Here is a 56121-nt window from a genome sequence, read left to right as displayed (position 1 = left end):
CGGCCGGGGTGACGGTCAGCTCCCGTCCCGACCAGACGGCCTTGAGGACGTCGTGCCAGCCCAGCCGGGCGTCCCGCCCCGGCAGCCAGAGCCCCAGGTTGGTGGCGACCAGCACGCCGGCACCCGGACCGCCGGCCTCGCCTGCGGCGGCCCAGGCCAGCACCCGCTCGGCGTCGGCCAGCGGCGGGCGGGCCGCCGCCGGCAGCTTCGGCTTTCGACTGAACAGCCCCATCACAGCCCTCCCGCGGCCTGCTCGCGCAGCGCCCGTGCGTGCTGCTCCAGCGACAGCAGCTCCCCGAAGAGCGCGAAGTACTCGTCCTTGTTGCTGACCGGGTTGATCCGCTGGATCTTCGACTTGAGGTCCCGGATCCGGCCGGTCACCGAGCCCCACTGCAGCCGGGCGATGGTCACCGAGACGTACCGGGGGTCGGGCTCCCCGTCGATGCGCAGCGGCTCCACGGCCAGCTCGCCCACCAGGGCCTGGGCGGCGAGGTCGGCGCAGGCGTCGCGGACCGCCTCGACCCAGACCGCGCCCTGCGTGGCGGCGGCGGCCCCGCCGGCCGCCGCGATCGCCTCCCGCACAGCCACGTGCACCGGGTGCTGGTATTCCGCCGCCTCGACCGCGTCGAACATCGGCCCGGCCAGCACCGGCTCCTGGAGGGCGAGCTTCAGCGCCTCCCGCTCGACCAGCGACATCGGGCTGTCCGCGCCGGGCGCGGGCCGGGCGGCGCGCGCCGGTGCCGCCGCCACGCCCCCGGCGGGCTGGCCGGAGGCGGCGGCGAGCACGGCCCGCTGCACCGGCTCGATCTCCATGCCGAGGTCACCGGCGAGCTTGCGGACGTACTCGGGGCGTTTCTCCCGGTCCTTGATCTTCGCGACGATCGGCGCGGCCCGGCGCATCGCCTCCACCCGGCCGTCGACGGTGTCCAGGTCGTACCGGTTGATGACGTGGCGCAGCGCGAAGTCGACAAGCGGCTCGCGGCGGGCGACCAGGTCGCGCACCGCCAGGTCGCCCTTTGCCAGGCGCAGGTCGCACGGGTCCATGTTGTCGGGGCTGACCGCGATGAAGGTGCGACCGACGAAGCGCTGGTCGTCGTCGAACGCGCGCAGCGCCGCCTTCTGCCCGGCGGCGTCGCCGTCGAAGGTGAAGATGATCTCGCCGGCCACGTCGTCGGTGTCCAGCAGCAGCCGGCGCAGCACCGAGATGTGGTCCGCGCCGAACGCGGTGCCGCAGGTCGCCACCGCCGTCGGGACGTCGGCCAGGTGGCAGGCCATCACGTCGGTGTAGCCCTCGACGACGACCACCTTGCCCTGCTTGGCGATCTCCCGCTTGGCCTGGTCGATGCCGTAGAGGACGTGCGACTTCTTGTAGATCGGCGTCTCGGGGGTGTTCAGGTATTTCGGGCCGTCGTCGTCGTCGAACAGCTTGCGGGCGCCGAAGCCGATCGGGTCGCCCGTGATGTCCCGGATCGGCCACATCAGCCGGCGGCGGAACCGGTCGATCAGGGTGCCGGAGCGCGACGGGCGGGACAGCCCGGCCGTGACCAGCTCGTCGTGGGTGAAGCCCTGCTGACGCAGGTGCTTGGTGAGCAGGTCCCAGGCGTCCGGGGCGAAGCCGCAGGCGTAGCGCTGGGCGGCGGCCCGGTCGAAGCCCCGCTGGGCGAGGAACTCCCGGGCCGGGCGGGCGCCGGCCGTGCCGAGCTGCGCCTGGTAGAACTCGACGGCGGCGGCGTGCGCGGCCACCAGGCGCTGCCGCTGCCCCTGCTGGGGGCGGGCGGCGCGCGGGGCGGCCTGGTCGTTCTCGACGTACCGCAGCTGGATGCCGGCGCGGGCGGCGAGCCGCTCGACGGACTCGACGAAACTGAGGTGGTCGGCGTCCATCAGGAACTTGATCGCGTCGCCGCCGGCCCCGCAGCCGAAGCAGTACCAGACGTTGCGGGCGGGCGAGACGTTGAACGAGGGGCTCTTCTCGTCGTGGAACGGGCACAGCCCCTTGAGGTTGCCGCCGCCGGCCGACCGGAGCGTCACCGTGTCCGAGATGACCTCGGCGATCGAGGTGCGCTCCCGGACCAGCGCGATGTCCTCGTCGCGGATCCGCCCAGCCATTCGCCACCCCCTCGGCCCTACATCCTGCCCTGCCGGGGTGACCCACGCGGCGTCGGGGGGACGGCGGGCGGAGGCGTCCCCCCGACGTCCCGATCACCGCGTCAGGCGGGCGTGGTGGCCTCGTCCGCCTCGACCTGCCGGTTCCAGTCGGGCTTCGTCGAGCGCCATCCCTCGTCGTCCATGCCCCGCCGCCAGTAGCCGGAGATCGACAGCCACTCCCGGGGCACGCCGCGCTCGACGCGCAGCAGCCGGCGCAGCTCGCGGACGAAGGTCGCCTCGCCGTGCACGAACGCGTGCACCGTGCCGGGCGGGAAGTCCAGCGCCCGCACCGCCGCCACCAGCGCCTCGCCGACCGGCCGGTCGCCCCGGTGCAGCCAGGTCAGCTCGACGTCGCCCTTGCTGGGCAGCGGCTGCTCCTCGGCGGCGTCGGCCACCTCCAGGTAGACCCGCGCCGGGGCGCCCGCCGGGAGCCGTTCCAGGGCGGCGGCGATCGCCGGCAGCGCGCTCTCGTCGCCCACCAGCAGGTGCCAGTCGGCGTCCGGGCTCGGCGCGTACGCCCCGCCGGGGCCGACGAACCGCACCGGGTCGCCGGGGCGCAGCCGGGCCGCCCAGGGGCCGGCCACCCCCTCGTCGCCGTGGTGCACCACGTCGATGGTCAGCTCGCCGGCCGCCGCGTCGAAGGATCGCACCGTGTACGCGCGCAGCCGCGGCCACTGCTCGGCGGGCAGGCGGCGGATCGCCGCGAGGTCGACCGGCTCCGGATAGGTCACCCCGTCCGGCGGGAAGACCAGCTTCACGTAGTGGTCGGTGTGCTCGCCCACCGGGAGGCCGGTCAGCTCCTCCCCGCCGAGCACCAGCCGGATCACGTGCGGGGTGGGCCGCCAGGTCCGCAGGACCCGGGCGGTGGTGACCTTCTTCGGGCGCTCCGTCATGCGCTTAGGCTAGCCTAAGTCCGCTCGGGTGCCCACCGGCCGTCCGCCGCCGCCCGCCGGCCCGTTCGCGCCCTGGCCTCGGCGTTCAGTCGGCCCGCAGCCGCTCGTGCCAGGCGACGGCGGCCGGGTCGGTGAGCGAGGCGACCTGGTCGATCACCACGCGCAGCCGGGCGGCGTCGTCCGGGGCGTCCCGCCACAGCGGGGCGAAGACCGGGTCCAGCACCTCGGGGGCCCGTCGGGTCAGGGCGGAGACCAGCTCGGCGAGGATCTGCCGCTGCCGCTCGTACCGGCACCGCGCGCCGGGGCGGCGCATCACGTAGCGCAGCGCCAGCCCCTTGAGCAGCGCGCACTCGGCGCGGACCCGGCGCGGCACCACCAGGTCGGCCGCGTACCGACGCAGCGGGCCGGGCCCGCAGCGCTCCCGGGTGGCGGCCACCGCGGTCGAGACGAACCGGCCGGTGAGCACGCTGGTGGTCGCCTTCAGCGCGGCCTGGGCCCGGTGGCTGCCGTCGTAGCCGGCGAGCGGGGCGAGCACCGGGTCGGCGAGCAGCTCGACCAGCACGACGCCCAGGTCCGCCGGGGACTCCCCGGAGTAGGTGGCGGCCACGTCGGCGCAGAGCGCGGCCCGCTCGTCGGGGTCGGCCAGCAGCGGGCCGAGGCCCACGTACCCGCCGTGGACGCCGTCCTCGACGTCGTGCACCGAGTACGCCACGTCGTCGGCCCAGTCCATCACCTGAGCCTCCAGGCAGCGCCGCCCCTCGGCCGGGGCACCGGCGCGCAGCCAGTCGAAGACCGGCCGGTCGTCGGCGTACACCCCGAACTTGCCGCCCGCCGGCCGGCGCGGCCACGGGTACTTCGCGGTGGCGTCGAGCGACGCCCGGGTCAGGTTGAGCCCGGCGGACCCGCCGCCCGGGGCGAGCACCTTGGCCTCCAGCCGGGTGAGCACCCGCAGCGTCTGCGCGTTGCCCTCGAAGCCGCCGCACGACGCGGCGAGCTGGTTCAGGGCGGCCTCGCCGTTGTGCCCGAACGGCGGGTGACCGAGGTCGTGGGCCAGCCCGGCGGTGTCCACCACGTCGGGGTCGCAGCCCAGCCGGGCCCCCATCTCCCGGGCGATCTGCGCCACCTCCAGCGAGTGGGTCAGCCGGGTACGCAGGAAGTCGTCGGTGCCGGCGGTGTGCACCTGGGTCTTCGCGGCGAGCCGGCGGAACGCGGCCGAGTGCAGCACCCGCGCCCGGTCCCGCTCGTACGGCGAGCGGCCCGCGCCGGTGTCCTTGGCCGGCTCGTCGACCCAGCGCGCGCCGGCGGAGTGCTGGTCGCTCACCCGCGCACCGGCTATCCCCGCTGCCGCAGCACGCAGAACTCGTTGCCCTCGGGGTCGGCGAGCACCGTCCGGTCGGCGTCGCCCTGGCCGACGTCGACGTGCCGGGCGCCCATGTCGACCAGCCGCTCGACCTCGGCCTCCTGGTCGGCCGGGCGTAGGTCGAGGTGGAGGCGGTTGCGGCCCTGCTTGTCGCCGGAGACCGGCAGGAAGACGATGCCGGGGAGCCGGTCGGCGGACTGCCGGATCTCCACCTCGCCGGGCCGCTCGGCCACCACCCGGTAGCCCAGCGCCTCGGCCCACCAGCGGGCGAGCCGGGCCGGATCCCGCGCGACCACGGTGAGACTCTCCCAGACGCTGGTCATGCGGTTCCACCCTCCACCGGCGATACGACATCCTTCGCGAGAGCCCCCAGGCTACGCCTGACGGCTGCCGACGGCGCGGCGACGACTCCCCGCGCGACGAGTCCCCGCCCGGCGGCGCGCAACAGCCGATCAGTCGAGAGTTGTCGGCTAATCGCCGACCGTGACGGGTCGCGGTCCACCATGGCGACCGGTAGCGTTCCCAGAGCAGAACGTTACCGATGATCCGCACACCTGAATCAGATCCGAACCAGATGAATCGGACGACGGGAAGTGACGCTCGTGGACGCTGACACGGTGCTGGAAACGGAACTACGGGGGCTGCGCCAGCGCCGGCCGGAGGTCGCCGGGGGCGTGCTCGCCGGCACCGACGGCCTGCTCATCTCCAGCGACCTGCCGACCACCGACGCCACCCACCTGGCGGCGCTGGCCGCGGCCAGCTTCGGCCTCGGCCACCGGGTCGCCGACACGGTCCGGCACGGCGAGTTCCAGGAGTCGGTCGTTTTCACCGCCCGGGGCTGCGTGGTGACCTACCCGGCCGGCCGGCACGCGCTGCTGACCCTGGTCACCGGGGCCCGCACCGACCTGGAGACCCTGCACCGGGAGGCCCGGGAGGTGGCCGCCCGCACGGGCTCGGCCTTCGACCAGGAGCGCAGCGCGCCCGTCAGCATGCCCGCGCCCGACCCGCGCGCGCCGCTGGCCATGCGGACCCCGATGGCGACCCTGCCGGGGCGCACCCCGAACGCGTCCCGCGCCACCGGCTGGCGGCGTCCGCCGATCTGAGCCCGCCGGCCCCGGTGGGTGATGCGTGCGGCTTCCCCACCGGGGCCGGCGCCGGACGCGGCGTCCGCCGGCCCGCCGTGCGGCCGGGCCCCGCCGTGCCGGCGGTGCGATGGCTCCGTCGCTCAGCGGCTGTCGGAGCCGACCGTCTCGACCGCCGCGCGGCCGGCCTCCAGCCGGGCCACCGGCACCCGGAACGGCGAGCAGGAGACATAGTCCAGGCCGACGGAGTGGAAGAAGTGGACGGACTCCGGGTCGCCACCGTGCTCGCCGCAGACGCCGAGCTTCAGCTCCGGCCGCGCCGCCCGGCCCTCCTCGGCGGCGATCCGCACCAGCCGGCCCACGCCGTCGCGGTCGATCGACTCGAACGGCGAGATGCCGAAGATGCCCAGCTCCAGGTAGCGCCAGAAGAAGGCCCCCTCCACGTCGTCGCGGGAGAAGCCCCAGCCCATCTGGGTCAGGTCGTTGGTGCCGAAGGAGAAGAACTGCGCCGCCTCGGCGATCTGGCCGGCGGTCAGCGCCGCCCGGGGCACCTCGATCATCGTGCCGATCAGCACCTCGACGCCGCTGTCCCCGACCACCTCGGCGATGATCTTCTCGGCCTCGGCGCGCACCGTCTCCAGCTCCTGGACCGCCCCGACCAGCGGGACCATGATCTCCGGGCAGGCCGACCCGCCCTCGCGCTTGACCCGCACGGCGGCCTCGGCGATCGCCCGCACCTGCATGGCGAACAGGCCGGGGATGACCAGGCCGAGCCGCACGCCGCGCAGGCCCAGCATCGGGTTCTCCTCGTGCATCCGCCGGACGGCGGCGAGCAGCGCCTCCTCCTTGGCCACGTCCTCGCCGCGTTCCTGGGCGACGGCGACGTCGACCGCGAGCTGCTCCAGCGGGGGCAGGAACTCGTGCAGCGGCGGGTCGATCAGCCGCACCGTGACCGGCAGGCCGTCCATCTCGCGGAAGATCTCCACGAAGTCGTCGCGCTGCAACGGCAGCAGCGCGGCGAGGGCGTCGGAGCGCTCGGTGTCGGTGCGGGTCAGGATCAGCCGTTCGACCAGCTCACGCCGGTCGCCGAGGAACATGTGCTCGGTGCGGCACAGGCCGATGCCCTGCGCGCCGAAGCGCCGGGCCCGGGCGGCGTCCTCGCCCGTGTCGGCGTTCGCGCGTACCGCCAGCCGCCGGGCCGCGTCGGCGTGGGTCATGATCCGGTGTACGGCCCTGACCAGCGCGTCGTCGGCCTCGTCGGGGTCGAGCGTGCCCTCGAAGTAGCGCACCACCTCCGACGGCATGACCGGCACCTCGCCGAGGTAGACCTTGCCGGTGGTGCCGTCGATCGAGACGACGTCGCCCTCGTTCACGGTCTGTCCGGCGACGCTGAACCGCTTCGCCGGCACGTTGACGTCGATCTCGTCGGCGCCGGACACGCAGGTCTTGCCCATGCCCCGGGCGACCACGGCGGCGTGGCTGGTCTTGCCGCCGCGCGAGGTGAGGATGCCCTTCGCGGCGATCATGCCGTTGAGGTCGTCGGGGTTGGTCTCCCGGCGGACGAGGATGACCGCCTCGCCCTCGGCGGCCAGCTCGACGGCGCGGGCCGAGGTGAAGACCACCTTGCCGGACGCCGCGCCCGGCGACGCCCCGACGCCCTTGGCGACCGGCTCGAAGTCGTGGTCGAGCTGGAACCGGGGGAACATCAGCTGGGCGAGCTGCGCGCCGTTGACCCGGTGCAGCGCCTCGTCGAGGTCGATCAGGCCCTCGTCGACGAGCTGGCCGGCGATGACGAACGCCGCCGCGGCGGTGCGCTTGCCGACCCGGGTCTGGAGCATCCAGAGCTTGCCGCGTTCGATGGTGAACTCGATGTCGCACAGGTCCCGGTAGTGCCCCTCCAGCCGGGCCATGATGGCGAGCAGCTCGTCGTAGGACCGCTTGTCGAGGCGCTCCAGGTCCTGCAGCGGCACGGTGTTGCGGATGCCGGCGACGACGTCCTCGCCCTGGGCGTTGGCCAGGTAGTCGCCGTAGATGCCCTGTGCGCCGCTGGCGGGGTCGCGGGTGAAGGCGACGCCGGTGCCGGAGTCGGGGCCGAGGTTGCCGAAGACCATGGCCACCACGTTGACGGCGGTGCCGAGGTCGGCGGGGATGCGCTCCTGCCGGCGGTAGAGCACCGCGCGCTCGGCGTTCCACGACTCGAAGACCGCGCGGATGGCCAGGTCGAGCTGCTCGCGGGGCTCCTGCGGGAAGTCGCGCCCGGTGTGCTTGAGGAAGATCTTCTTGTACGCGTCGACCAGCCCCCGCAGGTCGTCGGCGTCCAGGTCGAGGTCGCTGGTGGTGCCCCGGGCGCGCTTGGCCTCGTCGAGCGCGTGTTCGAACTCCTCGCCCGGCACCTCGCAGACGGTCTTGCCGAACATCTGGATCAGCCGGCGGTAGGAGTCCCAGGCGAACCGCTCGTTGCCGCCCGCCTGGGCGGCGAGCCCGACGACGCTGCGGTCGTTGAGGCCGACGTTGAGGACGGTCTCCATCATGCCCGGCATGGAGAACTTCGCCCCGGAGCGTACGGAGACCAGCAGCGGGTCGTGCGCGTCGCCGAGGCGGCGGCCCATCCCCCGCTCCAGCGACTCCAGGTGCGCCTCGATCTGGCCGGCGAGCCCGTCCGGCTCCCGTCCGGTGGCGAGGTACGCCTTGCAGGCCTCGGTGGTGATGGTGAAGCCGGGCGGCACCGGCAGGCCGAGATTCGTCATCTCGGCGAGGTTCGCCCCCTTGCCGCCGAGCAGGTCCTTGAGCTCCTTGTTGCCCTCGGCGAAGTCGTAGACGTACTTGTGATCGACCGTCTCTTGCGCTGCCACCAGAGCCTCCCACGCGCGCCGGACTGACACTTAACGAAGGTTCAGTTTGCTGATACCCCAGGGCTGACCACCGCTAATCCGGTGCCGTCGCCGATCGGTGGGCGAAGGCTAAGCGAACATCGCATGACCTGGGACTACTTGGTGACAATCGGCACAGCCATCACGACTATCCGCGTCCGTACCGGTTTTTGGGAACGTTTCCACGAGCACGATCACGCATTTCTCGGCTCCCCTCGTACTCTTGACCGCACCGGTTCTGCCGAACTTCACCTTTGCCATATCCCTCGCAAATACACCCCCCCGGAGTCCGCACCGTGCCGCCCACCGCGCCCCGCCCCGCCGAGCCCGGCCGCAGACCGCTCGACCCGACCGGACCGGCCGTCGACCCGACCGCGCCCGAGCCGGCCGCCGCCGACCTGGCCCACGCCGCCGCCCGCGCCGCCGTCGACCGGCTCGCGCCACCGGCCCCCGTCCGGCTGGGCGACGTGGTCCCCGCCCCGGAACGGGTCGAGCCCGACCCGGCCGCCGACTTCACGCTCCCCGCCGACGCGGCCGTCCGGGTCAGCCCCGACCCGGCCGCCCGGGACGTCGCCGAGCAGCTCGCGGCCCTGCTGCGGCCGGCCACCGGCTACCCGCTCCCGGTGACCGACGCCACGCCGCCCGCCGAGGGCCTGACCCTCCAGCTCTCCGGCACGCCCGGCGACGCGCCCGGCCCGGTCGCCGCCGGCGCCGGCCCCGACCCGGTCGCCGCGCTCGGCGCGGAGGGCTACCGGCTCGACGTGACCCCCGACGCGGTACGCATCACCGCCGCCACCCCCGCCGGCCTCCTGCACGGCGTGCAGACCCTGCGCCAGCTCCTGCCGCCCGCCGTCGAGAGCCCCACCCCGGTGGCCGCCCGCTGGGCGGTGCCCGGCGGGGTCATCGTCGACCGGCCCCGGTTCGCCTACCGGGGCGCGATGCTCGACGTGGCGCGGCACTTCTTCGGCGTCGCCGACGTGCTGCGGGTGATCGACCACCTGGCCCGCTACAAGCTCAACCACCTGCACCTGCACCTCACCGACGACCAGGGCTGGCGGATCGCGGTCGACGGCTGGCCGAGGCTGACCGCCGTCGGCGGGGCGACCCAGGTGGGCGGCGGCCCCGGCGGGGCGTACACCCGGGCCGACTACCGGCGCATCGTCTCCTACGCCGCCCGCCGGCACGTCACCGTCGTCCCGGAGATCGACCTGCCCGGCCACACCAACGCGGCGCTGACCGCGTACCCGCAGCTCGCGCCGGACGGGGTCGCGCCGCCGCCGTACACGGGCACCGAGGTCGGCTTCAGCTACCTCGACCCGGGCGACGAGCGCACGTACGCCTTCGTCGCCGACGTGCTCGGCGAGGTCGCCGCGCTCACCCCCGGGCCGTGGCTGCACATCGGCGGGGACGAGGCGTTCAAGGTCCCGGCCGACGCGTACGCCCGCTTCGTCGCGCGGACGCAGGGCATCGTCGCCGCCACCGGCAAGACCGTGGTCGGCTGGCACCAGATCGCCCCGGCCGGGCACGCCGACGGTCGGGTGCTGCAGTGGTGGGGCACCGGGGGCGACGACCCCGGGACGGCCGAGGCGGTGCGGCGCGGCGCGCGGGTGATCCTCTCCCCCGGCAACCACGCATACCTGGACATGAAGTACGCCCCGGACACCCCGATCGGGCACGACTGGGCGGGCCTCATCGACGTGGAACGGGCGTACGACTGGGATCCGGGCACGCACCTGGGCGGCGTGCCCGCCGAGGCGGTGCTGGGCGTGGAGGCCCCGCTCTGGACCGAGTCGGTGACCTCGCTGGCCGAGATCGAGTTCATGCTGCTGCCCCGGCTGCCCGCCCTCGCCGAGCTGGGCTGGTCGCCCCGCCGGACGCACGACTGGGCGTCCTTCCGCCGTCGCCTCGCCGGGCACGGCCCCCGCTGGCACACCGCCGGCATCACGTTCCACCCCGCCCCGGAGATCCCCTGGCCGAGCACGGTCCCCACCGGGCTCCCCACCCCTCGCCCGGCACCGCAGCCGACCGCACCCACGGCCGACCTGCCCTGACTCCGGCCGACCGCCCCGACCCGGGCGGGCCTCGGCGGTTCGTGGCCGGCTGGGGTGGAACCGCCTCGGCGCGTCGTGTCGCCGAGGCGGCCACCCACCCGGGCGGGCCGCGACCCGAGGGATGCCCGGTTTGCGCCGTGGCGTCCCGTGGCCCGGGTCACCCCGACGGCGGAATCGGCGTGGGGGTGGGGGCGTTGTATCTGGCATGCGACCGGGGCTCTGCCGCCCGGTCGGCCCCCGAACCGCCCCACCCCCGCCCCGCACGCCGGGACGCCGGGGCCGGGAACCCCGGAATGCCGATGGGGCCGGGGTCGTTACACCCTCCGGACGCCCGAGCAGGCCCCCGCCGCCGGGTCGTCCTTCCCCCGGACTTTTCTTCGCGGTGCCGCCGCGCGTATCCCCCTTTCGCGGTGCCGTCTCCCCCGAGCAGAGGAGCACGCTGACATGCGTACCGATCTGATTCGTCGTACCGCTCTGACCGTTGCTGGTATCGCCGCCACCGCTGGTGGGATCGCCGGCCCCGCGCTGGCCGCGCAGGCCACCCCCGCCGAGCGGGCCGCCACCGTGCAGGCCGAGCGCCGCCCGGCCGGCGAGCGCCAGCTCGACGTGCGCTACGAGGCGCAGCCCAACTTCTACTACTGCGGCCCGGCCGCGGCGCGCAACGCGCTGAGCGTGCAGGGCAAGAACATCGACGTGGACACCATGGCCAAGGAGATGGGCACCACCGAGGCCGGCACCAACTCCATCAACGACATCACCCCCGTGCTGAACAAGGAGACCGGCCGCAAGGCGTACCACAGCACGGAGATGCCGGCCGACAAGGTCGACGGTAAGCGCATCGACAAGCTGCGCGCCGACGTCGTCCGCGCGGTCGACGACGGCCGGGCCGTGGTGGCCAACATCGCCGGCACCGCCACCGACACCGACGGCGTCAGCCACTCCTTCGAGGGCGGCCACTACATCAGCGTCGTCGGCTACGACGACGGCGGGAAGACCGTGACGATCGCCGACTCGGCCAACCCGGACCAGGCCAGCTACCGCATCGACGTCGACGCCCTGGCGCACTGGATCGCCAGCCGCGGCTACGCCTCCTGACGCCACACGAAGGGCCCGACCCCGGCAGGGGTCGGGCCCTTCGGCGTGAGTAAGGAAGGGCCCCTTGTTAACGCTTTCTGTTGTACAAGGGGCCCCTGCAAACCGTCAGCCGCCGGAGTCGGCCAGCTCGGCGCCCTCCGGCACGGTGTCGTCGTCCCGGCTGGCCAGCCAGCCGTCGGGCAGGAAGACCTTGCCGGGCGAGTTCGTCCGGCCACGCGGCTGACCCAGCGTCGCCACCGGGAACGGCTCGGCCGGGTCGAGCTTGCCGAGCAGGTCGTCGAGCTGGGCCAGGCTCTCGATCATCGCCAGGGAGCGGCGCAGCTCGCTGCCGACCGGGAAGCCCTTGAGATACCAGGCCACGTGCTTGCGGAAGTCCGTGCAGCCGTCCCGCTCGCCCCGGGCCGGGTTGCGCGCGCCCGCCGTGAACTGGTCGACCAGCAGCTCGGCGTGCCGGCGCATGGTCGCCGCCACCTCGCCGAGGGTGGGCAGCCGCCGCTCGGGCCGGCCCTCGAACGCGGCCTCCAGGTCGGCGAAGAGCCACGGCCGACCCAGGCAGCCGCGCCCGATCACCACGCCGTCGACGCCGGTGTGGGCGACCATCCGCAGCGCGTCGTCGGCCTCCCAGATGTCGCCGTTGCCGAGGACCGGCACGTCGAGCGCCTGCTTGAGGGTGGCGATGGCGTCCCAGTCGGCGGTGCCCGAGTAGCGCTGCGCGGCCGTACGCCCGTGCAGGGCCACCGCCGCAACGCCCGCGTCCTGGGCGGCGAGCCCTGCCTCGACGTACGTCAGGTGGTCGTCGTCGATGCCCTTGCGCATCTTCACGGTGACCGGCACCCCGGCGGGCGACGCGGCGTCCACGGCGGCCCGCACGAGCCGGGCGAACAGTCGCCGCCGCCAGGGCAGGGCCGACCCGCCGCCCTTGCGGGTGACCTTCGGGACGGGGCAGCCGAAGTTGAGGTCGATGTGGTCGGCGAGATCCTTCTCCACCACGATCCGCACGGCGGCGGCGGTGATCTCCGGGTCGGTGCCGTAGAGCTGGAGGCTGCGCGGCCGCTCGTCGTCGCCGAAGGCGATCATCCGCAGCGTCTTCGGGTTCCGCTCGACCAGCGCGACCGTGGTGATCATCTCGCAGACGTAGATGCCGCCGCCCTGCTCCCGGCACAGCCGGCGGAACCCGACGTTGGTGATCCCGGCCATCGGGGCGAGCACCACCGGCGGCCACACCTCGTGCCGTCCGATGCGCAGCCCGCCGCCCGGCCCGCTCCCCTGCCTTCCGCTCCCACTCACCCGCCAAGTGTAAGGAAGGGCCCCCTGTTAACGCCTTTTGCATAGCAGGGGACCCCTGTTAACAACCGCCCGTAGCACACCCGCCGGGCCGACGGGGCTTGTCCACAGGGCCGGTCGTTGTCCACAGGCGGGGCCGTCGGGCGGGACAGTGCGGGGACGGCGCGACCATGCTGCCGGGCATGGCCGACTACTCACCCGAGCTGGACCGGGCCGCGCAGGGCCAGCAGCAGATCGTCACGCGGGCGCAGCTGCTCGCCGCCGGCTTCGACGACATGTACCTCTACCGGCAGGCCCGCCGGGGCCGCTGGCAGCGCGTCCTTCCGGCCACGTACGCCCTGTTCACCGGCGCGCTGACCGACGAGCAGCGGCGCATCTCCGCCGCCCTCTACGCGGGCGGGCAGGCGCAGCTCACCGGGCTGGCAGCCCTGACCTGGTACGGCTTCCGCTACAGCCCGCGCAGCGAAGACGTACACCTGGTCGTGCCGCACCACGCGCGACGCCGGTCGGCCGGGCACGCGGTGATCTCCCGGGCGCTGGCGCTCGATGAGCGGGCCCGGCACACGGCGCTCTACCCGGTGTGCTCGCCCGCCCGGGCCGTGGTCGACGCGGCCCGGGACCTGCGCGAGCTGCGGCCGGTCCGTGCGATCGTCGCCGAGGCGGTGCAACGGGGGTACGCCGACCTCCCCGCGCTGGACGAGGAGATCCGCCGGGCGAGGCGCAGCCGGACGGCGCTGGTCCGGAAGGCGTTCGCGGAGGTCGTCGACGGCACCCGGTCGGCGCCGGAGGCCGAGCTGCGGGAGTGCCTCGCCGGTAGCCGGGTGGTGCCGGAGATCCGGTGGAACCCGCGCCTGGTCAGCGGCGACGGCGCTGTGCTGCCGACCCCGGACGGCTACCTGGCCGACGCCGCGGTGGCCCTGGAGGTGGACTCGCAGGAGTTCCACTTCAGCCCGGCCGACTGGGCGCGGACGCTGGACCGGCACAACGAGCTGAGCCGGCACGGGGTGCTGATCCTGCACTTCACGCCGGCGCAGATCCGCCGGGACCCGGAGCGCGTGCGCCGCATGGTGGAGGACGCGTACGAGTCGCGGCGCGGCCTCGGCGCGACGACCCGCGTACGCGTGGAGCCCCGCCCCGCCGACGCCCCGCCCACCGGGGAGGCCCCGTCCCCTGGGGAGGCCCCGTCCCCCGGGGAGGGGTGGTGAGAAGGGGCCCCTTCTATACCGGAAACGTTAAGAAGGGGCCCTTCCTTACACCGTCAGCAGCCGGGGAGGCGCTCGATCAGGTAGCGCTCCACCTGGTCCAGGCCGATGCGCTCCTGGGCCATGGTGTCCCGGTTGCGCACCGTCACCGCGTTGTCGTCGAGGGTGTCGAAGTCGACCGTCACGCAGAACGGGGTGCCGATCTCGTCCTGGCGGCGGTAGCGGCGGCCGATGGCCTGCGAGTCGTCGAACTCCACCACCCAGCGCTTGCGCAGGTCGGCGGCGAGCTGCTTGGCCTTCGGCGAGAGGGCCTCGTTGCGCGACAGCGGCAGCACGGCCACCTTCACCGGGGCCAGGCGCGGGTCGAAGCGCATGACGGTGCGCTTGTCCACCCCGCCCTTGGTGTTGGGGGCCTCGTCCTCGTCGTACGCCTCCAGCAGGAACGCGAGCACCGCGCGGGTGAGGCCGGCGGCCGGCTCGATCACGTACGGCATCCAGCGCTCGCCCTTGGCCTGGTCGAAGTACGACAGGTCGACGCCGGAGTGCTTGCTGTGCGTGGCCAGGTCGAAGTCGGTGCGGTTGGCGATGCCCTCCAGCTCGGCGAACTCGCTGCCGCCGAACTGGAACTTGTACTCGATGTCGACGGTGCGCTTCGAGTAGTGGGAGAGCTTCTCCTTGGGGTGCTCGTAGAAGCGCAGGTTCTCCTCCGACAGGCCGAGGTCGAGGTACCAGTTCCAGCGCTCCTGCAGCCAGTACTCGTGCCACTGCTCGTCGGTGCCCGGCTCGACGAAGAACTCCATCTCCATCTGCTCGAACTCGCGGGTGCGGAAGATGAAGTTGCCCGGGGTGATCTCGTTGCGGAACGACTTGCCGGTCTGCGCGATGCCGAACGGCGGCTTCTTGCGGGCGACCGTCTCGACGTTCTTGTAGTTGACGAAGATGCCCTGGGCGGTCTCGGGGCGCAGGTAGTGCAGGCCCTCGTCGCTCTCCACCGGGCCGAGGTAGGTCTTCATCAGGCCGTTGAACATCTTCGGCTCGGTGAAGGTGCCCTTGTTGCCGCAGTTGGGGCAGTTCAGCTCCGTCAGCGAGGTCAGCGGCTTGCCGTGCTTGGCCTCGTACGCCTCCTCCAGGTGGTCGGCGCGGAACCGCTTGTGGCAGGACTGGCACTCGGTGAGCGGGTCGACGAACTCGGCGATGTGGCCGCTGGCCTCCCAGACCTTGCGGGCCAGGATGACCGCCGAGTCCAGGCCGACGACGTCGTCGCGCTGCTGGACCATGGTCCGCCACCACTGCCGGCGGACGTTCTCCTTCAGCTCCACGCCGAGCGGGCCGTAGTCCCACGCCGACCGGGTGCCCCCGTAGATCTCGCTGGAGGGGAAGACAAAGCCTCGGCGCTTGGCGAGGCTGACGACGGCGTCGATACGGTCGGCTGGCATGTTGTTTCCTCCTACGCCGGCTGGCGGCCGGCGGGGGCGCGCAATGGATGGAACGGTCGGTTCGGGACCCACGGTACGACCGCGGGGACCCCGAGCCCAGCAGAATACCGGGGGCGGTGGTCAGCTCACCCCGCAGACCTCCATGGCGCCGGTCTGCTCGTCGGGGGCGAGGGTGACCTCCTGGTCGCCCCGGTCACCGCCGCTGAAGGTGACCGAGACGGGCACGGTGAGGTTGACCGTGTCGACGTCGCCCACCCGGTACGAGTCGATCTGCGGCTCGGCGGCGACCCGCCGCTCGAACTCCTGCCGGGACTCGCGCCGATGCGCGTCGTCACAGAGCGCGTCGTACGACTGGTCGTACTTGCGCTCGGCCAGCCCCCGGTAGTAGTCGTCGGTGACCGACCGGCCCTGCTCGCGTACGGCCTGCACGTTGCTGACCGCGAGGCCCACCACGGCCGTGCCGCCCCCGCCGCAGCAGATCAGCACCGCGAGCGCCCCCGCGCCGAGGCCGAGCCACAGCCGGGCGCCACGCCCCTCGGTGGGGGGCGCCGCGAACGGCGGGACCACCCCGGGGCCGGCCGGGGGCGCGGGGACCTGCGGCTCCGGGGGCGTCGGCGGCACGCCGGGGGCCGGCGGGCCGTCGGGCCCGGGCGCCACGGGGTACGGGGGTGGACCGGACGGTCCGGGTGCGGTCATAGGTGCAGGGTAGTGCCCGGCGGCTCAGCGCAGCGGATCAGCGGCCCGATCACTGGGGTTGACCTCCACGGCGCCGCCGGGGGCCGCGCCGGCCAGCGTCTCGTACGCGGACGGCTCGTCCAGCGACTCGGCCAGCAGCGGCGTGGCGTGCACCTTCACGTCGAACCCGCCGAGCGCCCGCCGGTACGTCCCGACGGACTCCCACTCGGTGACCAGGCACCAGTGGCGGGGGTCGTCCAGGGCCCGCAGCAGCTCCCCGCGCAGGTAGCCGGGGCGGGCGGCGAGCGCGGCGAGGGCGGCGTGCGCGCGTTCGGTGAACGCGGGGGCGACGTCCTCGTCGATCACGAACCGGTTGGTGACCAGCACCCGGGATCCTCCTCGTAGAGTCTGTGGGATGCAGCGTACGCAGCGCTCCCTGCCGCTCCGGCTGGCCCGGGCGAACCCGACGACGGTCTTCCTCGCGGCCCTGGTGCTGGTGCTGGTGGGGCTGTTCGCCCCGGGGGTGCTCGGCGGGGCGCTGCTGCTGGTGCTCGCCGCCGCGCTGGTGGCGCTGCTGGTCACCACCTGGCCGGTGCAGTCCCCGGCGACCCGGGTGATCCGGCTGGTGATGCTGACCCTGCTGGTGGCCGTGGCGTTGGCGAAGCTGCTCTGAGCCGCCCTGCCGCCGACAGCGGAGTCGGCACTAGCAGAAGAGCCACTCGCATGCAAGCATGCGTTTTTGACAATCAATTTCGTTATCGCGGAGAGTTGGGGGCATGATGCTCCGCCGCCCCACCGTACGTGTCCTGGCCGCCGCGACCGCCCTGGTCGCGCTCGGTGCCGCCACCGCCTGCTCCGACGACGGCACGACCGGCGCCGACCCGCAGCGGGTCGACGTGGCCGCCGCCTTCTACCCGCTGCAGTTCGTCGCCGAGCGGGTCGGCGGCGACGCGGTCCGGGTCACCAACCTGACCAAGCCCGGTGCCGAGCCGCACGACCTGGAGCTCACCCCGAGCCAGGTCGGCGAGGTCAACCAGGCCGAGCTGGTCGTCTACCTCAAGGGCTTCCAGCCGGCCGTGGACGAGGCGATCGCGCAGAGCGGCGGCGACCGGGCCTTCGACGTGGCCGGGGTGCAGCCACTGCTGGCCGCGAGCGCGGGCGGGCACGACCACGAGGGCGAGGGCGCGGGCCAGCAGGAGCACGCCGACGAGGAGGACACCGGCGGCAGGGACCCCCACCTGTGGCTCGACCCGACCCGGCTGGCCGGCGTCGCCGACCAGCTCGCCGAGCGGCTCGGCAAGGCCGACCCGGAGCACGCCGCCGACTACACCGCGCGGGCGAAGACCCTGCGCGCCGAGCTGGAGAAGCTGGACGCCGACTTCGCCGCCGGGCTGAAGACCTGCCAGCGGCGGGAGATCGTGGTGAGCCACACCGCCTTCGGCTACCTGGCCGAGCGCTACCAGCTCGAACAGGTCGGCATCACCGGGCTCACCCCGGAGACCGAGCCGTCCCCGCAGCGCCTCGCCGAGGTGGCGAAGGAGGCCAGGGAGCACGGCGCGACCACGATCTTCTTCGAGACCCTCGTCAGCCCGAAGGTCGCCGAGACCATCGCCCGCGAGGTCGGCGCGAAGACGGCGGTGCTCGACCCGCTGGAGGGGCTGTCGGCCGACGGCGGCGGGCAGGACTACCTTTCGGTGATGCGCACCAACCTGCAGACCCTGAGGACGGCGTTGAGCTGCTCGTGACCGAACCTGTCATCACCGTCGCGCACGGGGTGGTCGGCTACGACGGCCGCCCCGTGCTGCGGGACGTCTCCCTCGCCGTCGACACCGGCGAGGTCGTCGCCATTCTCGGCGCCAACGGCTCCGGCAAGTCCACCCTGATCCGCGCGGTGCTCGGGCTGGTCCCGCTGCACTCCGGGTCCGTCGCGCTGTTCGGCACCCCGCTGCGGCGGTTCCGGCAGTGGAAACGCATCGGGTACGTCCCGCAGCGGCTCGGCGCGGGCGGCGGGGTCCCCGCCACGGTCCGCGAGGTGGTCGCCTCCGGCCGGCTGGCCCGCCGGGGCGTGCTGCGCCCGCCGGGGCGGGCCGACCGGGTGGCGGTCGACGCCGCGCTGGCGTCGGTGGGCCTGGCCGACCGGGCCGGCGACCCGGTGGCCACCCTCTCCGGCGGGCAGCAGCAGCGCACCCTGATCGCCCGGGCGCTGGCCGGCGAGCCGGAGCTGCTGGTCCTCGACGAGCCGACCGCCGGGGTCGACGCGGCCAGCCAGGAGGCGTTCGCGGGGGCGCTGCGCGGCTTCCTCGACGGCGGCGGGACGGTGCTGCTGGTCGCCCACGAGCTTGGGCCGCTGCGCCCGCTGATCAGCCGCGCCGTGGTGGTGCACCAGGGCGGGATCGCGCACGACGGGGCGGTCCCCGAACCGGCCGGGCACCACGCCGACCCCGACCACGACCACGTGCACCCGCACGCACCCGACGAGCCCGCAGGGCTGTGGAGCAGTTGAGCATGGAGCTTTTCCAGTACCCGTACATGCAGCGGGCCCTGATCGGCGCGCTGGTCATCGGCCTGGCCGCTCCGGCGCTCGGCATCTACCTGGTGCAGCGCCGGCTGGCGCTGATCGGCGACGGGGTGGGGCACGTGGCGCTGACCGGGGTCGGCGCGGGGCTGCTGCTCAACCGCTCCCCCGTGCTGGTGGCGGTGGTCGTGGCGACGCTCGGCGCGGTCGCCATCGAGCTGGTCCGGGCCCGGGGCCGCACCTCCGGCGACCTCGCGCTGGCGCTGCTGTTCTACGGCGGCATCGCCGGCGGGGTGATGCTGGTGGGGCTCTCCGACGCCACCAGCGCCAACCTCAACGCGTACCTGTTCGGGTCGCTGACCACCATCTCGCCGCAGGATCTGACCACCATCGTGGTGCTCGGGGCGGCGATCCTGGTCACCATGCTGGCGCTGCGCCCGGCGCTGTTCGCGGTCTGCCACGACGAGGAGTACGCCCGGGTCGCCGGCCTGCCGGTGCGGGCGCTGAACCTGCTGCTGGCGGTCGGCACCGCGGTCACCGTGACGATCGCCATGCGGGCCGTGGGGGTGCTGTTGATCAGCGCGCTGATGGTGGTCCCGGTGGCCACCGCCCAGCAGGTCACCCGGGGGTTCCGCGCCACGATGACGGCGGCCATGGCGCTCGGGCTGTTCGCCGCCGGCTCCGGCGTGTGGGTGGCCGCCAACGCCGACACCGCGCCCGGGGCGTCCGTGGTGCTGCTGGCGATCGCCTCCTTCCTCGCGGTGGCGGTCGTCGCGGCGGCCTGGCGGGCACTGCGCCGCCGACGCGCGGAGGCCGGCACGCCGGCCCCGGAACCCCACGAGGTGGTACTTCGTTGATCCTGCGCCCCGGCGTGTCGGCGGGATTGGTTACCGTTATCCAGTGACCAGCGGATCAGGGTACGAGGCCTACGAGGGCGCCGGTGAGCTGCTGCGCGCGCTCTCGGCCCCCATCCGACTGGCGATCGTGAGCGAGCTGGCGCAGGGTGAACGGTGCGTGCACGAGCTGGTGGAGAAGCTCGGGGCCGCCCAGCCGCTGGTCTCCCAGCACCTGCGGGTGCTGCGCGGGGCCGGCGTGGTCCGGGGCTCCCGGCGTGGCCGCGAGATCGCGTACGCGTTGGTCGACGAGCACGTCGCGCACATCGTGGCCGACGCGGTCAGTCACGCCGGGGAGGCATCATGAGCGAAGGCACCGCCGTCCGGAACACCCGGCAACGCTCCGCGGTGAGCGCGCTGCTGGGTGAGGTGGAGGGCTTCCACAGCGCGCAGGACCTGCACGCCATGCTCCGCGAGCGCGGCGAGCGGGTGGGGCTGACCACCGTCTACCGCACGCTGCAGGGGCTGGCCGACGCGGGTGAGATCGACGTGATGCGCCCGCCGGGCGGCGAGCACCTCTACCGGCGGTGCAGCGAGGGCCACCACCACCACCTGGTCTGCCGGGTCTGCGGCCGCACGGTCGAGGTCGCGGGGCCGACCGTGGAGGCCTGGGCGGAGCGGGTGGCGGCGCAGCACGGGTACGCCGACGTCAGCCACACCCTGGAGATCTTCGGCACCTGCCCGGCCTGCACCGGCTGACAATTCCGACCCGTGCCCAGCCGGGGCGACCGTGGCACGCTGTGCGGCGTGAAAATCTACGCCGATCGCTTCCCGACCGCCGCCCGTCAGTTGCTCACCGACCTGCTCGTCCTCGCCTGGGTGTACGCCGCGATCCGCTTCGCCCTCTGGGTGCACGACCTGGTGGAGAAGCTCGCCGTACCGGGGCAGAAGCTGGAGGGGGCCGGCGGCGGCCTGGCCGACAACCTGGCCGAGGCCGGCGGCAAGGTCGGCCGGGTGCCGCTGGTCGGCGACGAGCTGACCGCCCCGTTCACGAAGGCCGCCGAGGCGGCGCGGGCCGTCGCCGAGGCGGGCCGCGACCAGCAGGAGCTGGTCGGTCAGCTCGCGCTGGCGCTCAGCATCGCCGTGCTGGTCTTCCCGCTCGGCCTGGTGCTGTTCGGCTGGCTGCCGCTGCGGCTGCGCTGGATGCGCCGGGCCGCCTCGGCGAAGGCGCTGGCCACCGGCCCCGCCGGCCGGGACCTGCTGGCCCTGCGGGCGCTGGCCGGACAGCCGCTGGGGAAGCTGGCCCGGATCGCCCCGGACGTGGCCGAGGCGTGGCGGCGCGGCGACGACGCCACCGTCGACGCGCTCGCGGCGCTGGAGCTGCGCCGACTAGGCCTGCGCACGGGCCGCTGACCGGCCCGGCCTGCCGGACCTGCCGGAGCGCACCGGCGAACGTGGGGCCTGCCGGGCCCGCCGGAGCGCACTGGCGGGCGTCGGACGGACCGGCGGGCCTGCCGGTCGCACCGGCGCGCGTAGGGTCTGCCCCGCCGCGCCGACGTCCGGCGGCACGTGACGCCACGTGACTCGCCGCCCCGACGCCGCCGCCCCCTCCACCCCCTTTGCTCTGCACCCACATGCGCAGCACTCACGCAGCGCGACCACACGCCGCTCCGTCGGCACGGTCCGCGATCTTGCCGAGTGGCTGCTCAAACCAGGTGCTGCGTGGATGGGTGCAGAGCAAAGGGGGCGACGAGACGTGTCGGGGGCGGCAAGGTCGTGACGCAGGGTCAGGCCGACCGGCGGCCTCGGAGAAGCCACGACCGTGACGCAGGGCAACCGGCACGCGGGCCAGCCCGCCAGCGCCGCCACGACCGTCTCGTCTGCCGCGCCCGCCGTGGTTGTGCGCACCAGAGGAAGAGGATTAGATAGGCGTCGATACGTGCGCCTTGGGGTGCCTGCCCTACGCCGGTTCCGGGGTGCCGGGAGGGAGCGACCCATGTCCGTGTCTCGCAGGCGGTCGATCGTCGCGGCCGGCGCCGTCGGCGTGGTGGCGATGCTCGCCGCCACGCTCCTCGGGCTGCCGCCGGCACGGGCGGCGACCGGTGACGGCTCGCCCACGGACCCGAACATCGCGTTCGTCGGCCGCTGGGACAAGAGCAACAGCACCGCGTACGTGCCGAACTGGGCCGGGGCCTACCTGAAGACCGGGTTCACCGGCACCACGGTCAAGCTGCGGCAACGCCGCACCATCGACCTCTACTACAGCATCGACGGGGCCGACTTCACGTACCTGACCAACGTCAGCGGGACCGTCAACCTGACCCCCGCCCCGCTGCGCGCCGGCAACCACACGCTGCTGGTGTCGTACCGGGTGGTCGGCGGCTCGTACACCGGGGACGCGGTGTTCCAGGGGCTGACCCTCGACGCGGGCGCGACCACCCTGCCGACCCCGGTGCGGCCCCGGCTGATCGAGTTCGTCGGCGACTCCATCACGCTGGGCACCACGTCGTCGCGGGTGGCGCTGACCGCGTACGGCTGGCTGACCGGCGAGCAGCTCGGCACCGAGCACACCCAGCTCGGCTACGGCGGGGGTTGCCTGGTGGCCACCGCCGACGGCTGCGTCAGCGTGGCCGCGCAGTTCCTCAAGACCGGGTACGCCGCCACCAGCCCGAACTGGGACTTCAACCGCTACCAGGCCGACGCCGTCGTGATCAACCTGGGCACCAACGACCGCGGCCACGGGGTGAGCGGCGCGGACTTCCAGAGCCAGTACGCCACGTTCATCCGTACCGTGCGGGGGAAGTACCCGCGCGCGGCGATCTTCGCGCTGCGTACCTTCAGCGGCCGGTACGCCGCGGAGACCGCCGCCGCCGTCGCGACGGTGACCGGCGGCGGCGACCGCAACGTGTTCTACGTGGACACCACCGGGTGGCTGCCGGCCGACGGGCTGAGCGACTCGGTGCACCCGAACGACGCCGGTCACCGGGCGATCGCGGCGCGGCTCGCCCCGATCGTCGCCGCGAAGCTGGGCACCACCCCGACGCCCGGCACGACCACCCCGCCCGCCACCACCCCGCCGGCCACGACCCCGCCGGCCACCACGCCGCCGGCGGGCACGACCGGCTGCTCCGTCGGGTACGCGGTCACCGGCCAGTGGCAGGGCGGCTTCCAGGGCGAGGTCACCGTCCGCAACACCGGGACCGCGCCGGTCGACGGCTGGACGGTGCAGTGGACGTTCGCCGACGGCCAGCGGATCAGCCAGGCGTGGAACGCGAGCTACGCGCAGAGCGGCGGCACCGTGCGGGCGACCAACGCCAGCTGGAACGGCACGATCGCGGCCGGCGCGACGGTGAGCTTCGGCTTCCTGGCCGACGCCCCCGGCGCGAACACCCGGCCGACCGCGTTCACCCTCAACGGCGCCGCCTGCGCGCTCTCCTGACCGCTCGCGTCAGCGCAGGTAGGCCGCCAGGCCGATCTGCTGGTCGCGCAGCGCGGTGGCGACCACGCCGGCGATCTGCCGGGCACCCGCCGCCTCGAAGTGCGTGTGGTCGTTGCAGAAGAACGCGCCCACCGCACCCGAGCCGTAGTCGCCGTTGTTCGGGCACAGCCCGAGCCGGTTGTAGAGCGTGTAGCTCAGCCGGTGCAGGTCGATGACCGGTACGTCGTTGGCCGCGCCCGCGTCGAACGTCTCGGTGAGGAAGCCCCGGTTGCCGACGGCGGTGCTGCCCGAGCAGGTGATCGCGGCGGCCGGGGTGAGGAAGACCGGGCGCGCGCCGCGCTGCTTGGCCGCGTTGGCCATCACGCCGAGCAGCTGCTTGTACCGCGCGGAGCCGACGTGCCGGTTGCAGTTGGGGTCGCCGTCGTTGATGCCGAACTGGATGAACAGGTAGTCGCCGGCCTTCATCCCGGTGCCGGAGTTCAGCATGGCCTGCCAGCGGGTCGAGTACGTCTCCGGGCTGACCACGCACTCGCCGGCCGAGTTCTTCGTGGTGGTGACGTTCGGGTCGTACAGCCAGGTCTGGATGCTGCGCCCGCCGACCGCGCTGTTCACCACGGTCGCGTTGGCGTTGAGGTACTGGCCGAACTGGTTGCCCCAGCCGACCGGGCAGGCACCGCTGGAGGACGGGTTGGCGACCGTGGAGTCGCCGGCCAGCCAGACGGTGACGGGGGCCTGCGTGGAGGGCGTCGGGGTCGGCGTACGGGACGGGGTGGCCGACGGCGACGACGGGGTGGACGGCGGCGCGCACGGCGTGGCGGTCGGCGCGCCGGTGCACGGCAGCCCGTTGAGCGAGAACGCCGTCGGCACCGGGTTGGCGGTGGTCCACGCGCCGTTGAAGCCGAAGCTGACGCTGGCGTTGGTGCCGATGGAGCCGTTGTAGCCGGCGTCCCTCGCGCTGACCGCCGACCCGCTCTGGGTGACGGTGGCGTTCCACGCCTGGGTGACCCGCTGCCCGGTGGCGAAGGACCAGGTGAGCGTCCAGCCGGAGACCGGGTCGCCGAGGTTCGTGATCGTGACGTCCGCGCCGAAGCCGCCCTGCCACTCGCTGGTGACCTTGTAGTCGACCCGGCAGCCGGTGGCCGCTGCGGTGGCGGCCCCGGCCGCGACGGCCACCCCGCCCGCCAGGACAGCCAGCGCGATCGCGACCACCCCGACGGCACGCCGATACGCCGCGCCCCACTTATTGATTGATGAGATTCGATTCATACGCGCATGCTACCCGGCCGTGCCCGCCGCCCGGCCCAGCTCGGCGGCCGACCGCCGGCCGGCCGCCGAGCCGCTCGTCTAGGGTGGGGCGGTGCTCTACTTCCTGATCGTCGTCGCCGTGCTGCTGCTGGCGTACGCCGCCGTGCTGGTGAGCTTCGTCAAGCGGGGCCGCAAGATCCCGCCGCAGGCGTACCTGGTGCTGGCGCTGCTCAACGGGCTCATCCTGGCGGCCGTGCTGGCCTGGGCGATCGCTTCCCGCTGACCGGCCCGCCTTTCACTCCGGCGGGATGCGGCGGCGGACGTCGTCGGCGGTGGACGGGCCCGGCGTCCAGCGGGCCACCCAGGGCAGGTCGGCCGGCGGCGTGATCACCCCGTCCTCCAGGGCGGCGTACCGACCGGCGAGGATCCGCCGCGCCGCCGCCACGTCGACCGAGTCGGTGTTGGCCCACAGGCCCGTGAACAGGGCGTCGACCCGCAGCCGCGCCTGGCGGCAGAACAGGTCGGCCAGCTCGACGTTCTCCGGGCGGGTGTCCTTCTCCGCGTACGCCCGGACGCAGACCGCGCTCATCGCGAACAGCTCCGCGCCGATGTCCACCACCCGGCCGAGGAACGCCTGCTTGCGCTCCATCTTCCCCTGCCAGCGGGACATCGCGTAGAACGTCGACCGGGCCAGCTTGCGGCTGTACCGCTCTACCTGGCGCAGGTGCCCGGCGAGCGGGCCGAACTCCGCGTACGCCGTCGGGGTCTGCCCCCGGCCGACGGCGAGGGTCGGCAGCCACCGCGCGTAGAACGCGCCCGCCCGCGCGCCGGCCTTCGCCTTGCGGCCGAGCCCGGCGTCCGGGTCGATGATGTCGCCGGCCACGGACAGGTGGGCGTCGACGGCCTCGCGGGCGATCAGCAGGTGCATGATCTCGGTGGAGCCCTCGAAGATGCGGTTGATCCGCAGGTCCCGCAGCATCTGCTCGACCGCCGCCGGGCGCTCGCCCCGGGCGGCCAGGGAGTCGGCGGTCTCGTAGCCGCGCCCGCCCCGGATCTGGATCAGCTCGTCGCCGATCTTCCAGGCCATCTCGCTGGCGTACAGCTTGACCAGCGCCGCCTCGATCCGGATGTCGTTGCGGTCGTCGTCGGCGAGCAGGCAGCACAGGTCGAGCATCGTCTCCATGCCGTACGTGGTGGCGGCGACGAAGGCGAGCTTCTGGGCCACCGCCTCGTGCTCGCCCACCGGCCGGCCCCACTGGACGCGGTCGGCGGCCCACTCCCGGGCCACGTTCAGCGACCACTTGCCCGCGCCGACGCACATCGCCGGCAGCGAGAGCCGCCCCGTGTTGAGGGTGGTCAGGGCGATCTTGAGGCCCTTGCCCTCGCCGCCGATGACGTTCTCGGCCGGCACGAACACGTCGTGGAACCGGGTGAGGCTGTTCTCCAGGCCGCGCAGACCGGTGAACTCGTTGCGCCGCTCCACGGTGATGCCCTCGGCGTCGCCGTCGACGACGAACGCGGTGATCCCGCCGCGCCGCCCCTGCGTCGCCGGCACCCGGGCCATCACCACCAGCAGCGTGGCCACGGTGCCGTTGGTGGCCCAGAGCTTCACCCCGTTGAGCCGGTAGCCGGTGCCGTCGGCGGTCGGCTCGGCGGTGGTCGCCAGCCGCGCCGGGTCGGAGCCGACGTCGGGCTCGGTGAGCAGGAACGCCGACACCTCGCCGGCGGCGAGCCGGGGCAGGAAGCGCTGCTTCTGCTCGGCGGTGCCGAACATCTTGAGCGGCTGCGGCACGCCGATCGACTGGTGCGCCGACAGCAGCGCGCCGATCGCCGGGCTGACCGAGCCGGCCAGCATCAGCGCCCGGCAGTAGTGCAGGTTGCTCAGCCCGAGCCCGCCGTACTTCCGGTCGATCTTCATGCCGAACGCGCCGAGCCGGGCCAGGCCCCGGAACACCTCGTCGGGGATGCGGGCGTCCCGCTCGATCGCCGCGCCGTCGACCTCGGCGGCCAGGTACGCGCGCAGCCGTCCCAGGAACTCCTCGGCGCGGGCGTCCTCGGCCGGATCGGCGCGCGGCCACGGGTGGATCAGGTCGAGCCGGAACCGCCCGAGGAACAGTTCCTTGCCGAAGCTGGGCCGGTCCCAGGCCGACTCGCGGGCCGCCTCGGCGACCTGCCGGGCCTCCTTCTCGGACACCTGCCCGGCCTCCGCCGGCAGCGGCCCGGTGCTTCCCTGGGCCGGCGTCGGGCCGGCGTCGTCCGCCGCCGCGCTCGCCTGCGCCGGCTGCGGGCCGGCGCCCGGCGTGGCTCCCTCCGCCGGGTCGGGCGCGGGTCGGCTGTTCTGCGTCGTGGTCACGGCTGCCTCCTCGAACCTCGGTCCGGATGCGTCGACGTGCTCGACTCACAAGCGACGCTACCCCCGGTTGTTACCCAGGGGTAGCGTCGCGTGCACTTCGGATTTCCGACAGCGTCGCCGCTGGTCGCAGCGGGCGCGGTCAGTCGCCCGTCAGCGTCTGCGGGTCGTCATCGTCGTCGTCGATGTCGTCCTCGCCCCAGTTGCGGCGGGCGAACGGCAGGAAGACCCAGAAGGTCAGGAACCACACGGCGGTGACCGCGGTGAGCACGAACGCGATGCCCCGGTCCAGCACGAAGTCGGTGATCAGCAGGACCGCGCTGACCATCGAGACGAGCATGAAGCCGAGCCCGCCGCTGGCCATCCGGTGGGCGAAGCGGACCAGCTCCGGCTTGCGGCCCTGCCGGAACAGCGCCCGGTGGAAGGCCACCGGGGAGATGATCATCGCGGTGGCGGCGGCGGCCGACAGCAGCGCGACGATGTAGACGTCCTTCTGGAAGTCGCTGGTCCTGGTGAAACCGTTGCTGAACGGCAGCGTCAGCAGGAACGCGAAGAGGATCTGCACACCGGTCTGCGCGACCCGCAGCTCCTGGAGCAGGTCGGCGAAGTTGCGCTGCCAGCGCTGCCGCTCGGTTTCCTTGGACACGCGTTACCTCCGGGGGCGACGGTACTGCCGGCGGGTGCGGCCCGCCGGCAGCATCGCCATTGCCCGATCGGATCGACGACGAAACCCATTCACGCCCGCGCCCGCGCGGGACGGCGGGGCGCGGCCGGGCCCGATCGGAAGCGGTCACGCCCCCCGGCGGATCCGGCCCGCGTACCGGGCCTCCAGGGCGTCGTTGTGCGCGTCGCCGCCGGCGATGTTGGCCGACAGGTAGACCGGGGGCGGCTCCCCCGCCGCGAGCAGCCGGGCCACCACCTCGACGGTGACCTGCTGCGCGAGCAGGGCCGCCGTGATCGAGGAGACCGCGCCGACCGCGCCGCCGCCGGGCAGCGGCAGGGTCGCGTCGCCGTACGGTGCGCCGTTGTCCAGCACCACGTCGGCGAAGTCGGCCAGCTTGCGCCCCGACGGGTGCCGGGACGCCATCCGCGCCGAGTGCTGCGCCGACGTGATGGCGACCAGTCGGTGCCCCCGCCCGGTCACCAGCGCCGCGAACTCCACGATCGCCCCGTTGACCCCGGAGTTGGAGGCCACCACGAACACGTCGGACGGGTGGACCGGGGCCAGCTCGTAGAGGCGGTGGGCCACCGCCGGATCCCGCTCCAGCAGCGGGCCCAGGACGTCGACCGGGGCCCCGCCGCGCAGCACCACGTCGCGCAGCGCGATCCGGTTGGTCGGCACCAGGCCGCCGGCCCGGCCGGCGATCTCCATGGCGAGGGCCTCGGAGTGGCCCGTGCCGAACGCGTGGACCACCCCGTCGGCGCGCAGCGCGTCGGCGATCAGGTCGGCCGCCCGGCCCACCGCCTCCCGCTGGCTGGCCGACACCCGGCCGATCGTCTCCGTCACCACCGCCAGGTAGTCCTCGGCGCTGACCGTCATGCGTCGTCCTCCGTCCCCCGGCTGCCGTCCGGCGTCTCGCCGGTCCCGTCGGTCCTTGTCCGGCCGCCGGCCACCGTTGCCCGGTGGCGGGCCAGCCAGTCCACCGCGAAGTCGACCGCGGCCCGCTGGCGCATCAGCCGCCCCGTCCCGTCGCCGACCGGGCCGACCCGCACCGCGCCGGTCGCCTCCAGCGCCGCCCCGAGCCGGGGGAAGTCGCTCTCGTCGAGCACGATGTCGTCCCACCCCGCCCAGCGCCGGCCGCCGTCCGGGGTGCGCACCGCCGCGCCCTCCCGTCGCCTCGGTGGGGCGGGCTGCCGGTATTCGGCCAGGTGCAGCGACGTGTTCGAGTCGTGGCCGACGCCGAGCAGCAGCACGTCGGCGTCGGCGTCGTAGAGCCGGCCCAGCGGCGAGTCCTCGCCGAGCATGCCGGCCAGCCGGTGCCCGGCCACGATCCGCTCGGCGGCGGGCCCGAGGGCGGCGAAGGAGACCTGCGGGTGGTCGCTGCGCCGGGCACCCGGCCAGCCCCGGACGGTCTCGGCCAGCGCCCCCATGAACCGGCTCGGGGTGACCGCCGGGTCGAAGCCGGGCGTCTCGGCCCGGATCACCGGCCACCACTGCGCCGGCACCGGCGGGTTGGTCCATTCGGCCGGGTCGCTGTTCTCCGGCGTGTGGGTGGGCACCACGACCGTGCCCCGCTCGCCGAGCACGTCGCGCAGCGCGAGCGCCACCGCCTGCGCGCCGCCGCAGACGAACCCGAGCGCCTTCAGCCCGGCGTGCACGAGCACCACCGTGCCCGGGCGTACCCCCAGGTCGGTGAGCTGCGCGGCGAGCGAGGCGCGGGTGTGCGGCCGGGCGGCCGGTGCCGGCGTCATCGGGCCGTGGCCGTGCGGGCCAGGATCGCCTCGGCCAGCGGGCCGGGTGCGGCGTCGGGGATCCAGTGCGACACCCCGGCCAGCGTGACGGGGCGGTAGTCGCCGGTCACGTGGGCGGCGCAGGCCCGGGCGGCGACCCGGCCGACCGCCGTGTCCCGGTCGCTCCACACGTACGTGGTCGGCACCGACACCGGCCCGACCGCCGCGAGGTCCTTTCCGGACATCGCGCGGTACCAGTTCAGGGCGGCGGTCAGCGCGCCCGGGGCGCGCATCGGGTCGGCGTACCGGGCGACCCGGGCGGCGTCGCCGATGCCGCCGAGCAGCCGGCGCAGGGCGACGGCCCGGAACGCCAGCAGCACCTTCTCGGCCTTGCCGGGCTTGCGGAACAGCGCCATGTACGACGAGCGGGCCTTCTGCTCGGTGTCGGTGGCCAGCGCGTGGGCCATCGCGGCGGGGTGCGGGACCGACACGGCGGTGAGGGTGCGCACCCGGTCGGGGTGGGCGGCGGCCAGTCCCCAGGCGACGATCGCGCCCCAGTCGTGCCCCACCACGTGGGCCGCGTCGACGCCCAGCGCGTCGAGCACCGCCGCCGCGTCGGCGACCACCTCGGGAATGCGGTACGCCTCGGCCTCCGCCGGCCGGGCGCCGGGCGAGTAGCCGCGCTGGTCGAGCGCGTACGTGCGCAGCCCAGCGGCGTGCAGCGCCGGCGTGACCTCGTCCCACTCGCCGCTGTGCTGGGGGAAACCGTGCAGCAGCAGCACCGGCTCGCCGTCGGCCGGCCCGCCGGCGTGCACCTCGAACGTCAACCCTCGCGCGTCGACCCGCATGATCGGCAGCCTACCCAGGCCGGGGCCGGTCACTCGTACTGGTTTCTCGGGGCGGGCACCTCCCGCCAGGACTCCACGGCGAGGTAGGGGATCTCGGCGTCGTTGACCGGGTCCCGCCCGACCCGGTCGCTGTAGCGGCCGGTGACCTCGACCCAGGTGTCGGGCGGCAGGCCCAGGGGCACGTCGCCGGTCATGCCCAGCTTGACGGGGCGGCCGTCGGCGGCGCAGCAGGAGAGCACCATTCGGGCCAGGATCGGCTGCCCGTCGGGGCCGGGCGCGATGAACCCGGTGAGCCGGACCCGCCGCTCGCCGATCGACGCGCCCCGCTCGAACAGGGCCCGGGAGGCGTAGTCGAGGACGGTGACCGGGGCCGGGTCGCCCGGCGGCAGCGGCGGGTAGTCCGACTGCTGCTGGCCGGCGAGCGCGGTGCCGGCCTGGCCCACCGCGTACGAGCCGAGGGCCGGCGGGGCGACCAGCAGCAGCCCGAGCACGGGCAGCAGGAGCAGCCAGCCGACGCGCGGCCCGTGGTGGCCGTGCCCGTGCCCGTCGTCGTCCTCCGCGTGCCCGCCCGTCCCGGGCCCGTCGTCGGCCCCGTGGGCGTCGCCGCGCGGCGTGGGGCGCAGGTCGTACCACAGGGTCATGACGGCGGCGGCGATCAGCACGAGCCCGGCGGCGATCAGGAACGGCCGCAGCCCCTCCTTGACGTAGCGCAGGTAGAGGTCGGTGACGCTGGCCCGGACCACCGCGCCGCCGAGCAGCAGCAGGACGACGGCCTGCGCCTGCCGGTTCACAGCAGCACCGCCCCGGCGAGGCTGGCCACCCCGACGGCGACCACGAACGTCGCCGGGGCGAACCGGACCGCGAACCGGCGGCCGAAGACGCCGGCCTGCATCGAGATCAGCTTGAGATCGACCATCGGACCGACCACCAGGAAGACGAGACGGGAGGTGAGGGAGAACTGCGACAGCGACGCCGCGACGAAGGCGTCGGCCTCCGAGCAGATGGACAGCAGCACGGCGAGCACGGCCAGGGCGAGCACCGACAGCACCGGCTTGTCGGCCAGGGTCTGCAGCCAGCGCTCCGGCACCAGCACGTTGATGCTGGCGGCGGCCATCGCGCCGACGACCAGGAAGCCCCCGGCGTGCACGACGTCGTGCCGCACGGCCGCCCAGAAGGCCGCGCCGCGCGACGCCCCGTCCAGCTCGGGCCGGCGCGGCAGCCGGATCCAGTCGGCGCGGCCGAGCCGCAGCCAGAGCCACCCCATGACCATGGCGACGACCAGGCTGGCCACCGCCCGGCCGAGCACCATCTCCGGTGCGCCGGGGAAGGCGACGGCGGTCGCGGCGAGCACGACCGGGTTGACCGCCGGGGCGGCGAGCAGGAACGCCAGGGCCGCCGCCGGGGTGACGCCGCGCCGGATCAGCGACCCGGCGATCGGCACCGAACCGCACTCGCAGCCGGGCAGCACCACGCCGGCGGCGCTGGCCACCGGCACCGCGAGGGCCGGGTGCCGGGGCAGCGCCCGGGCCCAGAACGAGCGCGGCACGAAGACCGCGATCACCGCCGAGAGCAGCACCCCGAAGACGAGGAACGGCACGGCCTGCACCAGCACCGAGACGAAGACCGTCGTCCAGGTCTGCAGCCGGGGCGCGGACAGCGCGTCGGCCAGCGGCGCGCGGAACACGATCAGGAGGACCAGCAGCGCGGCCAGCACCTCGACCGAGCCGATCCGGCCGCCGAGCGACCGTCGCGGCCCGCCCGACGCCGCCTCCCCCTGGGGTACGTCCGGCCCGTCCCCGCCGCCCGGCCCCGTCGCCGGGGCCCGCCCGTCGGGGCCGGCGGGCGGCGCGGAGCTGTCGGTCGTCGACGCCACGGTCTGCTCCCTGGAGGCGGGTGAGGTTCGGCGGCGCGACACTATCGCGCCCAGCGGGCCGGGTCGATGGACGACGCCGAAACGGCGGTGACCGGGTTCCGGGATCCTCCCTCGTGAGCTGCGGAAAGATCACTTTGCCCGGTGATCTTCCCGGGTGTTAGCGTCGGGGAGACAACTTCACATCCGACAGGGGAGCGCACAGCGCTGAGAGTGCGGGCACCGCCCGCAGACCCTCGAACCTGATCTGGGTAATGCCAGCGCAGGGAGTTCGGTCGACCTCCAGCCGCGTCGACGTCCGGTGCACCGGGCGCGGCGTGCGTCTTCTCCTGGTTCGTCAAGGACTGGGAGCCACCATGAACCACACCGACAGCAACCGCTGGCGCACGATCGACATCGTGGTCGCCTCGGTGATCGCCGTCGCCTTCGGCGTCATCTTCTGGGCCTGGGGCCTGGTCTGGAGCGCCACCGAGGGGGCGTTCGCGTTCTTCCCGCCCGCGCAGACCCTGCTCTACGGGGTCTGGCTGATGCCGGCCGTGCTCGGCGGCCTGGTGATCCGCAAGCCGGGCGCGGCCCTGTACTGCGAGACCGTCGCCGCCGTCCTGTCCGCCCTGCTGGGCAGCCAGTGGGCCGGCACGGTGATCCCGCAGGGCATGGTCCAGGGCCTCGGCGCGGAGCTGGCGTTCGCCGCGTTCCGCTACCGCTCCTTCCGGCTGCCGACCGCGCTGCTCGCCGGGGCGCTCACCGGCGTCGGCGCCGCCCTGTTCGACTTCCTCGTGTGGAACGCCGAGTACGACCTGACCGGCTACCGCCTCCCGTACGCCCTGCTCACCGTGGTGAGCGCCACGATCATCGCGGGCGCGGGCGCGTGGGCCCTCCTGCGCGCCCTGCTCACCACGGGCGCCCTGGACCGCTTCCCCGCCGCCCGCGCCCGCACCCCGATCTAGCGCGCGGTTCCACATGTCGATCAAGAGGTTTGCGTCAGCCGAGCGCGCTCTCCTGACGCGAACCTCTTGATCACCGACGGCGGGCGGAGGGGGCGGGGAGGCATGGCGGTACGGGCGCGGGTGGTGTTGCGGGGGTTCGGGTGGCGGCACGCCGGGCGGCGGGCCTGGGCGGTGCGCGGGGTGGACCTGAGCGTCGAGGCCGGCGAGCGGGTGCTGCTGCTGGGGCCCTCCGGGGCCGGCAAGAGCACGCTGCTGGCCGCGCTGGCCGGGCTGCTGTCCGACGACTCGGGCGAGCAGGAGGGCACCGTCGAGGTCGACGGCGTCGACCCCCGCGCCGACCGGGACCGGGTCGGCATCGTCTTCCAGGACCCGGAGAGCCAGCTCGTGATGGCCCGCTGCGGCGACGACGTCGCGTTCGGGCTGGAGAACCGGGGCGTGCCCGCCGGTGAGATCTGGCCCCGGGTGGACGAGGCGCTGCGCCGGGTCGGCTTCCCGTACGACCGGGACCGCCCGACCGCCGCCCTCTCCGGCGGCGAGCAGCAGCGGCTCGCGCTGGCCGGGGCGCTCGCCCCGCGGCCGGGGCTGCTGCTGCTCGACGAGCCGACCGCCAACCTCGACCCGGCCGGGGCGGCGCTGGTCCGCCGGGCCGTGGCCGACGCCGTCACCGCCGACACCGCGCTGGTCCTGGTCGAGCACCGGGTCGCCGAGGCGCTGCCGCTGGTCGACCGGGTGGTGGTGCTGGAGCCGGGCGGCGGCGTCCGCGCCGACGGGCCGCCGGAGGCCGTCTTCGCCGCACACGGCGACGCGCTCGCCGCCGAGGGGGTCTGGGTGCCCGGCCGGACGGTGCCGCCCCGGCGGGCCACCGCCGCCTGCGGCGCGGCGCTGCTCACCGCCGACGGGGCCGGCCTGCCGCCCCGCCTCGCCCCGACCGACCTGGCGGTACGCGCCGGCGAGGCGCTCGCCGTCCTCGGCCCGAACGGTGCGGGCAAGTCGACGCTGGCGCTGCTGCTCGGCGGCCTGCTGCGGCCCGGGGCGGGGCGGATCGAGGCGACCCGGGAACTGGCCGGGCGGGACGCCGCCACCGCGCCGCACCGCTGGCGGGCGCCCGCCCTGGCCCGCCGGATCGGGTCGGTCTTCCAGGACCCGGAGCACCAGTTCGTCACCGGCACGGTCTACGACGAGCTGGCCCTCGGGCCGCGCCGCACCGGCCACGGCGAGGCCGCCGTCCGGGCCACCGTGGACGGGCTGCTGGACCGGCTGCGCCTGGCGCGGCTGGCGCGCGCGAACCCGTACACCCTCTCGGGTGGGGAGGCGCGGCGGCTGAGCGTGGCGACGGCCCTGGCCACCGCGCCCCGCCTGCTGGTCTGCGACGAGCCCACCTTCGGCCAGGACCGGCGCACCTGGCTGGAGCTGGTGGACCTGTTCGCCGAGCTGCGCGACGGCGGGCACGGCGTCGTCGCCGTCACCCACGACGCGGACTTCGTGGCGGCCCTGGCCGACCGGCGGCTCACCCTGACCCGCGACCCGGCCGCGGTGGCGGCGTGACCGGCACCGGGCACCGACGGGCGGTGGCAGCATGATCAGCATCTCTCCGGTGGCCGTGCCCGGCGCCCCGCTGGCCCGGCGCAACCCCGTGGCGAAGGTCGCCGCCGCGCTGGTCTTCTCGTTCACCCTGCTCGCCACCCTCGACCCGGTGGCGCCGGCCGTCGCCATCGGCGTCGAGCTGGCCGTGCTGCCCCTGTTCGGCATCCGCTACGGGGTGCTCGCCCGCCGGGCCGCCCCGCTGCTGCTCAGCGCCGCCGGCATCGTGGTGACCCTGGTCCTGTTCGCCGCCGAGCGCACCGGCCGGACCCTGGTCGAGGCGGGGCCGGTGGCGGTCACCAGCGGGGTGCTGCTGACCGCGCTCGGGCTGGCCCTGCGCATGCTCGCGGTGGCGCTGCCCGGCGTGATCGTCTTCGCCACCACCGATCCGACCGACCTGGCCGACGCGCTGGTGCAGAACGCGAAGGCCCCGGCCCGCTTCGCAATCGGCGCGTTGGCGGCGTTCCGGCTGGTGCCGCTGCTCGGCCAGGAGTGGCAGATGATCAGCATGGCCCGGCGGGCGCGCGGGGTGGACGCCGGCCGCAACCCGGTGGCCCGGCTGCGGCTGTTCGTCTCGACGGCGTTCGCGCTGCTGGTCGGCGCGATCCGGCGGGGCACCCGGCTGGCGGTGGCGATGGACGCCCGGGGCTTCGACGCGGCCACGCCGCGCACGGTCGCCCGGCGGCAGCGGTTCGGCCCCGCCGACGCGCTGCTGGTCGCCGGTGCGGCGGCGCTGGCCGGGGCGGCGCTGGCGGTCAGCGTCGTCCTGGGCACGTTCCGCCCGCTGATCGGCTGACCCGCAGGTCAGGGCGGCGGCTGCGGGGCGGACGCCACCACACTGTGACACCGCGTCGACCACCGGTCCCGGTCCGGCGGGCGGCGCGATACCGTCGCAGCACTACAGGCGACGCGAGAGGTGGCGGGTACGGATGACGCAACAGGCGACGGCGCAGATCGGCGTGACGGGGCTGGCGGTGATGGGCCGGAACCTGGCCCGCAACCTGGCCCGGAACGGGTTCACGGTGGCGGTGCACAACCGGTCGCCGGAGCGGACCCGCAGCCTGGTCGCCGAGCACGGTGACGAGGGGACGTTCGTGCCGTCCGAGTCCCTGGCGGACTTCGTCGGCTCGCTGGAACGCCCCCGCGCCGTGATCATCATGGTCAAGGCGGGCGCACCGACCGACGCGGTGATCGACGAGCTGGTGCCGCTGCTCGACGAGGGCGACATCATCGTCGACTGCGGCAACGCCCACTTCGCCGACACGCGGCGGCGGGAGGAGGCGCTGCGCGCCAAGGGGCTGCACTTCTCCGGCACCGGCGTGTCCGGCGGCGAGGAGGGCGCGCTGCTCGGGCCGAGCATCATGCCGGGCGGCTCCGCCGAGTCGTACGCGAAGCTCGGCCCGATGTTCGAGAAGATCGCCGCGCAGGTGGACGGCACCTCGTGCTGCCGGCACATCGGCCCCGACGGCGCCGGCCACTTCGTCAAGATGGTCCACAACGGCATCGAGTACGCCGACATGCAGCTCATCGCCGAGGCGTACGACCTGCTGCGGGCGGGGCTGTCGGCGAGCCCGGCGGAGATCGCGGAGATCTTCCGGGAGTGGAACACCGGCGAGCTGGAGTCGTTCCTCATCGAGATCACCGCCGAGGTCCTCGGGCACACCGACGCGGCGACCGGCCGGGCCTTCGTGGACGTGGTGCTCGACCAGGCCGAGCAGAAGGGCACCGGCCGCTGGACGGTGCAGAGCGCGCTTGACCTGGGCATCCCGATCACCGGCATCGCCGAGGCGACGTTCGCCCGGTCGCTGTCCGGGCACGCCGGCCAGCGCGAGGCCGCCCGCCGCGCCTTCGGCGACGCCGGGGAGAAGTGGCAGGTCGAGGACCGCGACACCTTCGTCGAGGACGTGCGGCGCGCGCTGCTGGCCAGCAAGATCGTCGCGTACGCGCAGGGCTTCGACCACATCCGCGCCGGCAGCAGCGAGTACGACTGGGACATCGACCTGGGCGGCACCGCCACGATCTGGCGGGGCGGCTGCATCATCCGGGCCCGCTTCCTGGACCGGATCAAGGAGGCGTACGACGCCGAGCCGGAGCTGCCGTCGCTGCTGGTCGCGCCGTACTTCGCCGAGGCGGTCAGCGCGGGCGTGCCGAGCTGGCGGCGGGTCGTCGTCGACGCGGCGCGGGCCGGGGTGCCGACGCCGGCGTTCTCGTCGTCGCTGGCCTACTTCGACGGCCTGCGCGCCGAGCGGCTGCCCGCCGCGCTGCTGCAGGGGCTGCGGGACAACTTCGGCGCGCACACCTACCGCCGGGTGGACCGGGACGGCTCGTTCCACACCCTGTGGGCCACCGAGGGCCGCTCCGAAGTGGAGGCCTGAGCCGCAACGCGCCGGTGCCGCCCCCGAAGCTTCGGGGGCGGCACCGGCGCGGTCGGGTCGGGGAGAACCGGTCGGGTCAGAAGAACCGGCGGCGCTTCGCCTTCTGCGGGCGCAGCAGGTCGGCGCCCCTGGTCAGCATCCGGGTCACGCCGGTCGGGCCGCGCCGGGCCTCCAGCGTGTGGCTGAGCCGGCGCGCGCCGGCCGCCGCCAGCGGCACGGCGACCGCCATGACCGCCCACTGGGCAATCCGCTTCTGAATCATGTGGGTTCACCTCCGCCGTCGTGGCTGTTGCCGGAGGTGATACCCCACCGGCCACGCCGGTAAGCGTCCCTACGGGCCGGTCAGGGCTGCGGCGTCAGGGCTGCGGCCGGTCAGGGCTGCGGCGGGGCGACCGGGTTGGGCAGCGCCCCGCCGAACCGGCGGTCCCGCTGGGCGTACAGCTCGCACGCATACCACAGGTGGCGGCGGTCGAAGTCGGGCCACAGGGTGTCGAGGAACACCAGCTCCGCGTACGCGGTCTGCCAGAGCAGGAAGTTGGAGATCCGCTCCTCGCCGGACGGGCGGAGGAAGAGGTCCACGTCGGGGACCTCCGGGTGGTAGAGGTATTTCGCCACGGTCTTCTCGGTGACCTTGCCAGGGTCGAGCCGGCCCGCCGCCACGTCGCGGGCGATCGCGGCGGCGGCGTCGGCGATCTCGGCCTGCCCGCCGTAGTTGACGCAGAACTGCAGCGTCAGCGTCGAGTTGCCCCGGGACATCTCCTCGGCCGTCTGCAACTCGGAGATGACGCTCTTCCACAGCCGGCCGGCGCGGCCCGACCAGACGACCCGCACGCCCAGCTCGACGAGCTGGTCGCGGCGGCGACGGATGACGTCCCGGTTGAAGCCCATCAGGAACCGGACCTCGTCCGGGGAGCGCCGCCAGTTCTCCGTGGAGAACGCGTACGCCGAAAGGTAGGGGATGCCCAGCTCGATCGCGCCCTCGATGGTGTCGAAGAGGCTGTGCTCGCCCTGCTCGTGGCCCTTGGTGCGGGGCAGCCCCCGCTCCTTGGCCCACCGGCCGTTGCCGTCCATGACGATCGCGACGTGCTTCGGCAGCGCGTCGGCCGGCAGCGCCGGGGGCCGGGCGCCCGACGGGTGCGGAGTCGGCGGCACCGGCTCACGCCGGCCGGCCCTCAACGATCGGATCACTCGGTCTTCCCCCTGTCCACGGCGGCGGCACCGCCGGCCGTCGGGCCACCCCGGTCGACCAGCGGCAGCGAGCGTAGCGCGCGCTCCAGGTGCCACTGCAGGTGCGCCGCGACCAGGCCGCTGCACTCCCGGCGTACGCCGGTCTCGGTGGCGTCGGCGAGCACCCAGTCGCCGGTGGTGAGCGCGGACATCAGGTCGACGGTCGCCGGGGCGGGGTGGGCCGCGCCGGGGGGCCGGCAGTCCGGGCAGACCGCGCCGCCGGCCGGCACGGAGAACGCCCGGTGCCGCCCGGGGGTGCCGCAGACGGCGCAGGCCGTCAGCGCGGGCGCCCAGCCCGCCAGGGCCATCCCCCGCAGCAGGTACGCGTCGAGCACCAGCGTGGTGGCGTGCTCGCCCCGGGCGAGCGACTTGAGCGCGCCGAGGGTGAGCTGGAACAGCCGCAGCGACGGCTCCCGCTCGACCGGGGTGAGCCGCTCGGCGGTCTCGGCGATCGCGCTGGCCGCCGTGTAGCGCGGATAGTCGCCGAGGAACCGCTTGCCGTACAGGTCGATCCCCTCGACCTGGCTGACGCTGTGCAGCGAACTGCCGGTGTTGCCCTTGGGGTCGCCGGCGAGCTGCACGTCGACGTGGCCGAACGGCTCCAGCCGGGCACCGAACTTGCTGGTGGTGCGGCGGACCCCCCGGGCCACCGCGCGCAGCCGCCCGTGCCGGCGGGTCAGCAGGGTGATGATCCGGTCGGACTCGCCGAGCTTCTGCACGCGCAGGACCACCGCGTCGTCGCGGTAGAGCTGTCGGCGGTACCCGGCCATCCGATCATTCTCCCCCGGCCCACGGAATCAGGGTCGAATCGGGGTGCCCGGCGGGTGATCCCCGATGCGCGGCGGGCCGGACCGGCCGTAGCGTGCCGGCCATGGCCTCGCACCCGACCGCCCACGCCACCCGCCCCGCCCGCGCCACCCGCGGCGTCCCCGCCCGCGCCGTCGCGGTCGGGGCCGTCGCCGCCCTGATCCTCCTCGCCGGGTGCGACAACCTGTCGCTGCGCCGGCTGGACTTCGACGACGTCGAGTCGACGCGGATCGCCCGGGTCACCGTGCTGCCCGGCTCGGGCGACGTGACGGTCGTCGGCGGCGGCCCCGCCGGCCAGGTACGGATCAAGCGGGTGCTGCGCTACCACGGCGACCAGCCCGAAGCCCGGTACGAGATCCGGGGCGACGAGCTGGTGCTCGACACCGACTGCGGCTCCCGCTGCACGATCTCCTATGAGGTGAACGCCCCGGAAGGCGTCGCCGTGAGCGGCGCGACCGGGTCGGGCAACGTGACGCTGAGCCGGGTCGGCGAGGTGGACTTCCGGCTCGACTCGGGAAACCTGGAGATCACCCGGGCGACCGGGGCGGTCCGCGCCGAGGCCAGCTCCGGCAACGTCGAGGTCGACGACGTACGCGGCCCGGCGACCCTGCGCGCCTCGTCGGGCGACGTCACGGGCAGCCGCCTCGGCGGCCAGGTGGACGCCGAGACCGATTCCGGCGACGTCACCGTCGAGCTGGCCGCCCCCGCCTCGGTGCGGGCGCACGCCGCCAGCGGCGACGTGCAGCTCGTCGTGCCCGCCGGCCGGTACCGGGTGCGCTCGGACGTCGACTCCGGCGAGGCCGAGCTGGGCATCGTCGACGACCCGGGCGCGTCGCTGCTGCTCGACGTGGCCGCCGACAGCGGCAACGTGACGGTCACCGCGCGCTGAGCTTGAGGGTGTGTTCCTCGGGGGCGCGGGGCGCGGGCAGCACCGCCCGGTCGTAGCCGGCCGGGGCGGGACTGACGGGCACAGGGCGGGCGCCGGCCGGCACGGGGCGGCCGGCGTCAGCCCCGCCCGCCGGCACGGGGCGGCCGGGGGCGGTCCCTCGGGCCGGCACGGGGCGAACGCCACCGGGGAACAGCTCCGGGGGCCGGCGGGCGGCGACGTCCTCGACCCAGCCGACCGCCGCGGTGACCGCGCCGACCAGCGCGAAGACCAGCACCACCCGGATCGCGAGGCCCACCGGGTCCTGATGGGACCAGCCGACCACGTCGACCAGCGGGGTGAGTGCCACCACGAACGGCATGTGCCACAGGTAGACGGTGAGCGCCCGCCGGTTCAGCACCGTCACCGCCCGGCCCGCCACGGCGGACCGGTCCACCCAGGCCGCCGACGCCGGGGCCCGGCCGATCGCCACGAGGATGAACGCGGCCGACCACAACGCGTTGCCCAGCGGGATGTCGTTCAGGTCGTACCCGCGCGACCCGGGGTGGGTGGCGATCCAGGCCGCCCCGGCGACGCCGAGGGCCAGCGCCACCGGGACCAGCACCCGATTGGCCGTACGCCGCAGCAGGCCGTCGTGGTGGGCGAAGCCGAGCAGCCACGCGCCGAAGTAGAGGCCGAACTCCCGCAGCACGGTGGGCGCGGCGGGGAACAGTCCGAACTCGATGGCGGCCAGCAGCGCGTACGGGGCGAGCAGGGTGGGCCACGGGGCCCGCCGGAACAGCCACAGCGCGACGGGCGAGGCGAACACGAACCACAGGTAGTCGCGCAGATACCAGATCACGCTGAGCGCCAGCGCCCCCCAGTAGTTGGCCGGCGGGTCGGCGACCGGGAACGCCCACAGCAGCACCTTCGGTGTCAGCGGCAGCCCGGTGAGCAGCATGGCGGGGACGAAGACGGCGGCCAGCACCCACAGCGAGGGCAACAGGCGGCGCAGCCGCCGGCGTACCGCCGACGGTCCGGACCGGTCCAGCGACGCCGCCATCAGCGAACCGGCGAGCGCGAACATCACCGACATGGCCGGGAAGACCAGGGTCAGCGTGGCCCATCCGGTCACGTGGTAGACGACGACACGGACGATCGCCAGGGCACGGAGCAGGTCCAGGTACCGGTTTCGCATCAGCCGGCTTCCGGTCGGGGGCAGGGGGGAGCTGTCGATCCCTACCCTCCGACCCCCCACCGCAAAACGCCCAGCAAGCCGCCTAGAAAGTGAGAAACGCCATCCTTCTGCCCAGAACCGGAACACCCGCCCCGGGCCGGGGTGGGTGGGTGGGGGTTAGAAGCCCAGTTTGCGGAGTTGTTTGGGGTCGCGTTGCCAGTCCTTGGCCACGCGGACGTGCAGGTCCAGGTAGACGCGGGTGCCGAGCAGTTCCTCGATGTGCCGGCGCGCGGTGGTGCCGACCTCCTTGAGCCGGCTGGCCCGGTGGCCGATCACGATCGCCTTCTGGCTGGGTCGCTCGACGTACACGTCGGCGTAGATCTTCATGAGGTTGCCCTCGGGGATCATCTCCTCCACCACCACGGCGATGGAGTGCGGCAGCTCGTCGCGAACCCCCTCCAGGGCCGCCTCCCGGATCAGCTCGGCGACCAGCACCTGCTCCGGGTCGTCGGTGAGCATGTCGTCCGGGTAGAGCTGCGGCGACTCGGGCAGGTAACCGGTCATCACGTCGACCAGCGTGTCGAGCTGGTGCCCGGAGACCGCGCTGACCGGCACCACGGCGGCGAACTCGCCCAGCTCGCTGACCGCGAGCAACTGCTCGGCCAGCCGCTTCTTGTCCACCAGGTCGGTCTTGGTCACCACCGCCAGCACGGTGGCCTTCAGCTCGGCCAGCTCCCCGGTGATGAACCGGTCGCCCCGGCCGACCGGCTCGTCGGCCGGGATGCACAGGCCGATCACGTCGACCTCGCTCCAGGTGGAACGGACCAGGTCGTTGAGCCGCTCGCCGAGCAGCGTGCGGGGGCGGTGCAGCCCAGGGGTGTCGACCAGGACGAGCTGCGACTCCGGCCGGTGCAGCACGGCCCGGATGACGTGCCGGGTGGTCTGCGGCTTGTTCGAGGTGATCGCGATCTTCGTGCCGACGATGGCGTTGGTCAGCGTCGACTTGCCGGCGTTCGGCCGGCCCACGAAGCAGGCGAATCCCGCCCGGTACGGGCGCGCTCCCCCGCCGCCGCCGACGTCGCCCGCCCGGCCTCCCCGCACGTCGCTCACTCGACCACCGTGCCGAGGACGGTGCCGTCCGGCGCGGCCACGTGGATCGGCGCGTCGGCGGCCAGGTCACGGACGGCGGCGTGCCCCGCCCCGTCCAGGGTCGACGCCTCGGTCACCACGACGGCGGCCTCCAGCCGGGTCGCCCCGGCCGCCACGGCGGAGGCCACCGCGAGCTGGAGGGCGGTGAGGGTCAGCGAGGGCAGCGACACGCTCGCCGCCGCGTACGTCCGGCCGTCCTGGTCGCGTACCGCGGCTCCCTCCACGGCGCCCACCCGGCCCCGGGCCCCCCGGGCGAGGATGACCAGCTTGCCGTCCTCGGCGCTCAGCTCGACCGGCGCGGACGGGGTGGGCAGGGCGGCGGGCGCGGCGGGTGACTCAGGCATCGGCGGGTTGCCTCTCCTCGGCTCGGTTCTGGGTGCCCCGGGCCTCGGCGGGCTCGCCGCGCCCGGGGGTGGTGTCGGGGTGGTCGGTCGGCTCGACCCGGCTCACCAGCACGGTGTCGATCCGGTTGCGCCGGCCGGTGGTGCCCTCGGCGACCAGGCGCAGCCCGGCCACCTCGGCCTCCGCGCCGGGGATCGGGACCCGGCCCAGGGCCTGGGCGAGCAGACCGCCGACCGTCTCGACCTCGTCGGCGGGCAGCTCGACGTCGAACAGCTCGCCGAGGGTCTCGACGGGCAGCCGGGCGGTGACCCGCACCGCGCCGTCCGCCAGCCGTTCGACCGGCGGACGTTCGACATCGTACTCGTCGGTGATCTCGCCGACGATCTCCTCCAGGATGTCCTCGATCGTGACGAGGCCGCCGGTGCCGCCGTACTCGTCGACGACGATGACCAGGTGGTTGCGCGCGGCCTGCATCTCCGACAGCAGGTCGTCGACCGGCTTCGACTCCGGGACGAACGTCGCCGGGCGCATCAGCTCCGACACCGGCAGCAGGGAAGCCGCCGGGTCGCCGCCCTGGGTGCGGCGGATCAGGTCCTTGAGGTAGAGCACGCCGAGCACGTCGTCGACGCTCTCCCCGATCACCGGGATGCGGGAGAAGCCGGAGCGCAGGAACAGGGCGAGGGCCTGGGAGAGGGTCTTGCTCTCCTCGATCCACACCATCTCGGTGCGCGGCACCATCACCTCGCGGGCGATGGTGTCACCGAGCGCGAACACCGAGTGGATCATCTGCCGCTCGCCGTGCTCGACGACGCCCCGCTGCTCGGCCAGGTCGACCAGCTCGCGCAGCTCCACCTGGGTCGCGAACGGCCCCTCCCGGAAACCGCGCCCCGGGGTGACCGCGTTGCCGATCAGGATCAGCAGCGACGCCAGCGGATTGAGCGCCCGACCCAGCCAGCGCACCAGCGGCGCGACGGCCCGGCCGACCGCGTACGCGTGCTGCCGGCCGAGGGTACGCGGGCCGACCCCGACCACCACGAAGCTGATCACGGTCATCGCGCCGGCGGTGACCAGCGCCGCCCGCCAGCCCGCGCCGAACGTGTCGACCGCCACCAGCGCGACCAGCGTGGTGGCGGTCAGCTCGGCCAGCAGCCGCAGAAGCAGCAGCAGGTTGAGGTGGCGGACGACGTCGCCGGCGACGGCCTGGAGCGTGCGCGCGCCCCGGGCCCCGTCGCGGGCCAGCTCGGCCGCCCGGGCCGGTGACACGGCGGCCAGCGCCGCCTCGGTCATCGCGATCAGGCCGGCGAGCACCACCAGCCCGGCCGCGAAGACGAGCAGCTGCAGGTCGGGCAGGCCCGCCGCCGCGCCGGCAGCCGACACCTGTGCGGGCATCACGCGGACCGGGTCGACCGCCAGCTGGCCAGCAGCCGGGCCTGGAGCTCGAACATCTCCCGCTCCTCCTCCGGCTCGGCGTGGTCGTAGCCGAGCAGGTGCAGCACCCCGTGCACGGTGAGCAGGTGCAGCTCGTCGGCCGAGGAGTGGCCGGCCGTCGCGGCCTGCTTGGCCGCCACCTCCGGGCAGAGCACGATGTCGCCCAGCAGCGCCGGCTCCCCGCCGGCCGAGCTGGACTCGCCCGGCCCGTGGTCGACGCTGCCCTCGTCCATGGGGAAGGCGAGCACGTCGGTCGGGCCGTCGCCGCCCATCCAGCGGTGGTTCAGCTCGGTCATGTAGTCGATGTCGACCAGCAGCACGGACAGCTCGGCGAGGGGGTTGACCCCCATCTCGTCGAGGGCGTGCCGGGCGACGGCGAGCACGGCGTCGGTGTCGACGTCGACACCGGACTCGTTGGCGATCTCGATGGACAACTGGGTTCCCTAGGTCTGTCGGCGCCGGCCGGCCCGGCCGCCCTGGGCGGTGCGCCCCGGCACGGCGTGCACGCCCTGCGCCTGCTGGTTCTCCCGCTCGGCGTCCCAGCGGGCGTACGCGTCGACGATCTCCCCGACCAGCCGGTGGCGCACCACGTCGGAGCTGGACAACTGCGCGAAGTGCACGTCCTCCACGTTCTCCAGGATCTCCCGGACCACCCGCAGGCCGCTGGTCGTCCCGCCGGGAAGGTCCACCTGGGTGACGTCGCCGGTGACCACGATCTTGGAACCGAAGCCGAGCCGGGTGAGGAACATCTTCATCTGCTCGGGCGTGGTGTTCTGCGCCTCGTCGAGGATGATGAACGCGTCGTTGAGGGTGTTGTGCGTGACCAGGAAGTCGTCGGTCACGTACAGCGAGTCCTCCGCCGCGACCTGGATGCACATCGTCTCCTGCACCCCGGCAGGGATGATCGAGTCGATGAACCGCATCGGCCGGCCACCGCCGTGCTCGTCGTACAGCGCACGCTTGCGCGACAGGCGGAACGGCGCGACACCGGCAGGAAGCCTGATCTCCACGACGTAGGCGTCGGCGCGGTAGTGGACCGGGCGGCCCTTGGCCAGGCCGGGCTTACGCCCCTCGGCCTCCCGGACCCGCCAGGTGGCCACCCCACCGAGCGACTGGGCCAGGTAGACCACGTCGTCCCGCAGCCGCGGCGACGTCGTCGAGTATTGCACCCGGCAGGTGCGCCCCGCCTGGACGACCGGCCCGCCGTCGGTGTCCAGCAGCCCCTGGAGCACGGCCAGCCGGACGTCGAGGCTGTTGTTCCTGTAGACCTCGGGCACGAACTTGGTGCCCGAGGTCTCCCCGGCCAGGCCCAGTTCGCGCAGCACGGCCGTCACCGGGTTGGCGACGATGACCCCACCCCGGTGACCGTCGACGTGCCGGAGCACGTAGTCGTACTCGCTCTTGCGAACGAGGGCGATGCCGGGCAGCGCCTCGTCGAGCGCGGCGGCCAGCTCCGGGTCCGCCGTGGAGAAGGCCGGCGTCGCCCGGGAGGAGAAGGCACCGTCGCCGAGGAGCAGCCCGAGCGCGTACGGGTCGAGCGGAACGTCCTGCGGCGCCAACTGCACGGGCGCGACGACCGGCAGCTCGTACCGGCGGGTGTGGCCCCGCCACTCCTTGCCGATCATCTCCTGGGTTTCGAGGGTGCGCCGACGCCCGCGCCGCTTGTCGTCGGGCGTGGCGACGGTCCAGAGGTGCTCGCCGCAGGCGACGGTGGACGCGCCGTCCTGGGTGGTGACCCGGTAGACCTGCTTCGGCCCCTGCGGGTAGACGCCGATCACCGGCGTGGGCGTGCCGTTCGAGCCGATGACCAGGTCACCGACCCGCAGCGACCCGAACGGCCGGAACCCCTCGGGGGTCAGGACCCGCGCGTCGTACGGCTGCGCCCGCCCCCTCATGTATGCCAGGGGCGCGACCTCGATCGTCCCGGCCGCCATCAGCTTCGGGATCGTCTCCGGGTCGAGCATGTCGTGCAGCGCGTCGTAGAGCGGGCGCAGGTAGGGGTCGATCTTCTCGTTGAGCGTGCCGGGCAGGAAGCCCAGCCGCTCCCCCGCCTCGACCGCCGGCCGGGTCAGGATGATCCGGTTGACCTGCTTGGCCTGGAGGGCCTGGACGGCCTTCGCCATCGCCAGGTAGGTCTTGCCGGTGCCGGCGGGGCCGATGCCGAAGACGATGGTGTGCGCGTCGATCGCGTCGACGTACTTTTTCTGCCCGAGCGTCTTGGGGCGGATGGTGCGCCCGCGCCGGGAGAGGATGTTGAGCGTCAGGACCTCGGCGGGCCGCTCGGTGCCGCCCTGCTCCAGCATCCCGACGGTGCGCCGCACGGCGTCAGTGGTCAGGGTCTCGCCTTTCTCGATCAGTTCGAGCAGCTCGCTGAAGAGGCGCTCGGCGATGGCGTTGTCCGCCGGAGCACCGGTGATGGTGATCTCGTTGCCGCGGACGTGCACGTCGCTGTCGACCGAACGCTCGACGAGTCGCAGGATCTCGTCGCCCGCGCCCAGCAGGTTGACCATGATCTTCGAGTCGGGGACGGTGATCCTGGTCTGCACCCGGGGCGGGCCGGGAGGTGGGGTGCCGGTCATGGGTCGGGCCGAGGGGCCCTGCGCACCTGCTCTCGATCTCGGCGCCGGGCCCTGCTGGCGCGGCGATCGGACGTTACCTCCATCGTAACGTTTCCCGCGCGGCGGCACCTCGCCCATTTCCCCGGGCCGCCGGGCTGCCGGCCCGGCCGGGCGTCAGCGCCGGAAGTCGTACCCGTCGAAGGTCTCCTGGCCCCGGGTGAAGCGGTACGTCGCCCAGTGCAGCCGGACCACCGCCCCGGTCGCGTCCCGGGTCAACCGCAGCAGCTCGCCGGCCTCCCGCCCGGAGACGGTGCGGAACACGTCCGGCCGGTCCGGCAGCGGGGCGAAGACCGCCGGGGGCTTGCCCGCCGGGTCGCCCGCGCTGCGGGCCTGCAGGGTGCCGTCGTGCCAGCTGAAGACGGACGCGAAGCCCTCGCCCCACCACGGGCCCAGCATCCCGCGCAGGTGCTCCGGGGCCGGCGGGCCCGGCCGCCACGGCTCGACCTCGGCCGGGTCGTGCTCGACGGCGGCGGCGAGCAGCCGGTGCGGCAGCTCCATGACCTGCACGCCGGTCCCGGACGAGCCGAGCACCGCCGCGCCCATCGCCCCGGGGGTGCCGTCGCCGCCCCGGCGGCCGTAGACGGCGGCGAGGAAGCCGGGCATCGCCCCGTCGTGGCCGACGTGCACGACCCGGTCGCCCTGCGGCAGCAGGATCAGCCCCAGCCCGAAGCCGGCCCCCCAGGTCGTCTCGTCGGTGACGGTCAGCGGCCAGCGCATCTCGTCGAGCGTCGCCGGGGCGAGCACCGCGCCGGTGGGGTCGAGCGCCGCCGGGTCGGCCAGGAACGCCGCCCAGCGGGCCATGTCGGTGGCGGTGCTCCACAGCTGCCCGGCCGGGCCGACCGCGGCGAAGTCGGTGGGCGGCTCGGGGTGCGCCTCGTCGGAGTACGCGTCGACAAGGAACCCGGTGGCCGCCGCCGGGCCCGGCCGGTCGGTGGTGGCGGTCAGGCCGAGCGGGGTGAGCACCCGGTCGGCGAGCACCTCGGCCCAGGTGCCGCCGCGCAGCCGGGCGACGAGCTGGCCGAGCACGGCCATGCCGAGGTTGGAGTAGTGGAAGCGGCGGGCCGGCGGCAGCACCCGCTCGGCGCGGGCCAGGTCGGCCAGCAGCTCGTCCGCCCCGGGGGCGAGCAGGGTGTCCCAGACGTCGCCGTGCGGCTCCCGTTGCAGGCCGGAGGTGTGCGACAGCAGCCGGCGCACGGTCAGCTCGCCGTGTGCGGGCACGTCGAGGTGCGCGCCGACTGGGTCGTCGAGGTCGAGCAGGCCGGCGTCGCGGCACTGCATGACCAGCACCGCGGTGAACGTCTTGGTGACCGAGCCGATCCGGAACAGCGTCTGCGGGCCGAGCGCCGTGTCGTTGCCGGTGCCGCCGGCCTCGCAGGTCCAGAGCGGGCGGTCCGCCCGGTGCAGGGCCGCCGCGACCGCCGGCACCCGCCCCTCGGCCTGGACCCGCCGCACCATCCGCCCGAGCCGCTCGTCGATTCCACTCACGCCCGCAGTGTAAGGAGGGGCCCCTTGTTAACGCATTCCGTATGGGAAGGGCCCCTTCCTAACACCTCGGCGCGGGACGCGCCCGCGACGGACGCGCCCGCCGCCCCCCCCCCCTCAGCGGCAGAGCATCGGGCCCAGCGGCGCGCCGCCGAGCACGTGCGCGTGCACGTGGAAGACCTCCTGGCCGCCGTACGCCCCGGTGTTGAACATCAGCCGGAAGCCGTCGCCGAGCAGCCCCTCGTCCTCGGCCACGGCGGCGGCCGTGGCGAGCAGCTCGCCGGCGAGTGCCGGGTCGCCCTGGCCGAGGGTCGCCACGTCGGCGTAGTGCTCCTTGGGGATGACCAGCACGTGCACCGGGGCCTTCGGATCGATGTCGCGGAAGGCGAGGGTGGTGTCGGTCTCCCGGACGACGGTGGCCGGGATCTCCCCGGCGACGATGCGGCAGAACAGGCAGTCGGATCCCATCGGGGCATGGTAAGTGGTGCCGGACGGCTGGGGCATGATGGCCGCGTGACTTCACGGGCGGTGCTGGTGACGGGGGCCTCGCGGGGCATCGGGCGCGCGGTGGCGGCGCGGTTCGCGGCGGGCGGGGACCGGGTGGCGATCCACCACCGGGGCTCCGGGGAGCTGGCCGAGCGGCTGCGCGCGGAACTGCCGGGCGACGGCCACGTCGTGGTCCGCGCGGACCTGGCCGACCCCGAGGCGGTACGGGTGATGGTCGACGACGCGGCGACCCGCCTCGGCGGGCTGGACGTGCTGGTCAACAACGCCGGGGTGTACGGCGAGCGGAACGCCCCGCACCCGGTCTTCGGCGCGTCCTACGCCGACTGGCAGCGGCGCTGGCGGCAGGTGCTGGAGACCAACCTGACCGGGGCGGCCAACGTGACCTGGTGCGCGGCCCAGCACATGCGCGGGCGGGGCGGGCGGATCGTCAACGTCTCGTCGCGGGGCGCGTTCCGGGGCGAGCCGGAGCAGCCGGCGTACGGGGCGAGCAAGGCGGGGCTCAACGCGCTCGGTCAGTCCCTCGCGGTGGCCCTGGCCCCGTACGGCATCACGGTCGCGACGGTGGCCCCCGGCTTCGTGGAGACCGACATGACCACGGAGCACCTGGCCGGTGAGGGCGGCGCGGCGATCCGGGCGCAGAGCCCGTTCGGCCGGGTGGCCCGCCCGGAGGAGATCGCGGCGGCGGTCCACTGGCTGGCGTCGGCGGAGGCGGAGTGGGCCTCCGGCACGATCGTCGACCTCAACGGCGCGTCCTACCTGCGCACCTGACCGGGGCGGGGGTCCACCAGCGGGACAGGCAGGTCACCGACAGGATGGGCGGGTCACCAGCGGGACAGGCGGGTGGCCAGGACGCAGAGGGCGGCGACGCCCGCCGTGGAGGTGCGCAGCACGTGCGGGCCGAGGCGCACCGGGCGGGCGCCGGCCTGGGTGAACGCGGTCACCTCCGCGTCGGTGATGCCGCCCTCCGGGCCGACGACCAGCACGATCTCGCCCGTGGCGGGCAGCGCGGCGGCGGTCAGCGGCTCCTGCGCCTCCTCGTGCAGGACGAACGCGGCGGCGGCCCCGGCGATCCGGCGGACCACCGTGGCCGTGGACTCGTCGGGGGCGCCGGCCACCACCGGCAGCCACGCCCGGCGGGCCTGCTTCGCCGCCTCCCGGGCCGTCGCCGCCCACTTCTCCCGGGCCCGTACGCCCCGGTCGCCGCGCCACTGCGCCACCGAGCGGGCCGCCGCCCAGGGCACGATCTCGTCGACGCCGACCTCGGTCATCGCCTGCACGGCCAGCTCGCCCCGGTCGCCCTTGGCGATGCCCTGCACCACGACGAGCCGGGGGACGGGCGCGTCGACGTGCCCCCGGGAGGTGACCCGCAGGTCGAGGGCACCCCTGCCGACGGCGGTGACCACGGCGGCGGCGGTGCCGCCCCGGCCGTCGGCCAGCAGCAGCTCCTCGCCGGCGCGCAGCCGCTGGACGGTGGCCGCGTGGTGCCCCTCCGGGCCGCCGAGGGTCAGCGCGTCGCCGGTGGGCAGCGCGTCGACCAGGAACAGCGGCGCCGACACCTCAGGCGTGCCCGTTAAAGGCGTCGCGCATCCGGGAGAAGAAGCCGCCCTGCTTGCTCAGCTCGGCGACCTCCTCGCCCCGGGTCTTGGCGAAGTCGCGCAGCATCTTTTCCTGGTCGGGGTCGAGCTTGGTCGGGGTGCGCACGTCGAGGTGGACGTAGAGGTCGCCCCGGCCGGTGCCGCGCAGGTGCGGCACGCCCCGGGCACGCAGCCGCAGGGTGCTGCCCGGCTGGGTGCCGGCCTTGACGTCGACCGTCTCCTCGCTGTCGAGGGTCTTGATGGTCAGCCGGGTGCCGAGCGCGGCGGCCGTCATCGGGACGGTGACCCGGCAGTGCAGGTCGTCGCCCTTGCGGGAGTAGACGTCGTGCGGGCGCTCGTGGATCTCGACGTAGAGGTCGCCGGCGGTGCCGCCGCCCGGGCCGACCTCGCCCTGCTGGGCGAGCCGGATGCGCATGCCGTCCTCGACCCCGGCGGGGATCTTGACGGTGAGCGAGCGGCGGGTGCGCACCCGCCCGTCGCCGGTGCAGGTCGGGCAGGGGTGCGGGATGGTGGTGCCGTAGCCCTGGCAGACCGTGCACGGCCGGGCGGAGACCACCTGGCCGAGGAAGGTGCGCTGCACCGACTGGACCTCGCCCCGGCCGCCGCACGCCTCGCAGGTGGCCAGGTGGGTGCCGGCCGCCGTGCCCGCCCCGGAGCAGGTGGTGCAGAGCACCGCCGTGTCGACGGTGATGGGGGCCTCGACGCCGAACGCCGTCTCGTGCAGGTCCAGCTCCAGGCGCAGGATCGCGTCCGCGCCGGGCCGGGTGCGCGGGCGCGGGCCCCGGGAGCCGCCGGCCGCGCCGCCGAAGAAGGCGTCCATGATGTCCTGGAAGCCGACGAACGGGCCGGCCCCGCCGGGTCCGCCCGGGCCGCCCATGCCCCCGCCGCCGGGGGCGAGGGGGTCGCCGCCGAGGTCGACGATCTGCCGTTTCCGGTCGTCCGAGAGGACCTCGTACGCGGCGTTGATGTCCTTGAACTTCTCCTGTGCCTCCGGGTCCGGATTGACGTCCGGGTGGAACTGCCGCGCCAGCTTGCGGTAGGCGCGCTTGATCTCGTCGTCGGAGGCCTCCCGGCTCACGCCGAGGATGCCGTAGTAGTCCCTGGCCACTGCGTCCCGTGTCCTCATGTTCTTGTCGCGTTGCGCCGGTCGTCGGCCGGAGCCGGCCGTCGGCCCTGACTGGTCAGTTGTGGGCCAGCAGCTCGCCCACGTAGCGTGCCACGGCCCGCACCGTGGCGATGGTGCCGGGGTAGTCCATCCGGGTGGGGCCGACCACGCCCAGTCCGCCGAGCGCGGTCGCCCCCGGGCCGTAGCCGGTGCTCACCACCGAGGCGGCCCGCAGATTGTCGATCTCGTTCTCGTCGCCGATCAGCACGCGGGTGGTGGTCGACTCGGCCTCGCCGATGAGCTTGAGCATCACCACCTCCTCCTCCAGCGCCTCCAGAATGGGCCGCAGGGACCCCTGGAAGTCGAGCAGGCCGCCCCGGGTCAGGTTGGCGGTGCCGGCCAGCGCGATGCGCTCCTCGTGCCGCTCGACCAGCGTCTCCAGCAGCACGGTGGAGAGCGTGGTCATGGTGCCGCGCAGGTGCGGGCTCGACTCCTCGACCAGCGCCTGCACCAGCGGCGGGGTCTCCGACAGCCGGCTGCCGACGAGCTTCTCGTTGACCAGCCGGCGCAGGTCGGTGACGTCGTCGGCGCTCACCGGCGCGGGCAGCTCGACCAGCCGCTGCTCGACCCGGCCGGTGTCGGCGATCATCACCAGCATCAGCCGGGTGGTGGAGATCGGCACCAGCTCCAGGTGCCGCACCGAGGAGCGGGCCAGCGAGGGATATTGCACCACGGCGACCTGCCGGGTGAGCTGCGCCAGCAGCCGCACCGTGCGGTGCACCACGTCGTCGAGGTCGACCGCGCCGACCAGGAAACGCTCGATCGCCCGGCGCTCGGCCGGGCTGAGCGGCTTGACGCGGGACAGCCGGTCGACGAAGAGGCGGTAGCCCCGGTCGGTGGGGACCCGGCCGGCGCTGGTGTGCGGCTGCCGGATGTAGCCCTCCTCCTCCAGCACCGCCATGTCGTTGCGCACCGTCGCGGGGGAGACGCCGAGCTGGTGCCGCTCGACCAGCGCCTTGCTGCCGACCGGCTCCTGGGTGGCGACGTAGTCCTCGACGATCGCGCGGAGCACGGCGAGCTTGCGGTCGTCCAGACCCACCCTGCCACCTCCTGTCGCATGTCGGGCCCGGCGGCGCGGCGGCACCGCAGGTCGGCGCTCCGCCGGTGCGTCGACGCCTGGCACTCGACTGTAACGAGTGCCAGTCTACGTCGGCTGCCCCGTGCTGGGTAAGATCAACGACGGACCGCGGGTGCGGCGACCGCCGCGCGGGAGGCCGGCCGGGCGCGCGCCGACCGGTCGACGGCCGCCCGGTGCGGGCCGCCACCTGCGTGGGCGGGCCGAACATCCGCCGCTCCGCGGCGGTGTCGCTCTGGTGCCCGCTTGCCCGCAACCCCTACCGTGACGTGCATGACTGAACCACCTCGCCCTCCCGGATCGGGCGACCCCGGCGGCTACCCGCCGGAGCCGAACCCGTCGGCACCGTACGGCTCGCCGGGGCACGAGCCCCCCACCGCACCACTGTCCGGGGCCCCCGGGGCGGGCGGCTATCCCCCGCCCGGTGGCTATCCGCCGCCCACCGGTGACCAGCCGCCGTCGGCCGGCTACCCGCCACCCGGTGGCGGCTTCCCCCCGCCCGGTGGCGGATATCCGACCGGCGGCGCGTACGGCGCGCCCTCCGGCGGCTACGCCAACAACGAGGACAAGACCTGGGTCCTGGTCGCCCACTTCGGCGGCGCGGCAGGGATGTTCCTCGGCGGTGGCGTGCTCGGCTGGCTCGCGCCGCTGATCGCCCTGCTCGCCCGGGGCAACCAGTCGCCGACGGTCCGCGCCCACGCGGTGGCGGCGCTGAACTTCCAGCTCCTCTGGTCGGTCATCGCCCTGATCGGCTGGATCCTCACCTGCATCCTGGTGGGGCTCCTGATCGGCTTCGGCGCCATGATCGTCGGCATCATCTTCGGCATCGTCGCCGGCATCAAGGCGAACGAGGGCAGCCCCTACCGCTACCCGATGACCGTCAACCTGATCAAGTGACCCCCGACCGGCCGCTCCCCCGGCCGGTCGGGGTCACCCCCGTCAGGGCAGCAGGTCGCGCACGACCGCGTCGGCCAGCAGCCGGCCGCGCAGCGTGAGCACCGCCCAGCCGGCCGCGTAGCCGGCCGGGTCGAGCAGGCCGTCGGCGAGGGCCCGCCGGGCCCCGGCGCGGCCCGCGTCGTCCAGCACCGCCAGCGGCAGCCCCGAGGCGAGCCGCAGCCGCAGCATGACGTCCTCCGTGTGGGCCTCGTCGGGCGTGAGCACCTCCCGGGCCAGGCCGGGCGACTCCCCCGCCGCCAGGCGCTTCGCGTACGCGGCCGGGTGCTTGACGTTCCACCAGCGCACCCCGCCGACGTGGCTGTGCGCCCCCGGCCCGAGACCCCACCAGTCGCCGCCGTTCCAGTAGAGCAGGTTGTGCCGGCACCGGCCGGCCGGCGTGCGGGCCCAGTTGGACACCTCGTACCAGGAGAAACCGGCCGCGTCGAGGGCGGCCTCCGCGGCCAGGTAACGGTCCGCCGCCACGTCGTCGGAGGGGTACGGCAGCTCGCCGCGCCGCATCCGCGCGGCCAGCCGGGTGCCGTCCTCCACGATCAGGGCGTACGCGCTGACGTGGTCCACCCCGGCGGCCACCACCTGCGCCAGGGACGCGGCGAAGTCGTCGGCGCTCTCCCCCGGCGTACCGTAGATCAGGTCGAGGTTGACGTGGTCGAACCCGGCGCCGCGGGCCTCCCGGGCGGCCTCGGTGGCCCGGCCGGCGCGGTGCCGGCGGTCGAGGATCGCCAGCACCCCCGGCGCGGCCGACTGCATGCCCAGCGAGATGCGGGTGTACCCGGCGGCCCGCAGGGTCTTCAGCGACTCCGGGGTCACCGACTCGGGGTTGGCCTCGGTGGTCACCTCCGCGTCGGCGGCCAGCCCCCAGGTGCGGTCGATGCCGTCGAGGATGCGGGCCAGGTCGTCGGCGGGCAGCAGGGTAGGCGTGCCGCCGCCGACGAACACGGTGTCCACCCTCGGCGGCGGGGCGTCGCCGAGCACCCGGGCGGCCAGCGCCAGCTCGGCGAGCACGGTGTCGGCGTACCCCTCGCGGCTCGCCCCGCCGCCCAGCTCGTCGGCGGTGTAGGTGTTGAAGTCGCAGTAGCCGCAGCGGCTGGCGCAGAACGGCACGTGCACGTACACGCCGAAGCCGCGCGCGCCGACGGCGCGGGTCGCGGTGGCGGGCAGCGAGCCGTCGGCCGGGACGGGCTCGCCTTCTGGAAGGACGCCGGGCATGGCCACTAGTGTGCCCGGCATGACCTCCACCGCCGCGCTCGTGCGGGTCGCCACGGCCCGTGGGGTGACCACCCTCACCCTGGACAGCCCGCACAACCGCAACGCGCTCTCCACGCCGCTGATGACCGAGCTGCTGGCCGGGCTGGCCGCCGCCGTGGCCGACGACGCGGTCCGGGTGGTGGTGCTCGACCACACCGGCCCGGTCTTCTGCTCCGGCGCCGACCTGAAGGAGACCGCCGCCGCGTACGCCAGCGGCACGGTCCCGGCCGGGATGCTCGGCGACGTGCTCGCGGCGGTCTGGGAGTGCCCGAAGCCGGTGGTGGCCCGGGTGGCCGGGCCGGCGCGGGCCGGCGGGCTGGGCCTGATCGCGGCGGCCGACCTGGCGATCTGCGCGCAGGAGGCGACGTTCGCGTTCACCGAGGTGCGGATCGGGGTGATCCCGGCGGTGATCTCGGCGACCGTGCTGCCCCGGCTGGCGCCCCGGGCCGCCGCCGAGCTGTACCTCACCGGCGACACCTTCGACGGGCGGCGGGCCGCCGAGATCGGGCTGGTCACCTCGGCGGTGCCGGCGGACGCGCTGGACGCGGCGGTGGAGCGGGCCTGCGCCTCGCTGGTGCGGGGGGCGCCGAACGCGCTGGCCGGGGCGAAGGCGCTGCTGCGCCGCCCGCCGGCGGCCGACCTGCGGGCCGGGGTCGCCGAGCTGGCCGCCCTGTCGACCGGGTTCTTCCTGTCCGACGAGGGGCGCGAGGGCGTGCTGGCGTTCCGGGAGAAGCGCGACGCGCGCTGGGTGCCGACGGACTGACCGGTTTCCCGGGCCGGCCGGTCGACTCCCGGGGCGCCGAGCGGTTCCCGGGTCGGCCTCCGGTTTCCGGGCCGGGGCGCGGGGAAGGCGGACACGCATCGCGGCCGACCCGCCACGGAACGGAGCGAATCGGTCGGACGGGCCGGACGGCGGCGGCGGGGACGTACTCTTGGCGGACGCCGTCGAACAGGGGGTGCGGGTGCGAAGTCGGGCAGTCGTCGCGACCGGTGTCGTCGTCGCCGTGATCGCCGTGGTGGGGATCTGGCTCGTCGTCCGGCAGGCCGGCGGGCAGCTGCGCCTGCCGTTGTCCCTGACCAGCCGCACCTGCACGGTGCAGGCCGACGGCCAGGTGCGCCTGGACGCCGACCAGATGGCCAACGCCGCCACGATCGCCGCCATCGGCGTCCAGCGGAAGATGCCCGAGCGGGCCGTGGTGGTCGCCCTCGCGACGGCCTACCAGGAGTCCGGGCTGCGCAACCTCCCCGACGGCGACCGGGACTCGCTGGGCCTGTTCCAGCAGCGGCCGAGCCAGGGCTGGGGCACCGAGGCGCAGATCGCCGACCCCCGGTACGCGACCCGGAAGTTCTACGCCGCGCTCAAGCGGGTGCGCGGCTGGGAGAAGATGCGGGTCACCGACGCGGCGCAGAAGGTGCAGCGCTCGGCGTTCCCCGAGGCTTACCAGAAGTGGGCGGACGAGTCGGAGGTGCTGACCCGGGCGCTGCTCGGCGAGGCGACCGGCGCGGTGGCCTGCACGGTCGGCGCGACGCCGGTGATGCGGGGCGCGGCGGCCGCCGCCGCGCTGACCCGGGGCCTGAGCCTGGACTGGGGGCTGCCGGAGGCGGCGTCCCCGGCCGAGCTGACCGGCCTCGCGGTGCCGGCCGACGACCGGCGCGACGGCTGGCGGTACGCGCACTGGCTGGTCTCGCACGCCTCCGACCACGGCGTGAAGCGGGTGCGCTTCGCCGGCCTGGAGTGGACCGCGAAGGCCGGCACCTGGAGCCGGGTGGGCGACGCCCCGGCGAACGACGGCGAGGTGCTCGCCGAGGTCTTCGCCGACGCCTGAGCGGCTCGATTCTCCACACCGACGGTTACCGCACAATCCTCCATATCCGGCGAAAGCCGCCGAACAAGCACCCGATCTCACCCTCCGTGCCCAGACGGGTGCCAACGGTCCGGCCGCTCCCCCGCACCGTCGGGCGCGCTCCGCACCCGCCCGCGCGGGCGCAGTAGCA

At 74.5% G+C, this 56121-nt stretch carries 54 protein-coding genes, 3 pseudogenes and 1 riboswitch (1 of these 58 running past the window's edge); of the genes and pseudogenes, 22 read left to right on the top strand and 35 right to left on the bottom strand.

Features of this window, described 5'->3' with window-relative positions:
• The 5 genes from LPA42_RS20505 to LPA42_RS20485 all read right to left on the bottom strand — a co-directional run.
• A protein-coding gene (locus tag LPA42_RS20505) for a hypothetical protein (RefSeq protein ID WP_077938786.1) crosses the window boundary here: on the bottom strand, positions 1–232 show its 5' end (the start). It extends 311 nt beyond the left edge of the window; 232 of the gene's 543 nt are visible here — the first part of the coding sequence; it begins with the start codon at positions 230–232; its stop codon lies off the left edge, out of view.
• Entirely contained in the window at positions 232–2106 is a 1875-nt protein-coding gene (dnaG, locus tag LPA42_RS20500; protein WP_077938785.1) for a DNA primase, read from the bottom strand. The genes LPA42_RS20505 and dnaG overlap by 1 nt, the downstream gene beginning before the upstream one ends.
• A 101-nt stretch (positions 2107–2207) precedes the next feature.
• The gene (locus LPA42_RS20495) at positions 2208–3038 is read right to left on the bottom strand and encodes a siderophore-interacting protein (protein ID WP_077938784.1); all 831 of its coding nucleotides are present in this window, start codon (positions 3036–3038) and stop codon (positions 2208–2210) included.
• Positions 3039–3123: 85 nt separating this feature from the next.
• Complete coding sequence (locus LPA42_RS20490; protein WP_077938783.1) at positions 3124–4359, bottom strand: deoxyguanosinetriphosphate triphosphohydrolase; 1236 nt, start codon at positions 4357–4359, stop codon at positions 3124–3126.
• Between the two features lie 11 nt (positions 4360–4370).
• Positions 4371–4721 (bottom strand): VOC family protein, encoded by a 351-nt coding sequence (locus tag LPA42_RS20485; RefSeq protein ID WP_077938782.1) that lies wholly within the window; start codon positions 4719–4721, stop codon positions 4371–4373.
• Between the two features lie 279 nt (positions 4722–5000).
• Here LPA42_RS20485 and LPA42_RS20480 point away from each other — a divergent pair, with 279 nt between their 5' ends.
• Positions 5001–5501: a roadblock/LC7 domain-containing protein gene (locus LPA42_RS20480; RefSeq protein WP_228986780.1), complete on the top strand. Its 501-nt coding sequence runs from the start codon at positions 5001–5003 to the stop codon at positions 5499–5501.
• Positions 5502–5623: 122 nt separating this feature from the next.
• Here LPA42_RS20480 and ppdK read toward each other — a convergent pair whose 3' ends face one another.
• Positions 5624–8332: a pyruvate, phosphate dikinase gene (ppdK, locus tag LPA42_RS20475; protein ID WP_077938780.1), complete on the bottom strand. Its 2709-nt coding sequence runs from the start codon at positions 8330–8332 to the stop codon at positions 5624–5626.
• Between the two features lie 314 nt (positions 8333–8646).
• Between ppdK and LPA42_RS20470 the strand changes: the two genes are divergently transcribed.
• The gene (locus LPA42_RS20470; RefSeq protein WP_228986779.1) at positions 8647–10401 is read left to right on the top strand and encodes a beta-N-acetylhexosaminidase; all 1755 of its coding nucleotides are present in this window, start codon (positions 8647–8649) and stop codon (positions 10399–10401) included.
• Between the two features lie 444 nt (positions 10402–10845).
• Entirely contained in the window at positions 10846–11496 is a 651-nt protein-coding gene (locus tag LPA42_RS20465; protein ID WP_228986778.1) for a C39 family peptidase, read from the top strand.
• 105 nt (positions 11497–11601) lie between these two features.
• On the opposite strand, the gene dusB is transcribed toward LPA42_RS20465, so the two are convergent.
• On the bottom strand, positions 11602–12741 hold the full coding sequence (dusB, locus tag LPA42_RS20460) for a tRNA dihydrouridine synthase DusB (protein WP_077938779.1): 1140 nt from the start codon (positions 12739–12741) through the stop codon (positions 11602–11604).
• 221 nt (positions 12742–12962) lie between these two features.
• Here dusB and LPA42_RS20455 point away from each other — a divergent pair, with 221 nt between their 5' ends.
• Complete coding sequence (locus LPA42_RS20455; protein WP_228986777.1) at positions 12963–13985, top strand: type IV toxin-antitoxin system AbiEi family antitoxin domain-containing protein; 1023 nt, start codon at positions 12963–12965, stop codon at positions 13983–13985.
• Positions 13986–14038: 53 nt separating this feature from the next.
• Here LPA42_RS20455 and LPA42_RS20450 read toward each other — a convergent pair whose 3' ends face one another.
• The 3 genes from LPA42_RS20450 to LPA42_RS20440 all read right to left on the bottom strand — a co-directional run bounded on the left by LPA42_RS20450 (position 14039) and on the right by LPA42_RS20440 (position 16480).
• A complete protein-coding gene (locus tag LPA42_RS20450) occupies positions 14039–15418 on the bottom strand; it encodes a glycine--tRNA ligase (protein WP_077938775.1) in 1380 nt (459 codons plus the stop codon).
• A 120-nt stretch (positions 15419–15538) separates the two neighbouring features.
• Positions 15539–16114, bottom strand: a complete 576-nt coding sequence (locus LPA42_RS20445; RefSeq protein ID WP_228986776.1) for a hypothetical protein — start codon at positions 16112–16114, stop codon at positions 15539–15541.
• A gap of 24 nt (positions 16115–16138) precedes the next feature.
• Entirely contained in the window at positions 16139–16480 is a 342-nt protein-coding gene (locus LPA42_RS20440; protein ID WP_043966812.1) for an antibiotic biosynthesis monooxygenase, read from the bottom strand.
• A 28-nt stretch (positions 16481–16508) separates the two neighbouring features.
• On the opposite strand from LPA42_RS20440, the gene LPA42_RS20435 reads away from it, so the two are divergent.
• From LPA42_RS20435 to LPA42_RS20400, 8 genes are all read left to right on the top strand, one after another.
• Complete coding sequence (locus LPA42_RS20435; protein ID WP_043966811.1) at positions 16509–16766, top strand: DUF6703 family protein; 258 nt, start codon at positions 16509–16511, stop codon at positions 16764–16766.
• Between the two features lie 103 nt (positions 16767–16869).
• Entirely contained in the window at positions 16870–17838 is a 969-nt protein-coding gene (locus LPA42_RS20430) for a metal ABC transporter substrate-binding protein (RefSeq protein WP_077938771.1), read from the top strand.
• Positions 17835–18596 carry a metal ABC transporter ATP-binding protein gene (locus tag LPA42_RS20425; RefSeq protein WP_077938770.1) on the top strand — a complete coding sequence of 254 codons (762 nt, stop codon included), beginning with the start codon at positions 17835–17837 and terminating at the stop codon, positions 18594–18596. Before LPA42_RS20430 ends, LPA42_RS20425 begins: the two co-directional genes overlap by 4 nt.
• 2 nt (positions 18597–18598) lie before the next feature.
• Positions 18599–19465 carry a metal ABC transporter permease gene (locus tag LPA42_RS20420; RefSeq protein ID WP_043966808.1) on the top strand — a complete coding sequence of 289 codons (867 nt, stop codon included), beginning with the start codon at positions 18599–18601 and terminating at the stop codon, positions 19463–19465.
• 43 nt (positions 19466–19508) lie between these two features.
• Positions 19509–19808: a metalloregulator ArsR/SmtB family transcription factor gene (locus LPA42_RS20415; protein ID WP_043966807.1), complete on the top strand. Its 300-nt coding sequence runs from the start codon at positions 19509–19511 to the stop codon at positions 19806–19808.
• A complete protein-coding gene (locus tag LPA42_RS20410) occupies positions 19805–20200 on the top strand; it encodes a Fur family transcriptional regulator (protein WP_043966806.1) in 396 nt (131 codons plus the stop codon). Before LPA42_RS20415 ends, LPA42_RS20410 begins: the two co-directional genes overlap by 4 nt.
• 48 nt (positions 20201–20248) lie before the next feature.
• Positions 20249–20854 carry a hypothetical protein gene (locus LPA42_RS20405; protein WP_077938774.1) on the top strand — a complete coding sequence of 202 codons (606 nt, stop codon included), beginning with the start codon at positions 20249–20251 and terminating at the stop codon, positions 20852–20854.
• Positions 20855–21437: 583 nt separating this feature from the next.
• Complete coding sequence (locus tag LPA42_RS20400; protein WP_077938769.1) at positions 21438–22880, top strand: cellulose binding domain-containing protein; 1443 nt, start codon at positions 21438–21440, stop codon at positions 22878–22880.
• 9 nt (positions 22881–22889) lie between these two features.
• Here LPA42_RS20400 and LPA42_RS20395 read toward each other — a convergent pair whose 3' ends face one another.
• Positions 22890–24146: a cellulose binding domain-containing protein gene (locus LPA42_RS20395; protein ID WP_077938768.1), complete on the bottom strand. Its 1257-nt coding sequence runs from the start codon at positions 24144–24146 to the stop codon at positions 22890–22892.
• Between the two features lie 91 nt (positions 24147–24237).
• Here LPA42_RS20395 and LPA42_RS20390 point away from each other — a divergent pair, with 91 nt between their 5' ends.
• Positions 24238–24408, top strand: coding sequence for a hypothetical protein (locus LPA42_RS20390; RefSeq protein ID WP_176734065.1), 171 nt, complete (start codon positions 24238–24240; stop codon positions 24406–24408).
• A gap of 12 nt (positions 24409–24420) precedes the next feature.
• Here LPA42_RS20390 and LPA42_RS20385 read toward each other — a convergent pair whose 3' ends face one another.
• From LPA42_RS20385 to LPA42_RS20355, 7 genes are all read right to left on the bottom strand, one after another.
• Positions 24421–26340 carry an acyl-CoA dehydrogenase family protein gene (locus LPA42_RS20385; RefSeq protein ID WP_077938773.1) on the bottom strand — a complete coding sequence of 640 codons (1920 nt, stop codon included), beginning with the start codon at positions 26338–26340 and terminating at the stop codon, positions 24421–24423.
• A gap of 277 nt (positions 26341–26617) precedes the next feature.
• A complete protein-coding gene (locus LPA42_RS20380) occupies positions 26618–27121 on the bottom strand; it encodes a DUF6328 family protein (protein WP_077938767.1) in 504 nt (167 codons plus the stop codon).
• A gap of 144 nt (positions 27122–27265) precedes the next feature.
• Positions 27266–28015 (bottom strand): sugar isomerase domain-containing protein, encoded by a 750-nt coding sequence (locus tag LPA42_RS20375; protein WP_077938766.1) that lies wholly within the window; start codon positions 28013–28015, stop codon positions 27266–27268.
• On the bottom strand, positions 28012–28887 hold the full coding sequence (locus LPA42_RS20370; RefSeq protein WP_077938765.1) for an aminoglycoside N(3)-acetyltransferase: 876 nt from the start codon (positions 28885–28887) through the stop codon (positions 28012–28014). The genes LPA42_RS20375 and LPA42_RS20370 overlap by 4 nt, the downstream gene beginning before the upstream one ends.
• Positions 28884–29714, bottom strand: a complete 831-nt coding sequence (locus LPA42_RS20365; protein ID WP_077938772.1) for an alpha/beta fold hydrolase — start codon at positions 29712–29714, stop codon at positions 28884–28886. Before LPA42_RS20365 ends, LPA42_RS20370 begins: the two co-directional genes overlap by 4 nt.
• A 29-nt stretch (positions 29715–29743) precedes the next feature.
• Positions 29744–30505 carry a TIGR03943 family protein gene (locus LPA42_RS20360; RefSeq protein WP_077938764.1) on the bottom strand — a complete coding sequence of 254 codons (762 nt, stop codon included), beginning with the start codon at positions 30503–30505 and terminating at the stop codon, positions 29744–29746.
• Positions 30502–31443, bottom strand: coding sequence for a permease (locus LPA42_RS20355; protein ID WP_198956652.1), 942 nt, complete (start codon positions 31441–31443; stop codon positions 30502–30504). The genes LPA42_RS20360 and LPA42_RS20355 overlap by 4 nt, the downstream gene beginning before the upstream one ends.
• Before the next feature lie 322 nt (positions 31444–31765).
• Positions 31766–31871, top strand: a riboswitch (TPP riboswitch).
• A 69-nt stretch (positions 31872–31940) separates the two neighbouring features.
• Between LPA42_RS20355 and LPA42_RS20350 the strand changes: the two genes are divergently transcribed.
• From LPA42_RS20350 to gndA, 4 genes are all read left to right on the top strand, one after another.
• Entirely contained in the window at positions 31941–32531 is a 591-nt protein-coding gene (locus LPA42_RS20350) for an ECF transporter S component (protein WP_043966802.1), read from the top strand.
• A gap of 102 nt (positions 32532–32633) precedes the next feature.
• Positions 32634–34076, top strand: coding sequence for an ABC transporter ATP-binding protein (locus tag LPA42_RS20345; protein WP_228986775.1), 1443 nt, complete (start codon positions 32634–32636; stop codon positions 34074–34076).
• A 31-nt stretch (positions 34077–34107) separates the two neighbouring features.
• Complete coding sequence (locus tag LPA42_RS20340; protein ID WP_077938761.1) at positions 34108–34908, top strand: energy-coupling factor transporter transmembrane protein EcfT; 801 nt, start codon at positions 34108–34110, stop codon at positions 34906–34908.
• A gap of 133 nt (positions 34909–35041) precedes the next feature.
• Positions 35042–36487 carry an NADP-dependent phosphogluconate dehydrogenase gene (gene gndA, locus LPA42_RS20335; protein WP_077938760.1) on the top strand — a complete coding sequence of 482 codons (1446 nt, stop codon included), beginning with the start codon at positions 35042–35044 and terminating at the stop codon, positions 36485–36487.
• A gap of 76 nt (positions 36488–36563) precedes the next feature.
• Here gndA and LPA42_RS20330 read toward each other — a convergent pair whose 3' ends face one another.
• The 3 genes from LPA42_RS20330 to recO all read right to left on the bottom strand — a co-directional run bounded on the left by LPA42_RS20330 (position 36564) and on the right by recO (position 38484).
• Entirely contained in the window at positions 36564–36749 is a 186-nt protein-coding gene (locus LPA42_RS20330) for a hypothetical protein (protein WP_077938759.1), read from the bottom strand.
• Positions 36750–36859: 110 nt separating this feature from the next.
• The gene (locus tag LPA42_RS20325) at positions 36860–37639 is read right to left on the bottom strand and encodes an isoprenyl transferase (RefSeq protein WP_198956651.1); all 780 of its coding nucleotides are present in this window, start codon (positions 37637–37639) and stop codon (positions 36860–36862) included.
• Positions 37640–37671: 32 nt separating this feature from the next.
• Complete coding sequence (gene recO / locus LPA42_RS20320; protein ID WP_043966796.1) at positions 37672–38484, bottom strand: DNA repair protein RecO; 813 nt, start codon at positions 38482–38484, stop codon at positions 37672–37674.
• A 101-nt stretch (positions 38485–38585) separates the two neighbouring features.
• Here recO and LPA42_RS20315 point away from each other — a divergent pair, with 101 nt between their 5' ends.
• On the top strand, positions 38586–39410 hold the full coding sequence (locus tag LPA42_RS20315; RefSeq protein WP_077938757.1) for a DUF4097 family beta strand repeat-containing protein: 825 nt from the start codon (positions 38586–38588) through the stop codon (positions 39408–39410).
• Here LPA42_RS20315 and LPA42_RS20310 read toward each other — a convergent pair.
• The 10 genes and pseudogenes from LPA42_RS20310 to LPA42_RS20265 form a co-directional block, all read right to left on the bottom strand.
• Positions 39397–40584, bottom strand: coding sequence for an acyltransferase (locus LPA42_RS20310; RefSeq protein WP_077938755.1), 1188 nt, complete (start codon positions 40582–40584; stop codon positions 39397–39399). The two genes, LPA42_RS20315 and LPA42_RS20310, sit on opposite strands and share 14 nt — an antisense overlap.
• A gap of 156 nt (positions 40585–40740) precedes the next feature.
• On the bottom strand, positions 40741–41664 hold the full coding sequence (gene era, locus LPA42_RS20305; protein ID WP_077938753.1) for a GTPase Era: 924 nt from the start codon (positions 41662–41664) through the stop codon (positions 40741–40743).
• 5 nt (positions 41665–41669) lie between these two features.
• Positions 41670–42056 (bottom strand): hypothetical protein, encoded by a 387-nt coding sequence (locus LPA42_RS20300; RefSeq protein WP_043966794.1) that lies wholly within the window; start codon positions 42054–42056, stop codon positions 41670–41672.
• Positions 42049–43467, bottom strand: coding sequence for a hemolysin family protein (locus LPA42_RS20295; protein ID WP_091275544.1), 1419 nt, complete (start codon positions 43465–43467; stop codon positions 42049–42051). Before LPA42_RS20295 ends, LPA42_RS20300 begins: the two co-directional genes overlap by 8 nt.
• Positions 43443–43916: an rRNA maturation RNase YbeY gene (gene ybeY, locus LPA42_RS20290; protein WP_043966793.1), complete on the bottom strand. Its 474-nt coding sequence runs from the start codon at positions 43914–43916 to the stop codon at positions 43443–43445. Before ybeY ends, LPA42_RS20295 begins: the two co-directional genes overlap by 25 nt.
• 9 nt (positions 43917–43925) lie before the next feature.
• Positions 43926–44294, bottom strand: a pseudogene (locus LPA42_RS20285) (PhoH family protein); the annotation flags it as partial.
• 264 nt (positions 44295–44558) lie between these two features.
• A pseudogene (locus LPA42_RS20280) lies at positions 44559–45107 on the bottom strand (LAGLIDADG family homing endonuclease); the annotation flags it as partial.
• A 258-nt stretch (positions 45108–45365) separates the two neighbouring features.
• Positions 45366–46061: pseudogene (locus LPA42_RS20275) on the bottom strand (PhoH family protein); the annotation flags it as partial.
• 153 nt (positions 46062–46214) lie between these two features.
• Positions 46215–47585, bottom strand: coding sequence for a serine hydrolase (locus LPA42_RS20270; protein WP_077938744.1), 1371 nt, complete (start codon positions 47583–47585; stop codon positions 46215–46217).
• Between the two features lie 114 nt (positions 47586–47699).
• Positions 47700–48050 carry a histidine triad nucleotide-binding protein gene (locus LPA42_RS20265; protein WP_077938743.1) on the bottom strand — a complete coding sequence of 117 codons (351 nt, stop codon included), beginning with the start codon at positions 48048–48050 and terminating at the stop codon, positions 47700–47702.
• A gap of 45 nt (positions 48051–48095) precedes the next feature.
• Here LPA42_RS20265 and LPA42_RS20260 point away from each other — a divergent pair, with 45 nt between their 5' ends.
• Positions 48096–48857 (top strand): SDR family NAD(P)-dependent oxidoreductase, encoded by a 762-nt coding sequence (locus tag LPA42_RS20260; RefSeq protein ID WP_077938742.1) that lies wholly within the window; start codon positions 48096–48098, stop codon positions 48855–48857.
• Between the two features lie 53 nt (positions 48858–48910).
• Here LPA42_RS20260 and LPA42_RS20255 read toward each other — a convergent pair whose 3' ends face one another.
• From LPA42_RS20255 to hrcA, 3 genes are all read right to left on the bottom strand, one after another.
• Complete coding sequence (locus LPA42_RS20255) at positions 48911–49645, bottom strand: 16S rRNA (uracil(1498)-N(3))-methyltransferase (RefSeq protein ID WP_077938741.1); 735 nt, start codon at positions 49643–49645, stop codon at positions 48911–48913.
• Between the two features lies 1 nt (position 49646).
• Positions 49647–50792, bottom strand: a complete 1146-nt coding sequence (gene dnaJ / locus LPA42_RS20250; RefSeq protein WP_176734063.1) for a molecular chaperone DnaJ — start codon at positions 50790–50792, stop codon at positions 49647–49649.
• Positions 50793–50865: 73 nt separating this feature from the next.
• Positions 50866–51888, bottom strand: a complete 1023-nt coding sequence (gene hrcA / locus LPA42_RS20245) for a heat-inducible transcriptional repressor HrcA (RefSeq protein WP_077938739.1) — start codon at positions 51886–51888, stop codon at positions 50866–50868.
• Between the two features lie 309 nt (positions 51889–52197).
• On the opposite strand from hrcA, the gene LPA42_RS20240 reads away from it, so the two are divergent.
• The gene (locus LPA42_RS20240) at positions 52198–52821 is read left to right on the top strand and encodes a DUF4870 domain-containing protein (RefSeq protein ID WP_077938738.1); all 624 of its coding nucleotides are present in this window, start codon (positions 52198–52200) and stop codon (positions 52819–52821) included.
• Between the two features lie 42 nt (positions 52822–52863).
• Here the strand turns inward: LPA42_RS20240 and hemW are convergent, their stop codons facing one another.
• Positions 52864–54087: a radical SAM family heme chaperone HemW gene (gene hemW, locus LPA42_RS20235; protein WP_198956647.1), complete on the bottom strand. Its 1224-nt coding sequence runs from the start codon at positions 54085–54087 to the stop codon at positions 52864–52866.
• A 19-nt stretch (positions 54088–54106) separates the two neighbouring features.
• On the opposite strand from hemW, the gene LPA42_RS20230 reads away from it, so the two are divergent.
• On the top strand, positions 54107–54889 hold the full coding sequence (locus LPA42_RS20230) for an enoyl-CoA hydratase-related protein (RefSeq protein ID WP_077938737.1): 783 nt from the start codon (positions 54107–54109) through the stop codon (positions 54887–54889).
• A gap of 193 nt (positions 54890–55082) precedes the next feature.
• A complete protein-coding gene (locus LPA42_RS20225) occupies positions 55083–55952 on the top strand; it encodes a hypothetical protein (RefSeq protein WP_043969225.1) in 870 nt (289 codons plus the stop codon).
• Positions 55953–56121 lie beyond the last annotated feature (169 nt).

The sequence above is a fragment of the Micromonospora sp. DH13 genome (assembly GCF_020873825.1).
GTDB classification, from domain to species: Bacteria; Actinomycetota; Actinomycetes; order Mycobacteriales; family Micromonosporaceae; genus Micromonospora; species Micromonospora haikouensis.
This window is presented reverse-complemented; position numbering and strand designations above follow the sequence as displayed.

Excerpts from the sequence above, each read along its gene's own strand:
- dnaG (WP_077938785.1), bottom strand. The coding sequence starts at position 2,106 with ATGGCTGGGCGGATCCGCGACGAGGACATCGCGCTGGTCCGGGAGCGC.
- LPA42_RS20495 (WP_077938784.1), bottom strand. The coding sequence starts at position 3,038 with ATGACGGAGCGCCCGAAGAAGGTCACCACCGCCCGGGTCCTGCGGACC.
- LPA42_RS20485 (WP_077938782.1), bottom strand. The coding sequence starts at position 4,721 with ATGACCAGCGTCTGGGAGAGTCTCACCGTGGTCGCGCGGGATCCGGCC.
- LPA42_RS20465 (WP_228986778.1), top strand. The coding sequence starts at position 10,846 with ATGCGTACCGATCTGATTCGTCGTACCGCTCTGACCGTTGCTGGTATC.
- LPA42_RS20455 (WP_228986777.1), top strand. The coding sequence starts at position 12,963 with ATGGCCGACTACTCACCCGAGCTGGACCGGGCCGCGCAGGGCCAGCAG.
- LPA42_RS20450 (WP_077938775.1), bottom strand. The coding sequence starts at position 15,418 with ATGCCAGCCGACCGTATCGACGCCGTCGTCAGCCTCGCCAAGCGCCGA.
- LPA42_RS20445 (WP_228986776.1), bottom strand. The coding sequence starts at position 16,114 with ATGACCGCACCCGGACCGTCCGGTCCACCCCCGTACCCCGTGGCGCCC.
- LPA42_RS20435 (WP_043966811.1), top strand. The coding sequence starts at position 16,509 with ATGCAGCGTACGCAGCGCTCCCTGCCGCTCCGGCTGGCCCGGGCGAAC.
- LPA42_RS20430 (WP_077938771.1), top strand. The coding sequence starts at position 16,870 with ATGATGCTCCGCCGCCCCACCGTACGTGTCCTGGCCGCCGCGACCGCC.
- LPA42_RS20420 (WP_043966808.1), top strand. The coding sequence starts at position 18,599 with ATGGAGCTTTTCCAGTACCCGTACATGCAGCGGGCCCTGATCGGCGCG.
- LPA42_RS20410 (WP_043966806.1), top strand. The coding sequence starts at position 19,805 with ATGAGCGAAGGCACCGCCGTCCGGAACACCCGGCAACGCTCCGCGGTG.
- LPA42_RS20400 (WP_077938769.1), top strand. The coding sequence starts at position 21,438 with ATGTCCGTGTCTCGCAGGCGGTCGATCGTCGCGGCCGGCGCCGTCGGC.
- LPA42_RS20395 (WP_077938768.1), bottom strand. The coding sequence starts at position 24,146 with ATGAATCGAATCTCATCAATCAATAAGTGGGGCGCGGCGTATCGGCGT.
- LPA42_RS20375 (WP_077938766.1), bottom strand. The coding sequence starts at position 28,015 with ATGACGGTCAGCGCCGAGGACTACCTGGCGGTGGTGACGGAGACGATC.
- LPA42_RS20370 (WP_077938765.1), bottom strand. The coding sequence starts at position 28,887 with ATGACGCCGGCACCGGCCGCCCGGCCGCACACCCGCGCCTCGCTCGCC.
- LPA42_RS20365 (WP_077938772.1), bottom strand. The coding sequence starts at position 29,714 with ATGCGGGTCGACGCGCGAGGGTTGACGTTCGAGGTGCACGCCGGCGGG.
- LPA42_RS20350 (WP_043966802.1), top strand. The coding sequence starts at position 31,941 with ATGAACCACACCGACAGCAACCGCTGGCGCACGATCGACATCGTGGTC.
- LPA42_RS20345 (WP_228986775.1), top strand. The coding sequence starts at position 32,634 with ATGGCGGTACGGGCGCGGGTGGTGTTGCGGGGGTTCGGGTGGCGGCAC.
- LPA42_RS20340 (WP_077938761.1), top strand. The coding sequence starts at position 34,108 with ATGATCAGCATCTCTCCGGTGGCCGTGCCCGGCGCCCCGCTGGCCCGG.
- gndA (WP_077938760.1), top strand. The coding sequence starts at position 35,042 with ATGACGCAACAGGCGACGGCGCAGATCGGCGTGACGGGGCTGGCGGTG.
- LPA42_RS20330 (WP_077938759.1), bottom strand. The coding sequence starts at position 36,749 with ATGATTCAGAAGCGGATTGCCCAGTGGGCGGTCATGGCGGTCGCCGTG.
- recO (WP_043966796.1), bottom strand. The coding sequence starts at position 38,484 with ATGGCCGGGTACCGCCGACAGCTCTACCGCGACGACGCGGTGGTCCTG.
- LPA42_RS20315 (WP_077938757.1), top strand. The coding sequence starts at position 38,586 with ATGGCCTCGCACCCGACCGCCCACGCCACCCGCCCCGCCCGCGCCACC.
- LPA42_RS20310 (WP_077938755.1), bottom strand. The coding sequence starts at position 40,584 with ATGCGAAACCGGTACCTGGACCTGCTCCGTGCCCTGGCGATCGTCCGT.
- LPA42_RS20300 (WP_043966794.1), bottom strand. The coding sequence starts at position 42,056 with ATGCCTGAGTCACCCGCCGCGCCCGCCGCCCTGCCCACCCCGTCCGCG.
- LPA42_RS20265 (WP_077938743.1), bottom strand. The coding sequence starts at position 48,050 with ATGGGATCCGACTGCCTGTTCTGCCGCATCGTCGCCGGGGAGATCCCG.
- LPA42_RS20240 (WP_077938738.1), top strand. The coding sequence starts at position 52,198 with ATGACTGAACCACCTCGCCCTCCCGGATCGGGCGACCCCGGCGGCTAC.
- hemW (WP_198956647.1), bottom strand. The coding sequence starts at position 54,087 with ATGCCCGGCGTCCTTCCAGAAGGCGAGCCCGTCCCGGCCGACGGCTCG.
- LPA42_RS20230 (WP_077938737.1), top strand. The coding sequence starts at position 54,107 with ATGACCTCCACCGCCGCGCTCGTGCGGGTCGCCACGGCCCGTGGGGTG.